The organism is Stenotrophomonas sp. PA-6-5C, assembly GCF_021605635.1.
Classification (GTDB): Bacteria; Pseudomonadota; Gammaproteobacteria; order Xanthomonadales; family Xanthomonadaceae; genus Stenotrophomonas; species Stenotrophomonas lactitubi.
Genome location: NZ_WKEE01000004.1, coordinates 57,081 through 114,751, shown reverse-complemented (window position 1 = coordinate 114,751; position 57,671 = coordinate 57,081). Strand labels below are relative to the sequence as shown.

The 57,671-nt window shown below is 64.7% G+C and carries 49 protein-coding genes, 1 other RNA gene, 1 pseudogene and 1 riboswitch (2 of these 52 cut by a window edge); of the genes and pseudogenes, 37 read left to right on the top strand and 14 right to left on the bottom strand.

Translation table 11 applies throughout. From position 1 onward, the window contains the following. The 3 genes from GIW57_RS02840 to GIW57_RS02830 all read right to left on the bottom strand — a co-directional run. Positions 1 to 116: the 5' end (the start) of a hypothetical protein gene (locus tag GIW57_RS02840; RefSeq protein WP_093818874.1), read on the bottom strand. It extends 511 nt beyond the left edge of the window; the window shows 116 of its 627 coding nt (coding positions 1-116); the start codon lies at positions 114 to 116; the stop codon falls past the left edge of the window. Positions 117 to 204: 88 nt separating this feature from the next. Next, the gene (locus tag GIW57_RS02835) at positions 205 to 1,908 is read right to left on the bottom strand and encodes a type IV secretory system conjugative DNA transfer family protein (RefSeq protein ID WP_236509120.1); all 1,704 of its coding nucleotides are present in this window, start codon (positions 1,906 to 1,908) and stop codon (positions 205 to 207) included. 103 nt (positions 1,909 to 2,011) lie between these two features. Next, positions 2,012 to 2,578, bottom strand: coding sequence for a hypothetical protein (locus tag GIW57_RS02830; protein ID WP_236509108.1), 567 nt, complete (start codon positions 2,576 to 2,578; stop codon positions 2,012 to 2,014). Between the two features lie 529 nt (positions 2,579 to 3,107). Between GIW57_RS02830 and GIW57_RS02825 the strand changes: the two genes are divergently transcribed. The 21 genes from GIW57_RS02825 to thiL all read left to right on the top strand — a co-directional run bounded on the left by GIW57_RS02825 (position 3,108) and on the right by thiL (position 27,488). Continuing rightward, positions 3,108 to 3,596 carry a toxin co-regulated pilus biosynthesis Q family protein gene (locus GIW57_RS02825; protein WP_236509107.1) on the top strand — a complete coding sequence of 163 codons (489 nt, stop codon included), beginning with the start codon at positions 3,108 to 3,110 and terminating at the stop codon, positions 3,594 to 3,596. Positions 3,597 to 3,605: 9 nt separating this feature from the next. Beyond that, positions 3,606 to 4,562 carry a type IV secretion system protein gene (locus GIW57_RS02820; protein ID WP_236509106.1) on the top strand — a complete coding sequence of 319 codons (957 nt, stop codon included), beginning with the start codon at positions 3,606 to 3,608 and terminating at the stop codon, positions 4,560 to 4,562. After that, positions 4,559 to 5,335, top strand: coding sequence for a TrbG/VirB9 family P-type conjugative transfer protein (locus tag GIW57_RS02815; protein ID WP_100462880.1), 777 nt, complete (start codon positions 4,559 to 4,561; stop codon positions 5,333 to 5,335). Before GIW57_RS02820 ends, GIW57_RS02815 begins: the two co-directional genes overlap by 4 nt. After that, positions 5,332 to 6,522 (top strand): TrbI/VirB10 family protein, encoded by a 1,191-nt coding sequence (locus GIW57_RS23760; protein WP_236509105.1) that lies wholly within the window; start codon positions 5,332 to 5,334, stop codon positions 6,520 to 6,522. Before GIW57_RS02815 ends, GIW57_RS23760 begins: the two co-directional genes overlap by 4 nt. A 19-nt stretch (positions 6,523 to 6,541) precedes the next feature. Continuing rightward, positions 6,542 to 7,576, top strand: coding sequence for a P-type DNA transfer ATPase VirB11 (gene virB11 / locus GIW57_RS02805; protein WP_100462882.1), 1,035 nt, complete (start codon positions 6,542 to 6,544; stop codon positions 7,574 to 7,576). Positions 7,577 to 7,661: 85 nt separating this feature from the next. Next, positions 7,662 to 8,543, top strand: a complete 882-nt coding sequence (locus GIW57_RS23755; protein ID WP_329605739.1) for a lytic transglycosylase domain-containing protein — start codon at positions 7,662 to 7,664, stop codon at positions 8,541 to 8,543. Positions 8,544 to 8,619: 76 nt separating this feature from the next. Then, positions 8,620 to 9,000: a TrbC/VirB2 family protein gene (locus tag GIW57_RS02795; RefSeq protein ID WP_100462884.1), complete on the top strand. Its 381-nt coding sequence runs from the start codon at positions 8,620 to 8,622 to the stop codon at positions 8,998 to 9,000. Beyond that, complete coding sequence (locus GIW57_RS02790; RefSeq protein WP_093818882.1) at positions 8,993 to 9,307, top strand: VirB3 family type IV secretion system protein; 315 nt, start codon at positions 8,993 to 8,995, stop codon at positions 9,305 to 9,307. Before GIW57_RS02795 ends, GIW57_RS02790 begins: the two co-directional genes overlap by 8 nt. Positions 9,308 to 9,311: 4 nt before the next feature. Then, entirely contained in the window at positions 9,312 to 11,777 is a 2,466-nt protein-coding gene (locus tag GIW57_RS02785) for a VirB4 family type IV secretion/conjugal transfer ATPase (protein ID WP_100462885.1), read from the top strand. Between the two features lie 133 nt (positions 11,778 to 11,910). Next, on the top strand, positions 11,911 to 12,645 hold the full coding sequence (locus tag GIW57_RS02780) for a hypothetical protein (RefSeq protein WP_236509104.1): 735 nt from the start codon (positions 11,911 to 11,913) through the stop codon (positions 12,643 to 12,645). A gap of 17 nt (positions 12,646 to 12,662) precedes the next feature. Then, positions 12,663 to 13,670 carry a type IV secretion system protein gene (locus GIW57_RS02775; RefSeq protein WP_093818885.1) on the top strand — a complete coding sequence of 336 codons (1,008 nt, stop codon included), beginning with the start codon at positions 12,663 to 12,665 and terminating at the stop codon, positions 13,668 to 13,670. Positions 13,671 to 18,076: 4,406 nt separating this feature from the next. Continuing rightward, the gene (locus GIW57_RS02770; protein WP_236509103.1) at positions 18,077 to 18,646 is read left to right on the top strand and encodes a hypothetical protein; all 570 of its coding nucleotides are present in this window, start codon (positions 18,077 to 18,079) and stop codon (positions 18,644 to 18,646) included. After that, the gene (locus tag GIW57_RS02765; protein ID WP_236509102.1) at positions 18,643 to 19,893 is read left to right on the top strand and encodes a lipase; all 1,251 of its coding nucleotides are present in this window, start codon (positions 18,643 to 18,645) and stop codon (positions 19,891 to 19,893) included. The genes GIW57_RS02770 and GIW57_RS02765 overlap by 4 nt, the downstream gene beginning before the upstream one ends. Positions 19,894 to 20,106: 213 nt before the next feature. Further along, positions 20,107 to 20,850, top strand: coding sequence for a hypothetical protein (locus GIW57_RS02760; RefSeq protein WP_140226191.1), 744 nt, complete (start codon positions 20,107 to 20,109; stop codon positions 20,848 to 20,850). Between the two features lie 100 nt (positions 20,851 to 20,950). After that, positions 20,951 to 22,783: a peptidoglycan-binding protein gene (locus GIW57_RS02755; RefSeq protein WP_236509101.1), complete on the top strand. Its 1,833-nt coding sequence runs from the start codon at positions 20,951 to 20,953 to the stop codon at positions 22,781 to 22,783. A gap of 109 nt (positions 22,784 to 22,892) precedes the next feature. After that, complete coding sequence (locus tag GIW57_RS02750) at positions 22,893 to 23,252, top strand: hypothetical protein (protein WP_236509100.1); 360 nt, start codon at positions 22,893 to 22,895, stop codon at positions 23,250 to 23,252. Positions 23,253 to 23,347: 95 nt separating this feature from the next. After that, positions 23,348 to 23,494: riboswitch (FMN riboswitch) on the top strand. A gap of 77 nt (positions 23,495 to 23,571) precedes the next feature. Next, positions 23,572 to 24,198, top strand: coding sequence for a riboflavin synthase (locus tag GIW57_RS02745; protein WP_236509099.1), 627 nt, complete (start codon positions 23,572 to 23,574; stop codon positions 24,196 to 24,198). Continuing rightward, on the top strand, positions 24,195 to 25,295 hold the full coding sequence (ribB, locus tag GIW57_RS02740) for a 3,4-dihydroxy-2-butanone-4-phosphate synthase (protein ID WP_236509098.1): 1,101 nt from the start codon (positions 24,195 to 24,197) through the stop codon (positions 25,293 to 25,295). The genes GIW57_RS02745 and ribB overlap by 4 nt, the downstream gene beginning before the upstream one ends. A 158-nt stretch (positions 25,296 to 25,453) precedes the next feature. After that, complete coding sequence (gene ribH, locus GIW57_RS02735) at positions 25,454 to 25,921, top strand: 6,7-dimethyl-8-ribityllumazine synthase (RefSeq protein WP_089238735.1); 468 nt, start codon at positions 25,454 to 25,456, stop codon at positions 25,919 to 25,921. Beyond that, positions 25,918 to 26,397 (top strand): transcription antitermination factor NusB, encoded by a 480-nt coding sequence (gene nusB, locus GIW57_RS02730; protein ID WP_236509097.1) that lies wholly within the window; start codon positions 25,918 to 25,920, stop codon positions 26,395 to 26,397. Before ribH ends, nusB begins: the two co-directional genes overlap by 4 nt. A 125-nt stretch (positions 26,398 to 26,522) precedes the next feature. Next, a complete protein-coding gene (thiL, locus tag GIW57_RS02725) occupies positions 26,523 to 27,488 on the top strand; it encodes a thiamine-phosphate kinase (RefSeq protein ID WP_100462899.1) in 966 nt (321 codons plus the stop codon). A gap of 9 nt (positions 27,489 to 27,497) precedes the next feature. On the opposite strand, the gene GIW57_RS02720 is transcribed toward thiL, so the two are convergent. The 3 genes from GIW57_RS02720 to GIW57_RS02710 form a co-directional block, all read right to left on the bottom strand. Further along, a complete protein-coding gene (locus GIW57_RS02720) occupies positions 27,498 to 30,491 on the bottom strand; it encodes an ATP-binding protein (RefSeq protein ID WP_236509096.1) in 2,994 nt (997 codons plus the stop codon). Between the two features lie 99 nt (positions 30,492 to 30,590). After that, positions 30,591 to 31,313, bottom strand: a complete 723-nt coding sequence (locus GIW57_RS02715) for a fimbria/pilus periplasmic chaperone (protein WP_100462901.1) — start codon at positions 31,311 to 31,313, stop codon at positions 30,591 to 30,593. Between the two features lie 60 nt (positions 31,314 to 31,373). Further along, positions 31,374 to 31,886 (bottom strand): fimbrial protein, encoded by a 513-nt coding sequence (locus tag GIW57_RS02710; RefSeq protein WP_236509095.1) that lies wholly within the window; start codon positions 31,884 to 31,886, stop codon positions 31,374 to 31,376. 285 nt (positions 31,887 to 32,171) lie between these two features. On the opposite strand from GIW57_RS02710, the gene GIW57_RS02705 reads away from it, so the two are divergent. From GIW57_RS02705 to GIW57_RS02685, 5 genes and pseudogenes are all read left to right on the top strand, one after another. Then, entirely contained in the window at positions 32,172 to 32,873 is a 702-nt protein-coding gene (locus GIW57_RS02705) for a hypothetical protein (RefSeq protein WP_236509094.1), read from the top strand. After that, positions 32,770 to 33,108 (top strand): annotated as a pseudogene (locus GIW57_RS02700) (fimbrial protein); the annotation flags it as partial. The gene GIW57_RS02705 and the pseudogene GIW57_RS02700, both read left to right, overlap by 104 nt. A gap of 346 nt (positions 33,109 to 33,454) precedes the next feature. After that, the gene (locus GIW57_RS02695; RefSeq protein WP_236509093.1) at positions 33,455 to 35,869 is read left to right on the top strand and encodes a fimbria/pilus outer membrane usher protein; all 2,415 of its coding nucleotides are present in this window, start codon (positions 33,455 to 33,457) and stop codon (positions 35,867 to 35,869) included. A 38-nt stretch (positions 35,870 to 35,907) separates the two neighbouring features. Continuing rightward, a complete protein-coding gene (locus tag GIW57_RS02690; protein ID WP_100462903.1) occupies positions 35,908 to 36,420 on the top strand; it encodes a fimbrial protein in 513 nt (170 codons plus the stop codon). Positions 36,421 to 36,458: 38 nt separating this feature from the next. Further along, positions 36,459 to 37,409: a hypothetical protein gene (locus tag GIW57_RS02685; protein ID WP_236509092.1), complete on the top strand. Its 951-nt coding sequence runs from the start codon at positions 36,459 to 36,461 to the stop codon at positions 37,407 to 37,409. A 112-nt stretch (positions 37,410 to 37,521) separates the two neighbouring features. Here GIW57_RS02685 and GIW57_RS02680 read toward each other — a convergent pair whose 3' ends face one another. The 6 genes from GIW57_RS02680 to GIW57_RS02655 form a co-directional block, all read right to left on the bottom strand. Beyond that, a complete protein-coding gene (locus tag GIW57_RS02680; protein WP_100462905.1) occupies positions 37,522 to 37,929 on the bottom strand; it encodes a hypothetical protein in 408 nt (135 codons plus the stop codon). A 505-nt stretch (positions 37,930 to 38,434) separates the two neighbouring features. Beyond that, positions 38,435 to 40,840 (bottom strand): autotransporter outer membrane beta-barrel domain-containing protein, encoded by a 2,406-nt coding sequence (locus tag GIW57_RS02675; protein WP_236509091.1) that lies wholly within the window; start codon positions 40,838 to 40,840, stop codon positions 38,435 to 38,437. 409 nt (positions 40,841 to 41,249) lie between these two features. Beyond that, a complete protein-coding gene (locus tag GIW57_RS02670; protein WP_236509090.1) occupies positions 41,250 to 42,635 on the bottom strand; it encodes an FAD-linked oxidase C-terminal domain-containing protein in 1,386 nt (461 codons plus the stop codon). Beyond that, on the bottom strand, positions 42,632 to 43,249 hold the full coding sequence (locus GIW57_RS02665; RefSeq protein WP_236509089.1) for a metal-dependent hydrolase: 618 nt from the start codon (positions 43,247 to 43,249) through the stop codon (positions 42,632 to 42,634). The genes GIW57_RS02670 and GIW57_RS02665 overlap by 4 nt, the downstream gene beginning before the upstream one ends. Positions 43,250 to 43,359: 110 nt before the next feature. Beyond that, the gene (locus GIW57_RS02660; protein ID WP_236509088.1) at positions 43,360 to 43,728 is read right to left on the bottom strand and encodes a YraN family protein; all 369 of its coding nucleotides are present in this window, start codon (positions 43,726 to 43,728) and stop codon (positions 43,360 to 43,362) included. Beyond that, positions 43,718 to 45,439, bottom strand: coding sequence for a penicillin-binding protein activator (locus GIW57_RS02655; RefSeq protein ID WP_100462912.1), 1,722 nt, complete (start codon positions 45,437 to 45,439; stop codon positions 43,718 to 43,720). Before GIW57_RS02655 ends, GIW57_RS02660 begins: the two co-directional genes overlap by 11 nt. Before the next feature lie 81 nt (positions 45,440 to 45,520). Here GIW57_RS02655 and rsmI point away from each other — a divergent pair, with 81 nt between their 5' ends. After that, positions 45,521 to 46,339, top strand: coding sequence for a 16S rRNA (cytidine(1402)-2'-O)-methyltransferase (rsmI, locus tag GIW57_RS02650; protein ID WP_089238759.1), 819 nt, complete (start codon positions 45,521 to 45,523; stop codon positions 46,337 to 46,339). Between the two features lie 172 nt (positions 46,340 to 46,511). After that, positions 46,512 to 46,863: RNase P RNA component class A (gene rnpB / locus GIW57_RS02645), an RNA gene on the top strand. 78 nt (positions 46,864 to 46,941) lie between these two features. Here the strand turns inward: rnpB and GIW57_RS02640 are convergent. Continuing rightward, positions 46,942 to 47,421, bottom strand: a complete 480-nt coding sequence (locus tag GIW57_RS02640; RefSeq protein ID WP_236509087.1) for a DM13 domain-containing protein — start codon at positions 47,419 to 47,421, stop codon at positions 46,942 to 46,944. A gap of 320 nt (positions 47,422 to 47,741) precedes the next feature. Next, positions 47,742 to 48,494, bottom strand: coding sequence for an NRDE family protein (locus GIW57_RS02635; protein WP_236509086.1), 753 nt, complete (start codon positions 48,492 to 48,494; stop codon positions 47,742 to 47,744). A gap of 324 nt (positions 48,495 to 48,818) precedes the next feature. On the opposite strand from GIW57_RS02635, the gene mraZ reads away from it, so the two are divergent. The 9 genes in view from mraZ to murG are tightly spaced (at most 14 nt apart) and all read left to right on the top strand, a layout consistent with a single transcriptional unit that may run on beyond the window. Further along, a complete protein-coding gene (gene mraZ / locus GIW57_RS02630; RefSeq protein ID WP_025876601.1) occupies positions 48,819 to 49,265 on the top strand; it encodes a division/cell wall cluster transcriptional repressor MraZ in 447 nt (148 codons plus the stop codon). Between the two features lie 14 nt (positions 49,266 to 49,279). Further along, positions 49,280 to 50,248 (top strand): 16S rRNA (cytosine(1402)-N(4))-methyltransferase RsmH, encoded by a 969-nt coding sequence (gene rsmH, locus GIW57_RS02625; protein ID WP_229978800.1) that lies wholly within the window; start codon positions 49,280 to 49,282, stop codon positions 50,246 to 50,248. Beyond that, the gene (gene ftsL, locus GIW57_RS02620) at positions 50,245 to 50,508 is read left to right on the top strand and encodes a cell division protein FtsL (protein WP_025876599.1); all 264 of its coding nucleotides are present in this window, start codon (positions 50,245 to 50,247) and stop codon (positions 50,506 to 50,508) included. The genes rsmH and ftsL overlap by 4 nt, the downstream gene beginning before the upstream one ends. Then, positions 50,505 to 52,349: a penicillin-binding protein 2 gene (locus GIW57_RS02615; protein ID WP_236509085.1), complete on the top strand. Its 1,845-nt coding sequence runs from the start codon at positions 50,505 to 50,507 to the stop codon at positions 52,347 to 52,349. The genes ftsL and GIW57_RS02615 overlap by 4 nt, the downstream gene beginning before the upstream one ends. Next, positions 52,346 to 53,854 (top strand): UDP-N-acetylmuramoyl-L-alanyl-D-glutamate--2,6-diaminopimelate ligase, encoded by a 1,509-nt coding sequence (locus GIW57_RS02610; RefSeq protein ID WP_100462917.1) that lies wholly within the window; start codon positions 52,346 to 52,348, stop codon positions 53,852 to 53,854. The genes GIW57_RS02615 and GIW57_RS02610 overlap by 4 nt, the downstream gene beginning before the upstream one ends. Beyond that, positions 53,851 to 55,245, top strand: a complete 1,395-nt coding sequence (gene murF / locus GIW57_RS02605) for a UDP-N-acetylmuramoyl-tripeptide--D-alanyl-D-alanine ligase (protein ID WP_100551563.1) — start codon at positions 53,851 to 53,853, stop codon at positions 55,243 to 55,245. Before GIW57_RS02610 ends, murF begins: the two co-directional genes overlap by 4 nt. After that, positions 55,235 to 56,320: a phospho-N-acetylmuramoyl-pentapeptide-transferase gene (gene mraY / locus GIW57_RS02600; protein ID WP_025876592.1), complete on the top strand. Its 1,086-nt coding sequence runs from the start codon at positions 55,235 to 55,237 to the stop codon at positions 56,318 to 56,320. Before murF ends, mraY begins: the two co-directional genes overlap by 11 nt. Next, a complete protein-coding gene (ftsW, locus tag GIW57_RS02595) occupies positions 56,320 to 57,639 on the top strand; it encodes a putative lipid II flippase FtsW (RefSeq protein WP_100462919.1) in 1,320 nt (439 codons plus the stop codon). Before mraY ends, ftsW begins: the two co-directional genes overlap by 1 nt. Then, positions 57,636 to 57,671: the beginning of an undecaprenyldiphospho-muramoylpentapeptide beta-N-acetylglucosaminyltransferase gene (murG, locus tag GIW57_RS02590; protein WP_100462920.1), read on the top strand. Its footprint extends 1,053 nt past the window's final position; the window shows 36 of its 1,089 coding nt (coding positions 1-36); it begins with the start codon at positions 57,636 to 57,638; the stop codon falls past the right edge of the window. The genes ftsW and murG overlap by 4 nt, the downstream gene beginning before the upstream one ends.

The window sequence follows — 57,671 nt, the reverse complement described above, 5'->3', positions numbered from 1 at the left end:
ACCTTGACCTGGGTCCAGCCGGCTTCAACGTAGGTATAGCTTGGGCCGTCGGGAGCCGCAACGGCCGTAAGTGGCGCCAGAGCGAGCAGGGCAGTGACAAGCAGGGTAGTGCGCATATGGGTCCTTGTTGTGTGCAATCCATGGCGGGCGGCCAGCGTAGCGGCCCGGTGTGGCGTCATTGCCACGCGTTCAGAAGACAACGGGTTACGACGAGGTAGCGCTGGATACGCCGCGGTGAGCCTGGGTTGGACCGGCGGCCTGCAGGGTCAGCGGTTTCACCTCGGCCCGTTCCAGCAAGCGCTTGGTGAAATAACGGTCCTTGTAGTACCGGATCTTGCTGCACAGCACCGGATTGGGCAGCCCTTCGTAAAGCACGATCTCCTTGTCCGGGCCCATCGCCTTCAGCTCCTGCGGCAGCATCAGTGCGCGCTTCTCCAGCACCTCGTTGTCTGAAACCGAGCGCGCGCTGCCACGTGAATGCGTCCGCGACCGGCGGCGCACCGTCGTGTAGCCCAGCATTTCGGAGTAATCGTTCGCGTCCTGCTGCTCGCGAGGCGCGTAGATGATCTGCAGCGCATGGTTGGTGATGATGGTGCGCGACAGCTCCTTGCCATACACAGCGTCAAGCTGCGCCATCGACTGGATGATGGGCAGCAGCCGCAGATTGTAGCCGGCCATGTACGCAACAGCTTTGGAAATGATGTCGACGCGGCCGATCGAGGTGAACTCGTCCATCAGCAGCAGGCACTGGTGCTTCAGCGATTTGTCATTCTGCGGAAGCGTGCGTGTGTTGACGTTGATCAACTGGCTGAAGAACAGGTTGACGATCAGCCGGCTCTCGGCCAGCTTGTTGGGCTGGATGCCGACGTAGATGGTCATGCGCTTGCGGCGTATGTCATCAAGACGGAAATCATCGGCACTGGTTGCTGCGTCCAGTACGGGGTTGAGCCACGGGTTGAGCGGCTCGCGGAACGAACCGATGATGGAAGCGAACGTTACGTCGGCCTGCGACAACAGGCCGGCAAAGGCGGCGCGCGCCTGGGAACTGAGAAACGAAGATTCCGTGAGCTTCTGCAGGTACGGCTTCAGTTCACCGCCATCACCCGAAGACAGTCGCAGGATGGCGCCAAGCGTTGGATAGGGGGTGCCAGCGAGCGCGTCCCGAAGTTCGAACTGGTAGAGGGTGAAGGCAAGGAATGCATTGCGCGCCTGGCTGGTCCAGAACTTGTCCTTGTCGTCGCCGTCCGGGTACAGCATGGCGGCGATGGCTTGCAGGTCCGACACCCGGAATGCGGGGTCGCTGGACACATACGTCAGGGGATTCCAGCGGTGCGTCCGTCGATCTTCCGCGAAAGGGTTGAACAGGTAGATCTCGTGGCCGATCGATTTTCTCCAGCCGGACGTCAGGTCGAAGTTCTCCTGCTTGATGTCCAGAACCACCGCCGACTCGCGGTAGTCGAGCAGATTGGGGATGACCACGCCGACACCCTTGCCCGAGCGGGTAGGTGCGGCGAGGATGACGAACTGTTGACCAGACAGGCGCAGCAGCTTGCCGTTCATCTGGCCCAGCACGATGCCGTCATCCGGACTCTTGAAGAAGCCCTTGCCTGCAAGGTCCATCATGCTGGCAAAGCGTGCCTGACCATGGATGTTGCTGTGGCTGCGCAGCTTGAACATCATGATGGTGATGCCTGCCCACAGCAGGAACATCAGGCCGAACGCAACGCAGCCTGCCGCCTTGATCCGCCATGCGTACGGCTGCACGCGCGGATGGTCGATGTTGCGCATGTAGTCGAAGAAGGTGCCAAAGCCGCTGACGCGGGTGTCCAGCCCCAGGAACAGCACGGACAGATAGCTCGCCAGGTAGATCGCTGCGATCGACAGCAGTGCGGCCAATATGGCGCAGATGACAAGACGGTTTGTGTTCAAGGCAGTTCCTTCGACCCGGACAATGGCTCTTGCTGGATGGGCTTTGCTATCGGCAGATTATGGATATGGGCAGCACGCGGTTCTACTTTCCGCTCGCTGCGGAGTTGGCGCGGGCTTCAATCAGAACGTACTCATCGTTCTTGCGCCAGCGCTGCAGGCCGTCTTCCAGCTTGATGCAGGGGCGGCCGTCACAGGAAGTGATCGAAACCTGCTGCACGGCTTCAAGAACCTGTGCATCCACTTTGGCCTGCTGGGCACGCTGGACGTTGGCCTGGGCAAAGTAGGCGGTGCAGCCGATGATCGCCACCGCGCCCACGCTCAGTGCGGCCAGGGCCTTCCAGGTGAGCATGCGCAGGCGTACCGCCATCGCCCCCTGTTCGCGCGACAGTTGTTCGGCCAGCGCAGCCAGTCGATCACCCGTGTCACCGATGGCTTCAACCGCCGCCGGGATCTCCTGCGACAGTGCCTCGCGGACGGCGGCACGGGCGCTCTGTGCGAGTTCGGCACGTCCGCTGGCTACGCCTTGGCCTACTTCGGTCGCGGCGCGTTGCAGCTGCTGGGCGGAGGCCTCCTGAGCTGCGGCAGCTTTCTCGCACTGCTGGGTCAGGTGGCCGGCGAGCAAGGCTGCATTTGCAACGAATTCTTCCATCCTGGAGTGATCCACTTCACACCTGCTGAGTCATCAGCCCTTGGGCGGGGCTGGGAATGGTGCCAGATTCGTCAGGAATATGCTGACTGTGAATTCCTGCTCATTTGCAGTAGGCAAGTGTCACGATTTCGCTGTATTCTGATTAGGAAAGATGATATTTGCGATGTTCATCACATTTACGTTTGTGAATTTGCGGGATCTAGTTCACAACATGAGCACGTCTACATAGATATTCTTCGACACCATAAGATGGCGCCCATTCGCATCGGTACTGGGGAGGTATCGATGCAGGTAAGGGTCATCCCGATTGACAAAGGATTGAATCAGAGAAATGGAGATTTCATGATCGCATGCATAGATTTGGGGAACGCGTCTCAGGCCTGACCTGTGGACGCGATCGTATTGCGCGCGTTCCTGCTGCCGGCATTGCTGCAGGCGAAGGGATGTGCTGCGCAGTCATAGCTCTTTCAGCAGAACTTCGACGCCTTGCCTGGCGTTGTCGTGGTCTGTTGGCATGGATTCGTAACCCGTGAATGGTGATTTCGTGAGCCGCAGGATGCCTAGCCGGAATTTGATTGCTGTTGCTGTTGTCTCGATGACGGTTCTCCTGGCCGGTTGTGTCACGCCGCCTGCGCCCGAACCGCGTGGCAAGTGGAGGCCGGTGAACCGGCTGTCCGACGTCACCCATGCCATCCCTCTGCAGCAGACCCATGTCTATCAGTCCTCACCCACGGACAGCACCCTCAAGGGGCTGCTGACGCGCTGGGCGAAAGACGGGGGCATGACGTTGTCCTACCTGCACCCGAACGACTACACGCTGTACGTGCCGGTGGGTGACATCCGCACGACCAGCATCGTCGAAGCGGCAGCCGAGCTGTCCCGCGCCTATGCGGGGCAGGGCGTCGTGGTTTCGGTGGAGAAGTCGCGAATCATCGTGAGCGTGGCGGGTGGTTCGACCGACGTGGAGCCTCTGCCTGCAGCGGGCATCGCACCGATGTCGCCGACTCCGGCACGCTGAGGAACTGGCATGTTTGGAAAGAAGAAGACCGATACCGCGGCCGTCGAGAATGCTGTCTCCCAAGGCGTCAGCTATGAGATCTCCCTGGCCGAGCGTTCGCGCCGCAGCGAGCGTCGCGCGTGGACGGTAGCGTGGTGTGCCGTGCTGATGTCGGTCCTGCTGGCCGCCGGATACCTGCTGTTCCTGCCGCTGAAGGAGCGCGTTCCTTATCTGGTCATGGCTGACCCTTACACCGGCTCGGCCACCGTTGCGCGCCTGCGCGGCAACTTCGGCGACCGCGATGTCACCGCCGAAGAAGCCATCAACAAGAGCAACGTCGCCCAGTTCGTGCTGGCGCGCGAGTCGTATGACTCCGGCCTTATCGGCCAGCGCAACTGGCGGACCACGCTGTCGATGGCTGGCCCGGCCGTGGCGCCGGACTACACGAACCTGCATTCCGAGGCGAACCCGGCGCGCCCTTACCGGATCTATGGTGCATCGCGCGCGCTGCATGTGCGCATCACCAGCATCGTGCTGATCGGGGGCGGCCAGGGGCGGCGTCCGACCGGTGCCACCGTACGCTTCCAGCGCAGCGTGTTCGACAAGAGCACCGGTCGTTCCGAACCATTGGACAACAAGATTGCCACGCTGGAGTTCATCTACGATCCAGAACTGCGTCTGGCCGATGAAGACCGGTTGCTCAATCCGCTTGGCTTCCGGGTGGCGAACTACCGCGTCGACAATGATTTCGCGCCGGCACCCAGCGCTCCGGCCGCAGTGCCGTATACCGCCGCACCGCAGGCGCAGGTGCCTGCGCAGGGGGTTGCGCCAATGCCCGGCCAGCCGGTGGATCCGTCCTATCCCGGCGGCGCCACCAATCAGCCAGCGCAGGCCACGCAGCCTGGTGCAGTGAATTCTGGCGCATCGCCGCCGCAACCGGCCGAGCAGACCGGCTACGTGCCCGCACAAGGGGGAGTTGAACGATGAGTAGTACGTTGCAGTCGTTGCTGCGCGCGGGGCTGGCACTGCTGTTGTGTGTAGGCGCTGTCGCGCCGGCAGCGGCGAAGGTCATCGAGGACTACGAGTACGCGCCGGATCGCATCTACCAGGTGCGAACCGGCCTGGGCATCACCACCCAGATCGAACTGAGTCCGCATGAGCAGATACTGGATTACAGCAGTGGCTTCGGCGGCGGCTGGGAGATCAGTCGCCGTGAGAACGTGTTCTACCTGAAGCCGAAGAATGTCGACGTCGACACCAATCTGCTGGTGCGTACGGCGGCACATTCCTACATCTTCGAACTGAAGGTTGTGGCCACGAGCTGGCGCGCACTGGATGATGCCAAGGCCTCTGGCGTCCAGTACAAGGTCCGCCTTGTCTATCCGGCCGATACCGAGTTCAGCGCCAAGAAGGAAAAGGAAGCCGACGCACCGGTGGCGGCCCTTGATACCCGGCTTGTTCCCGGTCGTGACTACTACTACGGTTACGACTACACGTACAAGAAGCGCCAGCCGACGTGGTTGGTCCCGTCTTCGGTGTATGACGATCGCAGCTTCACCTACATCCGCATGGGTGACCGCAGCCGGTTCCCGAGCGGCAACTTCCCGGCCGTCTTCGCGCGTGACAGCGAGTCCGGCGACGAGTTCATCGTCAACTCGACCGTGGAAGGAGACACGATTGTCGTCCATGGCACCTATGCCTACCTCGTCGTGCGCCACGGCGACAACGCGATTGCCCTGCGCAGGAGACCGGAGCAGTGAACCAGATTCCACCGAATGAACACGTCGATCCGGCGCCGGAGCCGCGCCCGCTCGACAATCCGTATACCCGGCGTGCCTCTGCCGAACCGGAGCTCGACGCCGAGAGCCCCTACCTGCGTGCCGATGACGTCCAGCGACTGAACCGCAAGGCTCTGCTGTTCCTCGGCATCATCGTCATCGTGCTGGCGGGCCTGGCGGCATGGATCTTCTCCGGTGGCTTGTCTTCGCCTGACAAGCCGGCCGCGAAAGCGCCGCGCCAGGAAGTCGTGATTCCTGCGGCGCCGCGCGACCTGCCTGCGTTGCCATCGGAGCGCGCAATGGCACAGTCCGCTGCGCCGATGGAGGAATTGCCGCCGTTGCCGCTCGTCGACGAGTCGCAATCCGGCCGCGGCATGAGCTCCATGGGTTCGATGCCGGGTATGGGACAGCAGCAGGCCGAACGCGGCCCCAGCCTGCTTGAACGCCGCATGGGCGATGCCGCTGCGGCCGACCGCAATGCCGGGAGCGAGCCTGCCGCAGGTGGACTGGGTGCGGTACTGGGCGGGCAGGGACCGGCATCGCGCGGCGTCGTCGACGGGCCGACCAGTGCGCAGCCACTCTACAAGCCCAATACGCTGCTGCTGCGGGGCACCTACATCCGCTGCGTGCTGCAGGCGCGCGTGATTTCCGATTTCCCTGGTTATACCTCCTGTGTAGTCACCGAACCGGTTTACTCGGTCGACGGTCAGCGCCTGCTGCTGCCTCGCGGTTCCAAGGTGCAGGGTTCCTACGGTGCCGACGGCATGATCGGCAACCGCGTGGCCATCGTGTGGGATCGCATCACCACGCCGACCGGGCTGGACATCAACATGAGCAGTCCCGGTGTGGACATGCTTGGTTCGGCTGGCACCCCGGGTTACTACAACGCCCACTGGGGCCAGCGCATCGCGTCGTCGCTGCTGATCAGCATCCTCGCGGATGGTTTCAAGTATGCCGCTGCAGAGAACGGCCCGCAGACCTCGACCATTGTCAACGGCGCGGTGGTGCAGAACCCGTATGAGAGCGCCACCGCACGCACCATGGAGCGGATGGCCAATCTCGCCATGGAGCGCAACATGACACGTCCGCCGACCGTCACCATCAACCAGGGCACGATCGTGAATGTCTACGTTGCACGCGACGTCGACTTCTCTTCCGTGATCCGCTGATCAGCATCCTGCAGAAGAAATGAACGCCGAATCCGCCACCGCCCGGGTGTCCAGCGCTTTTCTGGATTACCAGTACCAGATCCTCGGGATCGGCGAACACATGCATTCGTCCGACGTCACCGAGATCTGTATCAACCAGCCGGGAGAGTTGTACCTGGAAACCCGGGCGGGTTGGCAGCGGTTGGAAGTTCCGTCGTTGACGTTCGAGCGCGCGCGTCAGTTCTGCACTGCCGTGGTCAACGAAAGCAATACGGGGCAGCGCATCACCGACGCCGATCCAATGGTGTCGCTGACATTCCCTACCGGGCAGCGCGCGCAGTTCGTCATTCCGCCGGCATGTGATGCCGGCCGCGTATCGATCACCATCCGTCTGCCGGCGCGCTTCGGCAAGACGCTGGAGCAGTATGAGGATGACGGTTTCTTCAGTGAGATCCTCGAACAGGCTCCGACGCTCGGCGACCATGACAGGGAGCTGGTCGAGCTGCGCGCGCAGCGCGACTACGCGAACTTCTTCAAGAAGGCCGTGCAGTACCACAAGAACATCGTGGTTTCCGGTGCCACCGGCAGCGGCAAGACAACCTTCATGAAGTCGCTGGTCAACCATATTTCACACAACGAGCGCCTGGTCACCATCGAAGACGCCCGCGAGTTGTTCCTGCAGCAGCCCAACGTGGTGCATCTTCTGTATTCGAAGGGTGGCCAGAGCACCAGCAATACGAGCGCCAAGTCGTGCATGGAAGCATGCCTGCGCATGAAGCCGGACCGGATCATCCTTGCCGAGCTGCGTGGTGATGAGTCCTTCTACTTCATCCGCAACTGCGCGTCCGGTCACCCGGGCTCGATTACCAGTTGCCACGCAGGCAGCACCTCGCAGACCTGGGATCAGCTGGCGCTGATGGTGAAGGCATCGGCAGAAGGCTCGGGCCTGGAATTCGAGGTCATCAAGCGCCTGCTCAAGCTCACCATCGACGTGGTGGTTCACATCAAGGCGCACGCCGGGCGCCGCTTCATCACCGGTATCGATTTCGATCCGACACGAGGGTTGGCTGCATGAACCCGTACATCGCTTCCCGGCTGTCGGCGCGCGCGCCTGCCGGCAAGGGCGTGGCCCATCGTGCGAATGATAGAAGGAGGATGGCATGCTGCCTGGACTGGAAATGATGGCCTGCGCCGATCTGGCTGTGCCTGCGGAAGTCATGCGCCATGTGGTCAACGTCGAGTCGTCGTTCAACCCCTTCGCCATCGGCGTAGTGGGTGGTCGGCTCGCTCGCCAGCCGAAGAACCTCGCCGAAGCGGTGTCCACCAGTCGCATGTTGGAGCGCGAGGGCTACAATTTTTCCCTCGGCATCGCGCAGGTAAACCGGTACAACCTCAATCGGCACGGTCTGGACAGCTACGAGAAGGCATTCAACGTGTGTCCGAACCTGCAGGCGGGTTCGCGCATCCTGGCCGAGTGCTATGCGCGCTCCGGTCAGGACTGGGGCAAGGCCTTCAGTTGCTATTACTCGGGAAATTTCACTACCGGCTTCCGTCACGGCTACGTGGACAAGGTAATGACGTCCTGGCGGGGTGTGGGCGGCCAGAACATGCAGGCCGTGGCAAGCACCGCCATTCCGGTCATCCGCAACGGCGTGCCCACCGGCACGACGACGACGTATCGTCGCGCTGTGCGCGATGAGGCGGCGGAACGCCTGGCGCGGCGGGTCGAGGAAGCCGCGCTTGCACGCGTGCTGCCGATGCCGGGTGCGGTCCAGAACGCGCCGCAGCCCCTTCCCGCGCCTGCAACGGCGCCTGCGCCAGCTGCTTTCGGCGGCGCGCGGGTTGCGGACGTGATGCCGGTCAATGACGCGCCGGTGCGCGTGCAGCCAATGGGCGCTGGCCCCAATGTCTGGCCCGGCGCAGGGCAGGCTGCACAGCCGGCCCCTGCAGCCACTCCAGGTTCCACCGGCGCAGCGGGGGGACCTGTCTCCGCCATGCCGGCAATCGCAGCGCCGCCGCGCGACGCTGCGCTGGTGTTCTAGCACCACGCCTCACAGGTTGCCCCCGCAGCCTGGCAATTCCGCAGTATCCCTTTCCATTCAACAGAAGAGACCCACCATGAAGCACGATGCCAACATCACCAACGCCCGCCGCACCGTTGCCGCCATTGCCATGGCCAGCCTGTGCATGCTGCCGCTCGTTGCCAGTGCCCAGGATCCGTCGGGCGCACAGTCCAGCGTGACCGGCTTCTTCACCAACCTCAATTCGCTGCTGAACATCGCGTCGATTGCCGTGGTGACCATCGCGGTGATCTTCGCCGGCTACCAGATCGCCTTCAACCACAAGCGCATCAGTGATGTGGCGCCGGTCCTGATCGGTGGCTTCCTGATCGGCGCCGCCGCACAGATCGCCAACATGCTGCTGCCGGACAACGTGGGCAACATCGGCAGCAATTCCAGCACGATCAGCGTCATGGGTCAGCTGCTGCAGTATGCGTAAGGACGCGCTCTTCCGCGGTTGCACGCGGCCGGCGATGTTCCTGGGGGTGCCTTACCTGCCCTTCGCGATCGCCGCTGGCTCGTGCCTGCTCATGGGCTTCTACTTCAACATGTACTACCTGCTGCTTCTGCCGGTGGTCATCATGGTGATGCGGCAGATGGCACGGCAGGACGAGATGATCTTCCGCATGCTGGGCCTGCGCTGGACGTTCCGGGCCAGGGTACGCAACATCAAGCATCACAATGGCATGTGGGTGTTCACCCCGAACAGCTACAGACCCACTCTCCAAGACACGAAGACGGATTAGCCCCATGCAGGCGCCAGACACCTCCATCGCCGATTTCATCCCGCTGTCTTCCCACGTGTCTCCGCACGTGGTGAAGACAACCGGTGGCGACTTCCTGATCGTCTGGCGCCTGGATGGGCTGCCGTTCGTTGGCCGCGAAGAGTGGGAGTTGGAGCACAAGCACAACACCTTCAACCGCATGCTGCAGACCCTGCGTGCGCCGGATTTCGTCAATGTCGCCTTCTGGGTGCACGACATCCGTCGCCGTGGCCGCGTGGATATCCGCAGCAAGTACGACCAGGTCTTCAACCAGCAGATGTCCGACGAGTACTACGATCGTCTCTCATCGCAGAAGATCATGCAGAACGAGCTGTACCTGACCATGATCTATCGCCCGATCATGGTGGGCAAGAAGTTCGTCGAACGCTCCAGTGACATCGGTCGCCTGCAATCCGAACAGGACCAGGCCATCAACAAGCTGATGGAGCTTGCCGGCAACGTGGAAGCGGTACTGAAGGACTACGCCCCGCACCGGCTGTCCATGTATGAAGCGGACAACGGCGTGGTGTTTTCCGAGGTGCTGACGTTCTTCGGCTATCTGCTCAACCGCATCGACGAGCCGGTACCGGTATTGCGCGCCTCGGTGAACGAGTACCTGCCGGTCTCGCGGCATATGTTCTCGGCCAAATCCGGTGACTACGTCATCAATACGCCCAATGGTCGCAATCACTACGGTGCCATCCTCAACATCAAGGAATACACCGACGGTACCTATCCAGGCATCCTCAACGGCTTGAAGTACCTGGATTTCGAGTACGTCATCACCCATTCCTTCAGCCCGATGGGGCGCCAGGATGCGTTGAAGGTGCTCGAGCGTACCAAGGGCATGATGATCTCCTCGGGTGACAAGGCCGTCAGCCAGATCTCCGAGATGGACCATGCCATGGACCAGGTCGCCTCGGGCAATTTCGTGCTGGGTGAATACCACTTCATCATGGCGCTGTACGCAGAAGACCAGAAAACGCTGTCGCAGAATCTGGCGACAACGCGGGCGGAGCTGTCCAATGCCGGTTTTATTTCGACCAAGGAAGACCTGGCAGTGTGCTCGTCGTTCTATTCGCAGCTGCCGGCCAACTGGAAGTACCGTACACGCCTGGCCAACGTCAGCTCGCTGAATTTCCTCGGGCTGTCGCCGCTGCACAATTTTGCTACCGGCAAGCGCGACAACAACCCCTGGGGTGAGTGCCTGACGGTGCTGCAGACCACCAATGGCCAGCCCTACTACTTCAATTTCCATGCCACCCACCCGGCTGAGAATTCGCTGGGTGAGAAGGCCATCGGCAACACCATGGTCATCGGCAAGTCCGGTACCGGCAAGACCGCGCTGATCAATTTCCTTCTCAGCCAGGTGCAGAAGTACGAACCGGCGCCGACCATCTTCTTCTTCGACAAGGATCGCGGTGCGGAGATCTTCGTGCGCGCCTGCGGTGGCAATTACCTGGCCCTGGACAACGGCAAGCCGACCGGCTTCAATCCGTTCCAGTGCGAGCGCAATGATGCCAATGTCCAGTTCCTGGGCGACTTGATCAAGGTGCTGGCCGGCAAGACCAGTTACACCGCGCGTGAGGAAGAGGATATCTTCCGCGCCGTGGAAAGCATGCTCGACATGCCGATGCACCTGCGTTCGATGTCCAACTTCCAGAAGAGTCTGCCCAATATGGGCGATGACGGCCTGTATGCGCGCCTGCGCAAGTGGACCGCCGGCAATACGCTGGGGTGGGTGTTCGACAATCCGACCGACATCATCGACCTGCAGCGCGCCAACATCATCGGCTTCGACTACACCGATGTGATCGACAACGTGGAAGTGCGTGTGCCGGTCATCAACTACCTGCTGCACCGGCTGGAAGAGCTGATCGACGGTCGTCCGCTGATCTACGTGATGGACGAGTTCTGGAAGATCCTCGACGGTGGCGGGGCGCTGAAGGAATTTGCCAAGAACAAGCAGAAGACCATCCGTAAACAGAACGGCCTGGGCATCTTCGCTACGCAGAGCCCGGAAGACGCGCTGGCCAGCGATATTTCCGCCGCGCTGATCGAGCAGACCGCCACGCTGATCCTGTTGCCCAATCCCAGTGCCTCCCGCGAGGATTACATGGAGGGCCTGAAACTGACCGAGGCGGAGTTCGAGGTCGTGGTCAGCCTCGATGAACGTTCGCGCAGCTTCCTGGTCAAGCAGGGCCATGGTTCTACCGTGTGCCAGTTGAACCTCCGCGGCATGGACGATGCACTGGCCGTGATCAGTGCCAGCACCGACAACATCGAAATTCTCGACAAGGTCCTGAACGATCAATCCCAGCGCCTGGAAGTGGATCGTGACGAGTTGACACCCGAGGAGTGGTTGCAGGCGTTCTACGAGAATCGCAAGGGATCTGGACGATCCGGCAACCGCAGCAGTGATACCCCTGGCCGCCGCGCTGTCCTGCGCTGAGCGGCGATCCCCCCGAACCAGACGAAGTGAAGAACAGCAGAGGTGAACCATGAACCAGCAAGGACATCGCCGTAACGATCGCCAGCCGAGCTTCGGCCATGCATGGAAGCAGACATTCGGTGCTTCCCTGGCCATGCCGCGCGCCAACAAATGGGTCATCCTTTCGCTGGCCATCGTCTCGTTGCTGGGAACCGGTGCCGCCATGGCGGCATGGCAGGTCAGCGACTCAAAGACCCAGGACCGGCTCAGGGACATCAACGGCAACATCGGCAGCAACGGCACCGTCACCGGGCGCCTGACCGAGGTGCGCGACCGCATTGGCAACAACGGCACGGTCACCGGCCAGCTCAACGACGTCAACCGAAAACTGCGTGTGGCTCCGCGTTCGAACACGACGACGCCGGAGATGATCGCGACGCCGTCCGGGGAGGAGGCGCTGAATGCGACCCAGCCGACATCGTTGAACATCGTCATGGACCAGCTTTGCACGGCAGGCGCAAGCACCACCCTCGGCCAGCAGCAGCAGCAGCTGTGCACGGCCGCTGCGCAGACCGAGCTGGCGCAGTATCGCTTCTCGATGCGCATGTTCGAGCGTGCACAGCAAAACTATGACCGACTCAAGCAGCTCGAGGATCGCAGGCGTGCGCTTACCGCCGACGACTACGCCAACGTCCAGTACAACACCAATGAACTACTGGCGCTGACGGCACTGATGGACAACGACCGTGATCGCTACCGGACATACATGTCTGCCTATGACGCCCGCGTCGCCCACATCCAGAATGCCCGTGCCGCACTGACGCGCAATGCGCTGAAGGGTAGCGGCAGCGTCAATGTGCCGACTGGTCTCAGCATCCCAGGCCTCTAAGGATCAGGAGTAGTTTGATGAACGGCATCGATCTGGGCCAATTCACACAGTGGGCATTCTTTGAAATCCTGCTCAACTTCATCAATGGGCGCATCGACAGTTTCCAGGCAGGACTCCTGACACGGACGATGGGTTGGGTCAGTGGTATTGCCTTGACTCTGCTTACCCTATGGGTACTGATGCAGGGTTTCCTGATCGTCACTGGCCGGAGCCGTGAGTCGCTCATGGGGTTGGTGGTGGGGTCGCTGCGCGCGTTTCTCATCGTGATCGCAGCCTCCTCGATGTCGTTTGCTGGCGTCAACTTGACCAACTTCCTCACCAGGACCCTGCCGAACGAGATTCATCGGGTCGTTGCTGACGATGATGGTGATGTTGAAGACTCGATTGACGACAACCTGCGGACGATGGGCCTGATCTTTGCGATGGTCGATGCCCTCCCTGTTGATGGCAGCGCTGAAAACGCTGAGGAGCAGAGGATGGTGACCAACCTGACCGGCATCGGCATCGCCGGCCCTTCGGTGATTGGCGGTGCCATGCTGCTGCTCTACAAGATCGCCCTGGTGTTGTTCGTGGGTTTCGGCCCCATCTTCATCCTGTGCCTGCTCTTCGACCAGACCAAGGAGCTGTTCAAGCGCTGGCTTCTGTATGGAATCGGGACCATGTTCTCGATGGCGGTGCTTTCCTTCATGGTATCGGTCGCTACGGCACTGGTCGCCCGTACCGCGATCGCCATGGTGACGGCCTATCTGCTGTCGGGCACGGACCTTTTTGGAGGCGCTGTTGGCTTCGGTGGTGGTTTGAAGTCTGCTGCCGTTCAGCAGGGTGGTGTTGGACTGCTCATGTCAGTCCTGATGGTCATGGCACCGCCGATCGCGGCAATGTTCTTCAACGGTACGCTGGGTCAGTTCGTGGCCAACTCGAGCTTCGGCAACGTGGGTCGTAACAGCAGTGGTCAGAAGTCGGACTTCCAGCAGGATTGGGTGCAGAAAGACCCTTCAACCGGCACAAGTAGGACTCGTACATGACTATGATGATTAGGATTCTCCTCGCCTCCTGCATGCTGCTCCCGATGGTTGCATCCGGGCAGCAGCCCGGCACGCCCCAATACAACAGCGTCTTTCTGCCCGGGCATGGAGCGGGTGATACAGCACGATCTTCCGTCAACCGGTGGGGGGGCTGGGCGAGAGGGAGCGATCAGAAGACATTGGGCTGGACTGTCTCAGGGCGAAGCGAGCAGGAGGCCCGCGCCTTGGCGGTATCTGATTGCGAGGCACGCGGGGGCAACAATTGTGCAGTCGTTAAGACGTTCGTGAACGCCTGCGCCGCCATTGCGGCCGGACCGACGGATCGTTGGGCTGAAATCTCACCCAAGAGTCTTCGCCAAGCTCGCCGGGGAGCACTTGAGGCGTGCGGTCCTGACTGCAAGATCATTTTCGAAGGATGCGCGCGTACTTGATAGACCAACGCGAACTGGCAGGGCTGGGCAGGTCCTTGGCTTTGGCCAGACAGATTCACGATGGAAGTGTCGTTGAATACGGCATCGCGTCGTGAAGCCGCAAGGAAGAGAGCCTTGAAGAGGTGTGGTGAACAGTGCCGCGTCGTCAAGGAAGTCTGCTCAGTACGCGATTGATATGAGATGGGCCGAGTCGTCACTGGGGCCAGTGGCGACCATCGGTCGAGTGCAAGGACCGGGTTGATGAGTGGTCGGCAGCGATTCCTGACCGCAATCGCCGGAATGCTGGATCATCTTTTGCCCTGCTCATCTGGGGTATTGCATCAGAGCGACAGCTTGGCCCCCCGTTGCGCCAGTCCCGTAAGACAACAGGTGGGGTGGGGGCAGGAATGGGTTCAGAAGCCGCGTCAGAATGCCGGCATAAACTCCACGAGTGACGTATGACTTCGTCGTATCGAATTTTGATCGCCACAACCCTGTTGCTGCCAATGCTGGCGCTTGCGCAAGAAGCTGGTACCCCCCAGTACAACAGCGTTTTTCTGCCGGCGCATGGGGCTGGTGATACCAGGAGGGTCCTCCCGGACAGGTGGGGCGCGTGGGCCAGGGGAGACGATCGGACACTGGGCTGGACTTTCTCGGGCAGGACAAGGGAGGAGGCTGGCCAGCTTGCGATCGCCGACTGCACCGCACGTGGTTCGCGGAATTGCAGGGTGTTGGAGGCCTTTGCTAATGCCTGCGCTGCAATTGCAGCCGGTCCAGACGATCGCAGGTTCTACATTTCGCCGAAGAGCCAGCGGGCCGCTCGGCGGGAGGCGCTTAAGGCTTGCGGCCCCGACTGCAAGATCGTTTTCGAAGGATGTGCGATGCCATGAAGGCCGGGTGCTGGGCTTTATGGGCCAGAAGTCCGACTTCCAGCAGGATTGGGTAGATAAGGGTCAGAGGAATAAATTATGAAATGCTTCGGACCGGCGCTGGCTCTGATGGCTTACTTCATGACGTCAACGTCCTTTGCACAACAACCTGGCACCCCTCAGTACAATTCGGTTCTCCTGCCTGCCCACGGGGCGGGAGATACCCGGCAGCCCCCGAGGAAGTGGGGAGCCGTTGCAAGGGGAGATGATCTTCAGCTCGGTTGGTCAGTCAATGGAGACTCTGAGGATCAGGCGGGCAATCTTGCCGTCCAGGATTGCTTGGCCCGCGGATCGCGCAACTGTCAGGTTGTGAATACGTTCTCCAATTCCTGTGCAGTGGTAGTGGTCGGGCAGTCGGACCGCAACTTCCTGTCGCTGCCACGCCGCTCCCTTGACAAAGTGCGGAAGACTGCGCTCAAGGAGTGCGGCCCTGAATGCCGCGTGATGTTCGAAGGATGTGCTCTGCCTTGAGCCTGGACTTCTGGCAGAACCGATGAGGACGAGTGCGCATAAGTGATCAGCTGGTTTCCATAGGGTGATGCGAATCAGCAGCCGAGTAGCTCACCTTTTCACGCAGGCTCCTTGTGGGGGACTCGCCTCACAAGGAGCAGTACCCATCCTGGCCGAAACCGATTGAGGGTATTTGACAGTCGCATGCGGCAGCGATTGTTGCGGTTCCTTCGTGATGACTCTCCATGCCAGTTCGCTATCGGTATGGGCTCGCTTATCTCGGGAGTATCGAAATGAGACAGGCAATTGGGGGCGTTGTATTCCTTGGCCTCTTGGCAGTAGGAAATGCCGGAGCTCAGGAAACGATGAGTCGAGCCGCACAAGGCGTGGGCTTGAGTCCTAACGGTCCCCATCCCCAGAGTGGACTTCGGCTTCGCTATCCCTGGGGCAGCATCGCGACAGGCAAGAATGATGTGTCTGGATGGTCCTTTGATGCCAGGAGCGAAGATGAGGCGGATCGCTTGGCGATTGAGTCCTGTGAGCAAGCCGGCGGCATTGATTGCAAGGCCAGGGTCTCGGTGCAGGGGCGCTGCGCGGTGGTTGTGCATGGGCCAAGTAGAGTTACGACAGATGTGGCATTCAATACGGCATCGCGTCGTGAAGCTGCAAAAGACAGAGCCTTGAAGAGGTGTGGTGAACAGTGCTGGGTCGTCAAGGAAATCTGCTCAGTACGCGATTGATATGAGATGGCAGAATTGCCACTGGGCCAGTGGCGACCATGGGTCGAATGTCAGGACCGGGTTGATGAGTGGCCGGCAGCGATTCCTGACCGCAATCGCCGGAATGCTGCATCATCTTTTGCCCTGCTGATCTGGGGCGTTGCATCAGAGCGACAGCTTGGCCCCTTGTTGCGCCAGTCCGGTAAGACAACAGGTGGGGCAGGAATGCGTTCAGAAGCCGCGTCAGAATGCCGGCATAACATCCACGAGTGACGTATGACTTCGTCGTATCGAATTTTGATTGCCACAACCCTGTTGCTGCCAATGCTGGCGCTTGCGCAAGAAGCTGGTACCCCCCAGTACAACAGCGTTTTTCTGCCGGCGCATGGGGCTGGTGATACCAGGCGGGCTCCACCGGATGGATGGGGGGCGTGGGCGAGAGGAGACGATAAGACACTGGGCTGGACCTTCTCGGGCAGAACAGAGGAGGAAGCGCGCCAACTCGCGCTCGCCGACTGCATTGCACGCGGGTCGCAGAATTGCCAAGTGGTGAAGACGTTCGGCAATGCCTGCGCTGCAGTTGCGGCCGGCCCAAATGCTCGCAAGTATTACATTACGCCGAAGAGCCAGCGGGCCGCTCGGCGGGAGGCGCTTAGGACCTGTGGCCCCGACTGCAAGATCGTGTTTGAAGGATGCGCGGGTCTTTGATAGACCTACGCGAACTGGCAGGGCTGGGCAGGCCCTTGGCTTTGGCCAGACAGATTCACGATGGAAGTGCCGTTGAATACGGCATCGCGTCGTGAAGCCGTACGGAAGAGAGCAGTTCGCGATCGGTATGGGCTCGGTTATCTCGGGAGTATCGAAATGAGACAGGTAATTGGGGTCGTTGTATTCCTTGGCCTCTTGGCAGTAGGAAATGCCGGTGCTCAGGAAGCGATGAGTCGAGCTGCACAAGGCGTGGGCTTGAGTCCCAATGATCCAAATCCTCGGAACGGGCCGCGCCCTCACCATCCATGGGGCAGCATCGCGACAGGCAAGAATGATGTGTCTGGATGGTCCTTTGATGCCAGGAGCGAAGACGAGGCGGATCGCTTGGCGATTCAATCCTGTGAGCAGGCCGGCGGCATTGATTGCAAGGCCAGGGCCTCGGTGGCTGGGCGGTGTGCGGTGGTTGTGCATGGGCCAGACATATTCACGATGGAAGTGTCGTTGAATACGGCATCGCGTCGTGAAGCTGCAAAAGACAGAGCGTTGAAGAGGTGTGGTGAACAGTGCTGGGTCGTCAAGGAAATCTGCTCAGTACGCGATTGATATGAGATGGCAGAATTGCCACTGGGCCAGTGGCGACCATGGGTCGAATGTTAGGACCGGGTTGATGAGTGGCCGGCAGCGATTCCTGACCGCAATCGCCGGAATACTGCATCATCTTTTGCCCTGCTGATCTGGGGCGGCCTGCATGCGAGCAGGTGTCGTTCCACGCGATAGGCTGCAAGCGTGCCGAGTAAGGTTTGTTAGGTATGCGTGAAAATGCGATGTAGCGCACTTTCGCAACTTTTTCTTGACGCATGCGGCCCTTGGGGGCTGCTAAAATCCAGACGGAAGTGCGCCGGATTGGCGCTTGGAGAGGCACATGGCTGTGTATTCCCGGGACGGATGTGAAGCATGAGTACATTCGCTGAAACAGGCGAAGAAGGCTTGATGGCGGGCGTGGCTGCATGCGCCCCGTGTTCAAGGGGGCTTCCTTGAGCGCTATGCCACGGCCTAACACCGCGCCGGTCAAGGCGCGTATCGCCTCCGCATCCCGTTCGCGCAGCACCCGCTGGGTCATATCCCTGCTTGCCTGCGCCGCCTACCTGCCTCTGACCGCCTGTGGCGGCCCGTACCGAGCTGATACCCCTATGAATGCCACTGCCGCGGACACCCGCGCCACCCCGCCGCTGCGCACGCTGAATCCGAACCCGCGGCGCGCCTACGAAATCCGCGTGACACTGGCCAATGCACCGGGCCCGTTCGCGGTGGTCGAAGGAACCGCCCAGTTCGACGTCATCAACGCGGCACAGTGCGGCAAGCTCCAGCCGCTCTCGGGGGCGGTACCGAGCATCGCCAGCCACGAACCTTTCGTGCTGTCGCGGGTGTCGGACACCGAGTACGTGGGCACCATCCATGCCGATGCCATCCTGGACCAGGACTACTACGGCCGCGGTGTCTGCCGCTGGGCCCTGACCGAAGCGCGGGTCAGTCTGCGCGCGCATGCCGGCCAGGCCGGCACCCGTTTCGTGGCGGGCCTGGAGGCACAGCGCGTGATCGCGGCCGGCAGCAATACCCGCTATTTCTGGAAGGGCTACTACCCGAGCTACGAGCAGAGGGAATTCGGCGATTTCGGTAGCGAGGACATAGAGACGGTGTCTGCGGACAAGCGCGATGAGTTCTTCACCATCACGTTGTCGGCCCGCGAGGCGACGCCGTGACCGTCACCACGCGGGATTACGCCAACCTCGCCGACCATGTCTATGAAGACAGGGACGCTGGCCGGCCGGCCGACAAGGATGCGAAGGTGTCCCTCAACGGCACCGACTACCGTGTCGTCGAACATGTCGACAACCCGCGAACCGGCTACCAGGGCACCATCTACCAGAAGCTTGATGGCGGCGACCTGATCGTCTCCCATCGCGGCACCGAGGAGATCTGGAAAGATGCGGTCATCGCCGACGGTGCCATGGTGGTGGGGCGGACCAATCCACAGGCCGAAGATGCCATTGCGCTGACCCGCAAGGCGCTTGAAGAGGCGCAAACGATGGGCGTCCGGCCGGGCAGGTCCACGCCGGAGGTCAGTGTCACCGGCCACTCGCTGGGCGGCACGCTGGCCCAGGTGACGGCGCATCATTTCGACCTGCGCGGTGAGACGTTCAATGCCTACGGTGCGGCCAGCCTGGATAGAGGCATCGGTCCTGGCCCGAATGATCGTGTGCTCAATCATGTTCTGGCCACCGACGTGGTCAGTGCAGCCAGTCCGCACTATGGCGAGGTGATCACCTACGCCAAGGAAAAGGAAATCGACGTCCTGCATCAGTCCGGCTATTTCGAAAACCGGTTTTCGGACCTGCTGGTTCCCGACGTTCCGATCGCAGCGGCAGCGCGATCATTCAGCGCGCACAAAATGAGCAACTTCATGCCCACCGACTCCGACGGTACGCCGCACGTGTCGGTACTCGACGATCCGCAGGCGCGCGGGCGCGCGGACGAGCATTCACGCATGATTGCCGACTATCGCGGCGATGTGATGAACATCCGTCGCGGTGTGACCTTCGTTGCCGGAGGACCGGTCGGCTGGGTACGGGATGGCGTCGACCATTTCCGCGACCCAGTACCGGCGGGCGAGCCGGCCGCACGCGAGGCGCGCGAGGCGGCAGCCAAGGCGGATAAATCGCCTGTCGCGTCGGTTTCGGCCGATTCGTCGATCACGTTCAATGCGCCCGGCAATGTCGCCCGCCAGGATCCGTATGTCACCCAGCTGCTCGACGCGGCACGTGCTGGTGATCCGGACGGTGTGCGGGTGGCAACGCAGGACCTGTATGCGTCTCCGATGGGACGCATGTGGCAGCAACAGGTTGACCAGCAGGTGCAGCACCTCAACCAGCGCGACGCGTTGCAGCAGCAGACCCCGGCCGTTCGGCAGCCAGCACCGGAGCAGATGGGGATGGCACATGGTGGCTGATCGCTCTCTGCCCGCGCCTGCCGATGCGTACGAAGCGCCCCCGAATGCGGAACACCTGGAGGACGAATGAACATCAATCACACGGCACTTGCATCGCTGCTGGCACTTACGCTTGCCGCTTGCGGTGGCAACGCCTCCGATGCGGGCGCAAAAGGAACAGCGGCGGCCCCCGATGCCGCATCGACCGCCGCCGAACATGACAAGGACTCTGCAATGACTGCACTCAAACCCCCTTCAGCAGACAGCGTGCTGTACGTGATCTATCAGCGTGACGGCGATGGTGCGGTCAGCTACAAGGTCGATGGTGGCGCCATCGTCAGTTACTGGTATGGCCAGGCGTTCGATCTGAAGGGCAAGCATTACTTCACTGGCTTCACCAGCAGGACCGAGGGCGAGGAAGGCCCCGATGCCGAAGCCGGAATGATGGAACCGGGCAATGTGGCGATCGGTCAGGCCACCTTCGTCCAGGGCGGTACCGCCGATGCGCCAACCTGGGTGCAGCTGGACACCGACGGCTATGTCGGCGAGTTCGGCCGCAACGACCAGTCGGAGCCGCTGGATACCGGGCGCAAGGCGCAGACCCACGCGCTGGACGATGGCCGCATGCTGCTGGCCGTGCCCACCCGTGATTTCACTGAGGGCGTGGCGATGTTCGGCTATGCCATCTTCCTGTTCGACCCGGACAACGTGGACAAGCTGTCGTTCCGCCGCTGGGGTTACCTCGGCAGCATCCATGCCGGCGACGACAACTCGGCCTCCTGTGAGGACGGCGCCGTGACGCCGTGTGCCGTCAGTACCGGTACGCTCGCCTTCGGCGCTGTCTCCGGTGGCCTGCCGACGCTCACTGTGAGCCTGTCGGGCAAAACCATCGACGGCCCGGGCAAGCTGCGTGAGCTCGGCCCGGCCGACACCCTGACCTACACTTTCAATGCGGACAAAGAGCGCTATATGCCCTGAGTCCGCTTCATCGGTTGACCGCCCTGTACATGACTCAAGGATCGAGTCCGGTTGACGTCCAGCGGCCCGCATGGGCCGCACTTCACCTGAGGAGCCAAAGATGGCCAGTACCCACGATCGTAAAGAAGTTCTCGACATCATCGAAAAGCAGGCAGAGCGCAGCGGCATCCCCCGCGAAGATTTCCTGCGGTTTGCCTATATCGAGACCGGCGGCAACTTCAACCCGGATGCCAACAACACCAAGAGCGGTGCCAAGGGCCTGTTCCAGTTCGTGCCGACCACGGCCAAGGAATTCGGGCTGACCGGCCACGAATTCGACCCCGCCGCGAATACCCGCGCCGCGGCCGACCTGTACGAGCGCAACCGCGACCAGATCGTCGACCGTTCGGAAAAGACCGGTCGCCCGTTCCTGTCTGGTTCCGCTGAACCCAACGGCATGGACATGTACCTGGCGCACCAGCAGGGTGGCGGCGGTTATGCGTCCATCCAGAGCGCCATCGCCACCGGTGAGTTCTCGCGCGATGACACCCGCAAGAACCTGGTGAACAACATCAGTTCGCGCGATTTCGAGCGTGTGACCGGCCAGCCCTACGAGTCGATCAGCGGCATGAACGACCGCGATCTGGCGAGCTCGTTCACCCAGTATTGGCAGGGCAAGTATTCGGCCATCGAGATCGCCGACCGTGGCATTACCGCCAGTGCGTCGCTGCCTGGCGCGCAGTCGCGTCTGTCGGCGCTGGCCGATGGCGTGCTGCAGCGCGGTGAGCGTGGCGATGACGTGCGCTCCATGCAGGAATCGTTGAACCAGCTGGGCGCCCGCGATGGGCAGGGCAATACCCTGGAAACCAACAGCGGCATCTACGGCAAGAATACCCAGGAGGCAGTGCGTGGTTTCCAGCAGGCCAACTCGCTGGAGGTGACCGGGCGTGCCGACGAGGCAACCCGTGACGCCATCAAGGCCCAGTTGGCACTGCCGGAGAATCAGCGCAATTCCATCGAGCGCCCGGCACCACAGGCGCGAGGCGAGGGGGCAACCTGGCCGGCGCCGGGCAACGACCAGATCAACGCCGCAGACAAGGCGGGCGAAGGTCGCGGCGAGTTCGGTACCCGCCGCAGTGGCGGGCGCACGCATGGCGGTGTGGATATCCAGGGCGAGGTCGGCGATCCGATCGTGGCCTTCGGCGGCGGTCGCGTCACCGTTACGCCGAACAATGGTGCGGCCGGCAACACCGTGCGCATCACCCACGACGACGGTTCGATGACCAAGTATTTCCACATGGACGAGATCTCGGTCCGCAACAACCAGCGCATCGAAGCCGGGGAGCCGATCGGCACCATGGGGCGTACCGGCAACACGCCCAAGCATGGCGATACCCACCTGCACTTCGAACTGTGGCGTGATGGCCGCAAGGTCGATCCGCTGCCGGAACTGCGCGGTGCCGAACATGGTGCCGGACATTCGGGGAAGGCAACGGGGGAGCAGACACTGCGTGCCGGCGCCAAGGGACCGGCGGTGGCCGAGCTGCAGGAACAGCTGGGTCGGCTTGGCTACAAGGATGCGCAGGGCAACCCGCTGGCACGCGACGGCGTGTTCGGCGATGCCACCCGCCATGCGGTCGAGGACATGCAGCGGGCTGAGGGGTTGAAGGTGGACGGCGTGGTCGGTCCGCAGTCGCGCGCTGCGCTGCAGTCCCATGCCCACGAGCGCGGTGACGGGGCGCCCAGCAAGCCGGCTGATGCCGCGCAGGAATCGGGCAGCTTCGTCGAGCGCATGTTCAATGCCGCGCGTAGTGGTGATGGGGCGTCGGTGCAGAAGGCAATTACCGATTTCACTTCGACGCTGAGCCAGCCCTGGGCCCAGCAGGCGCAGGAACCCGCTGCACAGACCCAGGCGCAGGATGCGGCCCGCAATTCGGGTGACCCGCAACGCTGAGCTGAAGGCTGAAAGGAAGGCGTGCGGGACCGCAGATGCGGCCCCGCACGCCGACAACGAACGATTCACGATCCCCGCCGGCGGACGCGGCGGGCCTTAAGGACAACCGATGAGAACCTCGCTGAAGCTCTGCCTGGGCGTGCTGGTGCTGCTGACCTTCAAATTGAATGCCCAGTCGGACGAGTATTACGCGCCAATCTTCTATCGCGACAATGATCCATTTGTGTTCTGCACAAAGGGGCAGGATCCACAGAAGAATCCTGACGCTTGCTGGAAGCCGATGCCACCCTATACGGGACAGTTCATGATGATGCCCCACTGCGACCCGCCCAATCCGTATGGGCAGCCATGGGATAACGACGATACGGTGTCGTTTGCCCAGTATCAGGCAACCTGCGGAAGGGCAGGGCCGGATGGGGGCCGTTGGGAAGGCAGTGGCCGCCCCGAGATGTCGCCCTACCGCCATTGAACCCGCTGCTGCGCAGGCCAACCGCCACCTGAAGCGCCCTTCCAGCCGCCGCGGCTGATGCTGCTACACTAGCCCGCGCCGGTTCGCCGGTACACAAACGTCTTCAGGGCGGGGTGCAATTCCCCACCGGCGGTAGGTGCGCAAGCACGAGCCCGCGAGCGCCCCGGCCTTACCGTCGGGGGTCAGCAGATCCGGTCCAATGCCGGAGCCGACGGTCATAGTCCGGATGAAAGAAGACGGTGCCACAGGGCCTTTGCGGCCCTGCGCCCGCCTGTTTGCCTTGCGGCGTTTTTCGCTCACTTTTCGCGGAGAACGTTACTTGTTTACTGGAATCATCGAAGGCGTCGGCCGTCTGGCCGCTCGCGAATCCATCGGCGGCGATGTCCGCTTCACTTTCAATGTCGGGAACCTGCCGTTCGACAACGTGCAGATGGGCGAGAGCATCGCCATCAACGGCGTCTGCCTCACCGTCATCGCGTTCGACGCCGGCAGCTTCCAGGCCGATGCATCCACCGAGACCCTGGGCCTGACCACGCTGGGCCAGCTGGCCGAAGGCGCCGTCATCAACCTCGAACGTGCCATGCGCCCGACCGACCGCCTTGGCGGCCATCTGGTCAGCGGCCACGTCGACGGCCTCGGCCAGGTGCTGTCCATCCACGAAGATGCCCGTGCCCAGCGTTGGCGTTTCGCCGCGCCGGCCGCACTGCGCCGCTACATCGCCAAGAAGGGCTCGATCTGCGTGGACGGCGTCAGCCTCACCGTCAACGAAGTGGACGACGAAGGCTTTGAAGTCGCGCTGATCCCGCACACCGTGGCCAATACCGCGTTCTCCGCCACCGGTGTGGGCAGCGCGATCAATCTTGAAATCGACCTGGTCGCTCGTTATGTCGAGCGGCTGATCAGTGTGCCGACCAACGGTCAGCACGCACAGGGAGATGCACCATGAACTTCGCCCCCATCCCCGACATCCTGGAAGACATCCGCCTCGGCCGCATGGTGGTCATCGTCGATGACGAAGACCGCGAGAACGAAGGCGACCTGATCATGGCGGCCGAGCTGGTCAAGGCCAGCGACATCAACTTCATGGTTACCCATGGCCGCGGCCTGGTGTGCCTGCCGTTGACCCGTACCCGTGCTGCCGACCTCGGCCTGGCGCCGATGGTGCAGGCCAATACCGCGCAGTTCCAGACCAACTTCACCGTCAGCATCGAAGCGGCGGAAGGCGTCACCACCGGCATTTCCGCCCACGACCGCGCACACACCATCCGCACTGCGGTGAAGCCCAACGCCAAGCCGGCCGACCTGCACCAGCCGGGCCACATCTTCCCGCTGATCGCCCAGCCCGGTGGCGTGTTGACCCGCGCCGGCCACACCGAAGCCGGCGTCGACCTGGCCATGCTGGCCGGGCTGGAACCGGCCGGCGTGCTGGTGGAGATCCTCAACCCGGACGGCAGCATGGCGCGTCGCCCGGAGCTGGAAGTGTTCGCCCGCGAGCACGGCCTGAAGATGGGTTCCATCGCCGATCTGATCGCCTACCGCCTGGCCACCGAAAAGACCGTCGAGCGCGTCGATGAGCGCGAGATCGAGACCGAATTCGGTCCGTTCAAGCTGGTCACCTACCGCGACCGCATCGCCCACGACCTGCATTTCGCCCTGGTCCGTGGCACCCCGGATGCCAACACCCCGACCCTGGTGCGCGTGCAGGTGGAAAACCCGCTGGCCGACCTGCTGCACTGGCGTCGCGACGACTTCGGCGTGGCCGCCACCGATGCTCTGCGTGCCATCGATGCCGAGGGCAGTGGCGTGATGGTGGTGTTGCAGGCCCCGCGCGACGGCGAAGGCCTGCTGGCCCGCCTGCGCCAGCAGCCGGCACCGGTGGTGCCGGGCAAGGACAAGGACGTGAGCCAGTGGCGCCGCAACGGTGCCGGTGCGCAGATCCTGTCCGACCTGGGCCTGGGCAAGCTGCGCGTACTGGGCACCCCGCGCCGCCAGATCGGCCTGGCCGGGTACGGCCTGGAAGTGGTGGAGACGGTGACCCCGTAACGCGCCCGCTGCGCTCGCCGGGCATGGCCCGGCGCTACCCCGGCGCCCCGTAATCCGGTAGCGCCGGGCCATGCCCGGCGGGTCCCCCGGGCCCCCGCCAGCCACGGCCGGGGCCCATCCACGGTAGAATTACCCCTTAATCGAATCCCAAGCCGCATATGAGCCACTACGAAGGCGATCTTCGCACTCCCGAATCGGCGCGCTTCGCCATCCTGGCCAGCCGCTGGAATGCCCGCATCACCGACGTGCTGGTCGCTGGCGCCCGCCAGAGCCTGGCCGGCAACGGCATTGCCGAAGCCAGCATCGACGTGATCCGCGTGCCGGGTGCCTGGGAACTGCCGCTGGTTGCCGCGCGCCTGGCCGCCGCCCACGAACACGCCGCCATCCTCACCCTGGGCTGCGTGATCCGTGGCGACACCCGCCACTACGAACACGTGGCCGACCGTTGTGCTGAAGGCCTGATGCGCGTGCAGCTGGACTTCGGCGTGCCGGTGCTGAACGGCGTGCTGGCAGTGGAACGTGTGGAAGACGCCGAGGCCCGCGCAGGCGGCAGCCACGGCAACAAGGGCGAGGAAGTCGCACTCGCCGCATTGGAAATGGTCAACCTTCTGGAGCAGCTGCCATGAACAAGAACACCCAGGGCAAGCCCTCCGGTAAACCCGTCCGCCGCGACGGCATCGATCCGGTGCTGCGCTCGCGCGCGCGCCGTCGTGCCGTGCAGGCCATCTACGCCTGGCAGATCTCCGGTGGCAACGGCCAGTCGCTGATTGCCCAGTTCGCCCACGAGCAGGCCCGTGAAATCGCCGACCTGGCGTACTTCGAAGCGCTGTTGCATGGCGTGCTCGACAACCGTCGCGACATCGACGAAGCCTTCGGCCCGTACCTTGACCGCAGCATCGACGAAGTGGACGCGATCGAACGCGCCGTGCTGCGCCTGGCCGGTTACGAGCTGCGTTACCGCCTGGACGTGCCGTACCGCGTGGTCATCAACGAAGCCATCGAATCGGCCAAGCGCTTCGGTTCCGAACATGGCCACACCTACGTCAACGGCGTGCTGGATCGTGCCGCCGTGGAATGGCGCAAGGTCGAATCGGGTCACTGACCCGGTTTCTGTAGAGCCGAGCCATGCTCGGCTCACCGTGCAGCGCACGGTTGCGTCCGGCAGTGCGGCGCGTGATCGAACTGCAGCCGAGCATGGCTCGGCTCTACAAGAAAGCAGAACGCCCCATGTCCCTGGCCGAATTCACCCTCATCGACCGCATCCGCGCCCGCACCGTCGAGCGCGACGACATCGTGCTCGGCATCGGCGATGACGCTGCACTGCTGCAGCCGCGCCCGAACGAACAGCTGGTGGTCACCGCCGACACGCTCAACAGCGGCGTGCATTTCCCGGCCGAAACCCCGGCGTTCGACATCGGCTGGAAGACGCTGGCCGTCAACCTGTCCGACCTCGCCGCGATGGGCGCGCGCCCGGCGTGGTGCACGCTGGCACTGTCATTGCCCGAGGCCAGCGAAGACTGGATCGATGCGTTCGCCGACGGTTTCTTCGCACTGGCCGACCAGCACGACATCGCGCTGATTGGTGGCGACACCACGCGCGGCCCGCTGTCGCTGTCGGTCACCGCGATGGGGCAGGTCTCACGCGGCCAGGCGCTGCGTCGTGATCGCGCACAGATTGGCGATGACATCTGGGTCAGCGGCACCCTCGGCGACGCTGCCGGCGCGCTGCGGCTGTGGCAGCAGGGTGCATTGAACGTGACCGCCGCCACGCTGCTGGCCGACTACGAAACCCTGCGCCTGCGCCTGCTGCGTCCCACCCCGCGCGTCACCCTCGGCCTGCGCCTGCGTGCATTCGCGCATGCCGCCGTGGATATCTCCGATGGGTTGCTGGCCGACCTTGGCCACATCGCTGCACGCAGCGGTGTGCGCGCCGAAGTCGATGCCGACGCGTTGCCGATGTCAGCGGCGCTGCGCGAACTGCTGGGCCGCGATGCTGCACGTGAGTGCGCGTTGCACGGCGGCGACGATTACGAACTGTGCTTCACCGCCGCCGCCGACCAGCGCGACGCGCTGCACTTCGTCGCCGAATCGCTGGATCTGCCGATCACCCGCATCGGCCGCATCATGGAAGGGCAGGGCGTGCATACCGAAGGCCACGACGGCCCGAGCGGGTACGAGCACTTCGCCGGCTGAGCACGCGGGTCATGCCTGCTGTTGCGCGGCAACCTGGCGTTCGATGCTCGCCTCGATCAACGCGACAGCCTCAATGACTGTCGCCTTTGACGCCGTATCTGTCACAGCGGTGCTACGCAGGGCCTGTTCGGCCTGTTGGCAGCTGCGCGCCGCCTGGGTCTCTCCCAGAAATGCCAACGCGCCGGCAAAGCTGTGCAGTAGATCGATCATGGCTGGTGCATCGGCGCTGTCCAGCGCTTGGCTCAACAGCGTGTAATCATGATGCGCGGTCTGCAGGAATGCCTCGCGCATCTGCCGCTGAACCGCCTCGCTCACCACCGGGGGTAACGGTGGCCGGGCCGAGCGATCAAGGTCGAATCCATGCAGCGCGGCCTCCAGCGAGGCCAGGTCGAGCGGCTTCAGCAGCAGCGTGGTCATGCCTGCCTCGCGTACGCGTTGCGCGTCCTCGGGCATTGCATTGGCGGTGAGCGCCACGATGGGAATGTAGGGATCGTCCGCACGCAGCTTCCGGGCCAGCCCGTATCCGTCCAGGCGTGGCATGTTCAGATCGGTCAGCACGATATCGAACCGACCCTCGCGCCAGCGCTGCCACGCCTCGTCGCCATCGGCCGCGAGGGTGACCTGCCAGCCGAGTGCGTGCAGCTGCCCCAGCGTCACGTCACGGCTGATCACGCTGTCATCCACCAGCAATGCGTGGCCGCGCGAGGGATGCGCGCGCTCGACAGGCGCCGGCCGTGGCGGCGCTTCTGCCACGGCCGTGGTCCGGCGTGCCGGAATGTCCACGTGGAAAACGCTGCCGGTGCCCGGGGTGCTGCGCACGCCGAGGGTGCCGCCCAGCAATTCGGTGAAGCGCTGGCACAAGGCCAGCCCCAGGCCGCTGCCGCCGTGCTGCCGTGCCGAGCCGGCACCGACCTGCACGAACGGCTTGAACAGGTCGGTCTGCGCCTCGGCATCGATGCCCGGGCCCGTATCGCGAACCTCCACGTGCAGCCATTCCGTGCCATCAGGCCGCACCGAGGCATCAACGCTGACTGCCACCATTCCCGATGCCGTGAACTTCACCGCATTGCCAACCAGGTTGTTGATCACCTGCGCAAAGCGGCCTGCGTCGGCCACGTAGGCCGGTCCCAGCGCATCGCCCGTGTGCAGCTCCAGGCGCAGGCCCTTCGCGCTGGCCTGTGGTTCGAACAGTGTCGCAGTCTGCTGCAGCAGCGCACGCGGATCGAAAGGTGCGGGCTCCAGCGTCATCAGCCCGGCTTCGATGCGGGAAAGGTCCAGGGTGTCGTTCACCAGCCCTTGCAGCACATCAGCGGCGCTGCGCGCGCGCGTGACATGCGCGTGCGACGCCGGTGGCATGGTCTGGTGCGCAAGCAGTTCAAGATGACCGAGCACGCCGCTCAAGGGGGTGCGGATTTCATGGCTGATCATCGCCACGAAGGCGGTCTTGGCCTGGTCCGCGGCCTCGGCATCGTGCTGGGCTTGTTCGGCATGCCGCCGTGCATCCAGCAGGCGCTGCTGGGTTTCCTTCTGTGCGGTCACATCGGTCACCGCGCAGACCCAGATCGCCCGCCGCTGGTAGCGCGAGGCGGCCACGATGGACTGCAGGTAGCGCGGGGGGCCTTGCTCATCCGAGGAGGGCGCGTCGAACAGCTGCCCGTGTACCTGGCCGTCAACGCGTTGCACCAGGCGGCCGACCAGCACGTCCATCAGGTTGCCGGCGGTGTCGCCGATCAGCTGCTCCAGTGCCTGGTTATGCAGGATCAACTGCCCGTTCTGCTGGTCGAGCAGGCACAGGCCGACCGGCGAGGTTTCGATCAAGGTGCGGCTCAGCGCTTCGCTTTCATGCACCCGTGCGGCTTCCTCCAGCGCCGGCCGCAGCACGCGCCGGTCGACCAGCAGCAACAGCGTCCACAGCGCGGCCAGCAACGCTGCCAGGGCCAGCCCACCGCCGAGCAGATAGATCCGCTGCGCCGCCCAGATGTCGCTCCAGCGGTAGAGTCGCAGCAGCGTCCAGTCGATGCCATGCAATGGTGCGGACACCACGAAGGCACGGCCGTCAGGCCGTGCCAACATCGTGGGCCGGGGCGACGGCACGGCCTGCGGCGCAGGACCAGAAATCGTGCCGTCCGAAAAGCTGCGCAGAACGTCGTTTCCGCGCCCGTCGACCACCTTCCACATGCCCGGGCTGGCCTCCTCCAACCGCTCACGCAGGCCTTGCAGAGGTTCAAACGTCAGCCGGTTGATGAAGGGGATGCCGTTGCTGCGCAGGCGCATCTGGGTGACCAGTGCATCCTCACCGGTGAAAGGATTGCGGCCGAAGTAGGCGCGCAGCCGGCCGCTATCCAGTTGAAGCTCGGAGTCCGCACCCGCCGACTGCCAGCCCGCATCGGCGGTCTGGGCCAGCGCGGCCAGCGCCTGCTCCCGGGTCTGCACCTTCAGGGTCTGCAGCAGCTGCGCTTCATCGTGCAGCCCGGCAACCGCAAACAGGCGCCCTTCCGGTTCGAAGGCGAAGGAGATCAGCGAGGTGGGCGAATCCTGCGCCGCCACGGTGGCGGCCATGTACGCCGAATAGGTCTGCACCATGCCCAGGTACGACGCTTCCGCCTGGGGCGGGAGTCGCCCTTCGCGCGGAGACAGTGCCAGCCAGGGGACCGACAGCGCGCCGGGCGCCATGACGCCTGCGGTGCCCTCCTGGGCCGCGAAGTGCTCGCGGATCGGCATGCCGCCGGCCACCAGTGCGGGCTGCTGGGTAGCCCACAATGTGGCGTTGGTGTTCAAGCTGGCCACGTAGGCCCGCCTGCGCTCGCCGATGTAGCGATCCACTGTCTGCTGGCCGCGCCGTAGTGCTTCGCGCTCGTTGAGGTGCACGGCTTCCAGCCGCAGCCACAGCGCCGCGCAACCTGCGGCCAGAAGCAGCACGGTCAAGATGGTGCCGCCGCCGAACAGCAGTTGGCGCTGCAACCGTTGCAGGGTGGCAAGCACGGAGCCGGAGGGTGACGCCATGGTGCGAACCTGCGAAGTGCGGCAGTGGCCTGCAGCGTGCCGCGCAGGCCACCCTCAATGCAAGCAGTTGCCGTTGCGGTGCGGAAGCGCGGTTTGCGCCTATCGCCCAACGTGCGCTTCGGCTTCGCGCGGCGTGCCGTAATCATCCAGCCACTTGAATGCCACCGTAGTTGGCATTGCGGCTCCCTCCGGCAGCGCATAACGCACCTGTGTACCCGGCGCGATCATGTCCACGTCCACGCCGCGGCCATCGGCCAGGGTCAGCGCACTCAAGGTCACGTGGTACGCGCTCGGGTTGCGTACCTGCAGCGCATCGCCATCGGCAGTCCACTGCAGCGTGGCTGCTGCGTCGCGTGCATTGCCCGGCAGCCCGGCGGGTCGATGAAACAGCTTCACCCGCGTACGCACCGCGAACTGCAGCAGGTTCTTGCCACTGGCATCGCTGGGCTTGGGCGGGATATCCAGAAGATTGAAATAGAACACCGATTCGCGATCGGTCGGCAGTGGTGCCTCCGATGGGCGCGGTGCGTAGGTGACGCGATATGCCTGGCCCTGCTTCGGCTGCAGCAGGCGTGGCTCAACCGGTGTCAGCCGGAACGGCGTGCGCACGTTCTCGGGGCGGGACTGGCTGTCGCCGTCATCGATCCAGACCTGGGTCATTGCCGGCAGCTCGCCCACGTTATTGGCCTTGACCGTCACGTCGCGGCTCTTGCTGGCATCGTGCACGATGCGCGTGCCCTGCAGTGTCACCGCGGCCGATGCCGGCAGTGCCACCGACACGGCCAGCAGCGCGCATATCCACGTCTTGGCGCGGAGTTTCATGGTCAACCTCATTGAAAGGTGCAGGCCAGCACAGCGTGGCGCTGGCCTGCCGGAAGCGGATTACTTGTAAAGCACCACGAAGTCGCCGGTTGCATTGGCGATGCCCGCCGTGGCGTTCTTGCCGGGCGAGGCGTACCACGCGCTGTAATCGAGTTGGCCGCTGCCACCGGCGGCAATGTTCACCCACACGGTCGGGTCGTCACCGATCTTCTGCTGATCGCCGGCGGCGTCGTACAGGCCGACACCCACGTTGAGCGCGGTCGACGCAGCCGTCAGTGCGAGGTTGCCCGTGCTGCCGTCCGGGATTCCACCGAAGCGCACACCCACGTCTACGGCCGAACCCGAACCGGTGCAATCCAGGGCGATGGTGAAATTCTTCTGGCCAGCGCGGGTGTTGGCATTGACCGAGGCCAGATCGACCTTGCCCATCGGCACGGTGATGGTGCCGCCGGTGGAACCGACCGAGCAGGTGTTGGGGGTCAATTCGCCGGTGATTTCCAGCGTTTCGGCAGACACCGACGGCGCGGCGACGGCAAGGACGGAAAGGGACAGCAGGCGGAGCGTCAGGGACATGACAGTTCTCGGTTGTGGAATGAGGACACGCAGTGACCGCTCAATGCAGCCAACGCGACCATTTTCGATGCGCGCGTCCAGCCGCGGAATGAAATTAGTTGCAAAAGCGCGTTGATGTTCGGCAATTGCAATTAATCCCATGGGATTAATTGCAGCGCTGCCTAGACTGCGCTGCCTTGTTTGGCTGCCGGAGGAATCGCCGTGTGCGTTCCCGCCCTTCCTTCTACCGCTGCGCGGCGCAGATCGCGTGTTCCAGCGTTGGCGACGCTATTGATGGTCGCTGCGATGGCACTGCAAGCACAGCAGGCCAGTGCCAGCTGTGTGAGGTTGAATCCGGGTGATCAGGACCTGACGGTATCGCTGACCATGCCGAATCTTGATCGGCCGGATACCAGATTCCGTCTTGGAACTGGCGGTGCAGTGCTGGACAGTTTTTCGTGCACTGCCGGGCAGACGGCCTTCAACATCGATGCGCCGCTTACAGGGCTGACCTACGTTCGCGACATCCAGCACAACAGCTATCTCTACAAGGTCTACAGCACCGGGCCTCGCTCGCCCCTGATCGGTTTCAGTTTTAGTGTTCAGAGAAGTGGCAATACGGTGGGCGGCCCACCCATTGCAATCGGTACCAGAAATCGTCATCCGGGAATTCCACTCACGGCACCCGGCCCCATCAGGGTGGATGTCTACATGGAGATCTTCTTCCGCGGCGGCGCGATGGAGAGCATTCCCATGACCGACCTGGGCACCATCACCTCATCGGTGGAGGGCGACCCAAGTCAATCGATGCAGCACCACGTACGGCTGGAGATCACCGTCCCCCCCCGTCACCTGCACCCTTGCCAACGCCTCCCACACTCTCGACGACGTTGTCGCCAACGAACTTGCCGCCAGCGGCAGCAACGCGAAGGAATCCAGCTTCAACGTCACGATGAACTGCCCGATGGACAACATCGACGTGCAGCTGTCGCTGGCCGATGCCAATGACCCTGGCAGCAGCAACGTCCAGCTGGCACCCGCACCCGGCGCCACCGCGGGCGGCGTGCAGGTGCAGCTGTTGCGCGGTGGCCAGCCGGTGCAGTTCGGCCAGGCGTGGTCGCACGGCTGGTCCAGCAAGGGGCAGCAGTCCATTCCTTTCAGTGCACGCTATCTGCGCACGGCCGACCCGCTGGTGCCAGGGCTGGTGAAAGGGGAGGCGGTGCTCACCGCCGACTACCGATGACGCACCACGCCGTGGTGCAGGGTGCATGCCCGCTGTCAGTGCTGTGGGGACATCCACAGTGTCGTCGGCAACCTCGAGTCCGCATATCGAATGAGTTGCAATACGACAGTAATCGACGCGATTTGCAACTTTTTGTATGGGGAGTGCGTTCCTCGACCTCTAGCCTACGCTTCCCTTCTCCATGCCGCTGCTTCCGCACCGGCTACTGTCCTTGATGAAGTCGTCTCCTACCCGCCCCGTAGCGCCACGCTCTGCCAGTGTCCCCGTCCAGCGTCTTGCCCAGGCAATCGCCTTCGGCCTGCTGGCCAGTGCACCTGCCTTGGCAACGGCAACCTCCGCAGGTTCCATGGAATTCAGCGAGGGCTTCCTGATCGGTGGTGAATCCATCGACATGGGGCGCTACGCCAACGGCAATCCATTGCCGGCTGGCGACTACGCAGTGGACGTGCATGTGAACGGCGAGTTCCTGCGCAGCCAGGACATCCGTTTCGTCATCAAGGACGACCCGCAGATTGCGGTGGCGTGCCTGACACCGGCGCTGGTGCGTGGGCTGCCGTTGAAGCCTGCGTTCCTGGAGGCACTGCCGGCCGAAGAAAGCACCTGTGTGGATCTGCCAGCGCTGGTGGACGGCGCCAGTACCACCTTCGATAGTGGCGAGCTGCAGTTGTCCCTCAGTATTCCGCAGGCGGCGCAGGCCATTGCCGCGCGCGGCTTCGTAGCGCCGGAACTGCGTGACGACGGCATCACCGCTGCCTTCATTGACTACAGCGCCAACCACTACCGCAGCCAGGGCAGCGACAGCAGCTACCTCGGCCTGCAGGCGGGCCTGAACCTGGGCGCGTGGCGCCTGCGCCACCGCGCGTCGTTCACCCATGGCAGCCAGGGCACCCGCCACCAGGTCATCAGCAGCCACCTGCAGCGCGACATTCCGCGCTGGAACAGCCAGCTGCTGCTGGGCCAGGGCAGTACCGGCGGCGAGCTGTTCGAAAGCGTGCCGTTCACCGGCGTGCGCGTGGCCAGCGACGAACGCATGCTGCCAGATTCACTGCGCGGCTACGCGCCGGTGGTGCAGGGCATCGCCGAAGGCAATGCGGTGGTCACCATCCGTCAGAACGGCAACATCATCCACGAAAGCAATGTGGCGCCGGGTCCGTTTGCCATCGAGGATCTGTACCCCACCAATTTCGGCGGCGATCTGGACGTCAGCGTCGCCGAAGCCGACGGGCGCGTGCAGCGCTTCACCGTCAATTTTTCTGCCGTTCCCCAGGCGCTGCGCGCGGGCGCTTCGCGCTTCGCGGTCACTGCCGGCGAACTGCGCGACACCGGCAACACGCTGCAGGCGCTGCGCTTCACCGAAGGCACCTATGCGCGCGGCCTGAACAACCGGCTGACCGTGCTGGGTGGCGCGCAGCTGGGTGAGGACTATCGCGCGCTGCTCGCTGGTGCAGCGGTCAACACGGCCATCGGTGCGTTCGGCGCCGATGTTACCCACTCGCGTGCCCGCCTGCGCGGCAGCGAGACGGTCACCGGCAACAGCTTCCGCCTGAACTACCAGCGCTATGTGGCGCGTACCGGCACCAACTTCGGCCTGGCCGCATACCGCTACAGCACGCGCGGCTTCCTCAGCCTCAGCGATGTGGCGCGGGCGCAGAACGACGACTGGGGCTACGGCCAACGTGCCCGACAGCGCTACCAGGTGAACTTCTCGCAGAAGGTGGGGCAGCGCAGCAACCTGTATCTCAGCGGCGGCCACGTGGCCTATTGGGACAGCACCCGGCGCCGCAACGATTTCCAGCTGGGCTTCCAGAGCACGCTGGGGCGGATCAACTATGGTGTATCCGCACTGCGCTACCGGCTGGGCGATGGACGCCAGGACACGCGCTACGCGTTCACTCTCAGCGTACCGCTGGGCCGCAGTGCCAATGCACCGCGTGCCAGCACCCAGCTCAGCCAGGCCGATAGCGGCCGGCAGTCGCAGCTGGGTATCAGCGGCAGCCTGGGTGAGTCGCGCGCGCTGAGCTACAGCCTGTCCAGCGCGCAGGGCAACGGCCAGAGCAGCCATAGCGCGTATGCCGCATGGCAGGGCAGTCGTGGCAATCTCAACGCCGGCTACAGCCGCAGCGGCGACTACCGCAGCCTGTCGCTGGGTGCGTCCGGCAGCGTGGTGTTGCACGGCGGCGGCCTGAACCTGGGCGCCCCCGTGGGTGAGGGCTTCGCGCTGGTGCAGGCACCGGGTGCGCAGGGCGCGCGTATCGGCAGCGGTGGCGATACACGCGTGGCGCGTAACGGTTATGCGCTGCTGCCGCACATCAGCCCCTATCGCTGGAACACCATCGACCTGGACCCGTCCGGCCTGCCGATCGAGGTGGAGCTGCTGCAGACCTCGCAGCGTGTGGCGCCCACCGCCGGTGGCATCGTGCGCGTGCCGTTCCAGGTACGCCGCGAGCGCACGCTGTTCATCGACGCCACCGACGCGCTGGGCCAGCCGCTGCCGTTCGCGGCGGTGGTGCAGACCGAAGACGGTACGCCGGCCGGTGCGGTGGGGCAGGGCGGGGTCATCCAGCTGCGGGGTGCACCCGAGCAGGGCCAGCTGATTGTCGACCCGGAAGGCCCGCATCGCTGTCGTCTGGACTACACCACACCCAACACACCCGACGCCTACGGGCTGCGCTGGAGCCAGGCGGTGTGCGTAGCGCAGCCTCCACTCAACGCCGGTCTGCACGTGGTGCGCGAAGTCTCCAGCACATCGACGACGCAGTGACCCGCTTTCAATCCCCTTTCTCCAACAGGATTTCCCGCATGAACCACGTTTCCCGCCTCTCTGTGTGTGCTGTGCTGCTGGCCGTCACGCCGATCGCCCTGGGTGCCCCGGACACCGTCACGCTCACCATCAGCGGCAAGGTGCTGCCGGGAACCTGCACCCTGGCGGCCCCGGCCATCATGCTGGATCCGGTAGCCGCCGACGAGATCGTGGATGGCGACAACAAGCTCAAGGCCGGCGCGCTGAACTTCACCGGCTGCGTGGGCGTGAGCAAGGCCACGTTGTCGTTCGACGGCACGGCGGCTTCCGGTGACCCGGAGCGCTGGGAGAACACCGCACCGAGCGATGCTGCCACCGGCGTTTCGGTAGCGCTGCTGGCAGGTGCCAGCGGCAGCAGTTACCTGAAGAAGGGGGACACCGGCATCGACGTGCCGGTGACCGGCACCACAGCCAGCTACCCGCTGCGCGCGGGCTACTACGTGACCTCCGCTGGGGCGGCGGGGCCGGGTGAAGTGCGGGCGGAGATCGTCGTAACGGCTGACTATCAGTGAAGCGTGCACGTTCGGTGCTGCGGGGTGCAGCATTCGCGATGATCGCATCGGTCGGCATGGTGCCGGCAGCCGCCTACGCCTGCAGCGTTGACGTGGCGACAGCAGGCACGTCCATTACCGCCTCGTTTGACAACGTGACCAGCCCGGATGTGATCCTGGTTCCCTTTGGAAGAGGCAGGTATTCCGCAACGTACCTGAGGGGATGCAGCAATTACCCATCTTTTCCGGTCACCCTGACCCCCGCAAGTGGGGGCCTGACCTATGTGCGGGACGTGCAGATCGACGGCGAGTCCCACCCAGCGTACGGATGGCACGCTTCGTCGCCGTTGATTGCATTCAGGTATCGGCTCCAGACCAATTATGGAATCGTCGGTGAGGGGCCCTTGAGCATGGACAGGCCTACCCAGGTTGCAGCGGGGGTTTCAGGGCCCAACGGCTTCCTTTCCTTCGTGGTGGACATGGCGCTCATCTCCCGTGGCGGCGGAATGACGGGTTCTGGCAGTACGTCGTTGGGCACGGTAGAGGCCACCTTCACAAGGTTTCCTGGCCTTCAGTTGACCAACCGCCAGAGCGGGGACATAGACAGGCTGCCGGACACCTGCTACCTGGAAGTACCCACCACCACGCTGCGCGATGTCTCCCAGTCGGAGATACCCAACCCCGGCGACACTGCGGCCGAAACCGATTTTGAAGTGCTGATGTACTGCGAGGCTTCGGGCCTGATTGATCTGAGCGTAAGCGACGCGAATGCACCCGGGAATCGCACCGATCAGCTGGTGCCTACGGCGGACTCGGGGGCAACCGGCGTGCGCACGCAGATCCTGCGCAGCGGTGTGCCGATGACCATGGGGACAAAATGGGAGTACGGCAATGCCCAGAGTGGATCGGACTACTACATTCCCTTCAGCGCCCGATACATCCGCACCGCCGACGCGATAGGTCCAGGCATCATCAAGGGCGAAGTCGTCCTTTCCGCAACGTATCGATAAAGCGATCGCGTTGCCGTTTCATTGCCCGAAGCCGTCGCTGGGCGCGATGGCAACCTCGGCTTCATGCCGGGCGCAGCGTGCAGTGGCTGTGTTCACTCCAGGCGGGTGCGCATCACAGCGTCCGCACCTGTACCTCCATGTATTCGGCCAGCCCACGACAGGCCAATAGAAGGCCTTCGCGCACGTCTTCGCCAATCTGCTGGTCAGCGTCGCCATCGACGCGCACGCGTTCCGTGGCGTGCAGTATTTCCAGCAACAGCGTCAGGCCTGAGTTTGCGCGGTCGATGCGGGCCATCGCCATGCGTTGTCCCGGCGTATGCCCTTTCGTGGGCCAGGGTTGGCCGTCCGCGGCGTCCACTTTGCGGATGCGTTGCAGGCAGCCCAGCAAGGTGGTGCTGCTGGGCGCGTTGACCTGGGTAGCGGTGAGCGTGGTTTCCAGCGCACGGGCGACCGCCTCCGGCAGCTGGTTGGCAGCCTCACCGAGGGTGGCGAACAGATAGGGGTACTGCGAGGCAGTCATGGCGGCATCCTTGAATACGAAGCAAGGGGCTGCCCTCGCGCTGGGCGAGGGCGGCAGACGGTGCGTGGTTGCAATACCGGTGATTAGCGTCGCCAAATGCCGGCGGGCACGAGGCCCCCACGCACCGCCCGCCAAAGACTCGCGGACAGAATGCCTGCCGACGTCACCCAACAAGGAAAGGACGACGCCGGCAGGCAAGCGTAAACGACACTAATCAAACGGGATTGCAAGCCCGTGCCACCCGTTGTCGGTGGCGCGCCATGATGTGCACGGAAGTGCTGCTGTACCAATCAGAAAAGTTTCAATTTCGAAAACGTTGCAGATTCACGGCGCACGCAATGCGCGAGGCCAGGTGCATCTCGGCATGGCAGATGCGACATTTTCCGTAGAGCCGAGCCCATGCTCGGCTCACCGCGTTCTGATCGAAAAGCAGCCGAGCATGGCTCGGCGCTACAGAACGCAGAATACGGCGCCGGAATCATCCGGCGCCGTGCGAGTTTCTACATCACCACTTGTACGCAACACTCACATTCGCAGTTGCCTCGCGGTAACCATGGTCACCGCGCATCACACCGAAGCCACCCCATGCGCTCAGGCCCGAACGGAATTCCAATCGAGCACCCGCACTCAGTTCATAACGGTTGCGCGGAACACCGGCCTTCAGCACTTCATCATCGAAGGCGATGCCGTTGCCGGCACCATCGCGGTACCAGTTTGCCGCCAGATAAGGGCTGACCGAGGCGCCCGCTGCCGAGTGGCCTTCGCCCTGCAGGCGCAGGCCCATGCGCCCGGACAGGCCGCTGTCGCCCTGCGAGCGCACTACCGTGCCGTTGGTCTCGGTGTGCACATCGATGTTGGCATCGGTATAGACCAGCTGCAGTTCCGGCTGCAGGCTCAGCGCGGTGCTGCCGATCGCACCGATGCCGATGCGATAACCGGCCTCCAGCGACGACTGCCACAGATCCGAGTCGTAACGCTCTTCGGCCAGGCCTTCGCCCTGCACGCGGTTGCGGAACTGGCCACGCTGCACGCTGGCATCCACATACAGCGCATCGCTGTTCCAGTTGCCATACACGCCCAGCGCACCGCCTTCCACCTTGCCGCGCGCGCTGTAACCGGTCAGCTGCGAACGCGAGGTGGCGCTGGACTGCGCAACGGTACCCATCACGCCCACACGGCCGCGGCCGCTGTCGAACACACCAACGTCCGCACCCAGCTGCAGGCGCGAGCGGTCCACGTGCAGGTCCAGCTGGTCTTCCACGGCCGACAGCTTGCTCTGCGTGCCGTCCACGCGCGCCCAGCCACGCACGCCATCGTTGGCGGCCGTGCTGCCGCCGTGGCGGTCACGCCAGCCATGACGCAGCAGCTGGTTCACCGCGAACTGGTTGGCCAGGTAGGCGCCCGCTTCCGGGCGCAGCACCGGGGTAGGTGGTTCGATCGGGTCAATCGGGTCCACCGGATCGACGATCGGCTTGCACTGCGGCAGGGTCGGGTCGGCCAGGCACGGGTCCGGCGTGGTCGCCAGTTCCGAGCGCAGGTACCAGCCGCCGTTGGTCGCATCCTTGAACAGGAAGTACTCGTACTGCCCACCCACGGCGCGGCCGCTCAGGTCGAACTGCGCATTGGACGCACCGCCCACGCGGATCAGCTCGATGCCCTTGTCGGTCTTCGCGCCCGCGCCGCCGGCATTGAGCACGCGCACGTTGGCCTGGCCATTGGCATCACCGGCGATGATCAGCTTGTCGGTGGCCGAGCTGTCGTCGCCCAGATGTGTGTTGAACGCCAGCGTGCCGCCGTTGCCGGTGAAGGTATCCACGCTGAGCGTGTTGAAGCTGCTGCCATCACCCAGTGCCACGGTACCGGTGCTGCCCAGGGTGAGGTGGCCGACATTGCTGTCGCCGGTCATCAGCCAGGTGCTGTCGCTGTCGATGCTGGCGCTGGTGACGTTGAAGAAACGGCCATCGATCTGGGCGTTGTTGCGCAGGAAGACCGCGAGCGTGCCATCGATGGTGGCTGGATCGAATGTGATGTTGCCTGCCAGACGCGAGTCATCCACGCTGAAGGCGACGTCGGCCTTGCCAACGAACGTGTTGGTCAGGGACTGCACCAGAAGGATGTTTCCATCGCCGCCGCGAATCCTGGTGTCGTTGCCCAGCGTGATGTCGTAGCGTCCGTCGAAGCCGGCCGGCATGACCCGGATGGCCGCGCCCCTGCCGGACTGCACCAGGGAGTCTTCAATACGCACTGCAATCGGATCCAGCACGCCTGCGGAAGCGGACAGGAGTACGCCGACATTGACGGCAAAGATCTGTGAACCGTTGCGGATGTCTGCCTGGCCCTGCATCAGGCGTACGCCATGGCCACTGTTGAGGGCATTTCCGGCAGGGGCATCGTCAGCCACGATCGTGGTGTTGTCGAGGGTGGCCCGTGCGTTGTCCGAGGCCTCGCCGAAGATGTTGGTCAGATCCACGCCGATGCTGTAGGTGTCGGTCGGCAGCAGTCCCGTGCCGGGTTGTGAATAGATGGTGCTGTTGCTGATGCTGGCGGTCGAGTCCTTCAGGATCTGCACCGCGCCCAGCAGGACGCTGTTGCGGGCGGTCAGGGTGGAGGCCCCACCCAGCAACACGGCCACGGGTGAGCCGCCGCTCGCCGGGCGGCTGATGCCGCCGCCGGAGATGGCCACGTCCGAATCGGTGGCCTTGATGCCATGGGTTTCCCCGCCCGCACTGACGGTCAGCGTCGACCCATTGGTCAGCGTCCAGGCCTCCACCGCGTTGCCGCTGGTGACTTCGGCCTGCTGGTTGTCCAGATTGCCGGCAACGACGCCGGTGATGGGTGAGGCGGCCAACGCCAGCAGCAGGCCACGGGCCAGTGGTCGCAGCGACAGCGCACGGGTAGCAGAATGGCGCATGGTAAGTCCTCTCGATGGGAAGCGGATGGACTGCGCACTGCGGTGACCTCGACACCCCTGTTCAGGCCGATGGCATATACGCGCACGTCGGCGTGAATGCGAGGTGGAAATGGTCGTTTGCGACAGCGCGTGTCTGGAATGAGGTCAAGTTTCCTCGCGACCCTCGCCTGTGCCCATGCAACTAGTTGCAAAGCTCGCTTGGCTGCTGTGCTGCAGCCGGGGGCGATTCAGGCAACGCCTGCGCAGTTGAGGGCAAGCTTCCTGCCCATTGCGGGTGGACGAAGAACAGTCGGCATCGGCTTTACCGGGCGACAGCTGAGTTGTTTCAGGCGAAGGGAAGTGCGGACCAAGGTCCGCATCCACGGGAGAATTCGCCACCCGCTACTGGGCTCTCACTCCCTGCGGTGGATCACGCCGGCGGCAGCACCTTGCCCGGGTTGAGGATCCCATCAGGGTCCAGCGCGTGCTTGATCGCGCGCATCGCCGCCAGCGTCGCCGGGGTGAACGCCTGCGCCATGAAATCGCGCTTGGCCAGGCCAATCCCGTGCTCGCCCGACAGCGTGCCGCCCAACGCCAGCGTCAGTTCGAAGATCTTCGGCAGCGCCGCATGTGCGCGTGCGTTCTCGTCGGCGTCGTCCGGGTGGTAGAGGATGTTGACGTGCAGGTTGCCGTTGCCGGCATGGCCGAAGGTGACGATGGTCAGCGTGTACTCGCGCGCCAATGCCTGCACGCCAGATACCAGTTCCGGAATGCGCGACACCGGCACCACCACGTCTTCGTTGATCTTGCCGGGCGCGACGCTGCGCAGCGCGGGCGACAAGGCCTTGCGTGCGGCCCACAACTGATCGCGCGCGCGGCCTTCCATCGCCACGTCCAGCTCGATCATGCCGTCGCCTTCGGCGGCGTTGGCCAGCGCCTGCAGCAGGTAGGGCAGAGTGTCGTGGTCGCCATCGGCCTCGACCAGCAGCATCGCACCGGCCTCCGGCACGTCGGCACCGTTGAGGCGCAGCAGCTGCAGGCTGCGTGCGTCCATGAATTCCAATCGCGTGGGAACGACCGGCTGCGACATCAGCCGCGATACTGCTGCTGCGGCGGCATCGGCATCGCGGTACAGCACGCGCAGGCCCGCCTGGCTGACCGGCAACGGGGTCAGCTTCAGCGTCGCTTCCACGATCAGTGCCAGCGTGCCTTCACTGCCTACCAGCAGGTGGGTGAGGTCGTAACCGGTGGCGTCCTTGGTGTAGGCGCCGCCGCAGCGGATCACCTCGCCGGTACCGGTGACCGCTACCAGGCCCAGCACGTTGTCGCGGCTGGTGCCGTACTTCACCGCGCGCGGGCCGCCGGCATTGCAGGCGAGGTTGCCGCCAATGCTGCAGATCTCCGCGCTGGAAGGATCGGGCGCCCAGAACAGGCCGTGCGGTGCCAGCGCCTGCTGCAGCGTTCCATTGAGTACGCCCGGCTGCACCACGGCACAGCGGTCACCGGCGCGGATCTCGACGATGCGGTCCATGCGGGTGAACGACAGCACGATGCTGCCGGGCAATGGCACCGCAGCACCGGTGGTGCCGGTACCCGCGCCACGCGCAACCAGTGCCACGCCATGCGTGCGGCAGGCGCGTACCAGCGCCTGCACCTGTTCGATATCTGCCGGCAGTGCCACGGCAGCCGGGCGCTGGTGGCGCCACGAGTTGTCCTGCGCGTTCGCCTCCAGCGCGCTGTCATCCATGCGCCAGCCATCGGCACCCAGCAGGGCGGACAGTTCGGCAATCAACGCGACGGGCAGGGCAGTACTCATGACGGATCTCGTGGGGCAGCAGGGGCGGGTTGAATCAGTTTCCAGGCAAGAACGGCGCCGGCCAGCGGCAGCCACACCCAACGCAGTTCCGACAGCAACGTGGCCAGGCCCCGCGCGCTGAAGAACTGTGGGGCAAACGGGGAAACGCGGATCGGGCGCCAGGGCGCGAAGAAGCGGTGTTCGCTCCAGGGCCAGGCCAGCGCAACGCCGAGACCGCCGGAGGTCAGTGCATCCAGCAGCGGATGGCTGGCGGCGCAGACGAAGACGAACACAGCGGCTTGTACGGTAGATGCCAACCTTGGTTGGCACGAAACCGCCGACCAAGGTCGGCGACTACCGGAGCTGTGCGGTGCCGACCAAGGTCGGCCTCTACCAACGCCAAGTGCCAACGCCGCCACCATGGCCAACACACCGGCAAACAACAACGAATGGCTGGCACCGCGATGGCCGAAAGCATCGGCATAGGGAATGTGCAGAGCGAATGCCAGCACGTCGGCGTCGGGCAGCATCGCCGCGATCACCCCAGCTGCAAGCAGACGTAGCGGGATGCGACCACGATCAGCCGCGCACCACAGCGCCAGTGGCACGGCCGCGTGGGTGATGATCGAAGGCATCAGTCACGCCCCATGGTAGTGCCGGCCAGGCCGCGCGCTGGTAGGTGCCAACCTTGGTTGGCACAGAAGCGCCGACCAAGGTCGGCCTCTACCAAAGCGGACGGTACCCATCAGCAATCATCCAACCGGAACGCATCGCGCAGCCAGTGCAGCTGCGGCGGATCACCAGTAGCTTCAACCACATCAAAGCGGCAGGGCGCATTGGCCACCGCAGGATGTTCCTGCAGATACAGCTGTGCGGCATGCACCAGCCGCCGGCATTTGCGTGGATCGACCGAGGCCGCGCCGCCACCGAAGTCCTGCCGTGCGCGGTAGCGCACTTCCACGAAGACCACAGTACCAGCGTCATCCATCACCAGGTCCAGTTCACCGCCGCGATAACGCACGTTGCGTGCGCGCGGCCGCAAGCCGGCCTGCTGCAGATGCTGCTCGGCGGCGGCTTCCACCGCCGAGCCACGTTGCAGGTGCTCAGCGACCACCGGCGATCGGCATCGGCCGGCCACCGCTGAAGGTCGACCATGCCGGCTGGCGCAGGATGTTGCCGTTGCTGTCCAGGTACAGCGTGCCGGTGGCGCCGTCGAGGCCGCCTTCGGTGGCCAGCTTGTCCAGGTAGGCACTGATCTTCCACGCATCGGCGCCGAAGGCGAACAGGCGGCTGGCCGCGCCGCGCGCGCTGGGCAGGGTCTGCACGACCTGGGCAGCGGACGGCACACCGGACACGCTGCGCACGTTCCAGGCTTCGTTCGGGTAGATGATGCCGTCCAGCGCCACGTCTTCTTCGACCTTGCCGCTGCCGGTGGTCAGCTGCGAGGTACCCACGCGGGTGGCGCCACCGGCACCGGCCAGTGCCAGCTGCGGCGCCAGCAGGCGGGCCTGCGGTGCACGTACGGCCAGGAACACCGCATCGACCGCGCCGGCATTGCGTACCTGTGCGCTGACATCACCCACCGTTTCGCTGACAGCGATGGTGGCGGCGACGCTGCCGCCGCGCTGGGCAAAGCGCTGTGCGAACGCGGCAGCGGCGCGGCGGCCGGTGTCGTCGCTGCTGTTGATCACCAGCGCCTTGCTGCGTTCGCGGCCACGCATGTATTCGGCGGCGACGATGCCGTCGTCTTCCGGCGCCAGCGAGAAACCGGCGCTGCCGGCCGGCGGCGCATCCTTGCCGCGGTTCAGGCCCAGCACCGGCACCGGCAGTTGCTGGCGGCCATACACGGCATCCACCTCGTCGCGGCCGAGCGGGCCGACCACGAAGTCGGCGCCGGAGGCCACGGCTTTGTCATACGCAGCCAGCGCACCGGCCGGGGTACCGGCGGTGTCGAAGAAGTTGACCTCCGGACGACGGCGGGTTTCGCCGTAGTACGCGCTGAGCAGACCATCACGTACCGGCTGCGCGGCGGTGGCCAGGCGGCCGCTGAGCGGCAGCAGCACGGCCAGCTTGGCCGGCGGGCGGTAGCCATCGCTCATCGCCGGCGGGCGCTTGCTGGTGTCGAACTGGGCGGCGCCATCGCGATCGAACGGGCGCGGCAGCGGCAGGCCGCGGGCGATCAGCGCGCGGCCTGCGAAGTTGTACAGCGGGTCATTGGCCGGCAATGCGGCGGCGCGGCCGCGCAGGGTGGCATCGTCGAGGGTGCCGAGCAGCCCGGAGATGGCCGCCTGGTTCTCGCTGCGCGCAGCGCCGGCCAGACCGGCATGCGCACGGGCGCGTTCGGTGGCGGCGCCGAACGCATCGCCGGTGGCCTGCAGGGCATTGGCGCGGGCCACGTACCAGCGCGTGCGCAGGCTCGGGTGCACGTTGTCGCCATGATCCTTCAGCAGGGCCAGCGCCTGCGCCGGCTGCTTGTCGGCCAGCGCCAGCTCGGCACTGGCCAGCTGGTAACGCTGCAGGCTGGCACCGTTCACCTGGCGGGCGGTTACCTGGCCCAGCAGGCTGCGCGCGCGGGCGCTGTCGCCGGCCAGATGCCAGGCCCAGGCCGCATCGGCCAGGGCGTTGCTGCGGGCACCACCGCGCAGGGTGGCGGCCAGCGCTTCCAGTTGCAGGGCGGCGTCGCGCGGCTTGCCTTGTTCGATCAGCGCCAGCGCCTGGCTCTGGGCCGGCGATTCGGGCGCGCTGACGAGGCTGGTGGTGGCACAACCGGCCAGCAGCATCAACGACAGCGACAGGGCAGAGATGCGTGCGGCGGGCTTGTTCATGATCGGGTCCATGCGATGAGGGCAGCGGCCTTGGCCAGGTACACGCTAGGATTCTACCCTTGCCCCGTGAGTACCGCTGAAATGAGTGTCCCAACCCTGTATGTCGTCGCCACGCCGATCGGCAACCTGGCCGATCTGAGCCCGCGCGCGCAGGAAGTGCTGCGTTCGGTGGCGGCCATCTGCGCCGAGGACACCCGCCGCAGCGGCCAGCTGCTGTCCCATTTCGGCATCCAGCAGCCGCTGGTGGCCCTGCACGAGCACAACGAAGAGGCCTTGGCCCAGCGCCTGGTGGCGCGCCTGCAGGCGGGTGAGTCGCTGGCGCTGGTCAGCGATGCCGGCACCCCGCTGGTCAGCGATCCGGGCTTCCGCCTGGTGCGTGCCGCGCGCGCGGCCGGCATCAAGGTCAGCCCGATTCCCGGCGCCTGCGCCGCCATTGCCGCGTTGAGCGTGGCCGGCCTGCCCAGTGATCGCTTCACCTTCGAGGGCTTCCTGCCGGCCAAGGCCAGTGGCCGCCGCGATCGCCTGCAGGGGTTGGCCGGCGAAGTGCGCACGATGGTGTTCTACGAATCCTCGCACCGCATTACCGAATCCCTGGCCGACATGGCGGCGATCTTTGGCGGCGAACGCCCGGCCGTGCTGGCGCGTGAGCTGACCAAGCTGTTCGAGACCGTGCTGGATGGCGACCTGGCCGGGCTGCTGGCGCAGGTGGAAGCGGACGACAACCAGCGCAAGGGCGAGTTCGTGGTGATGGTGCAGGGCGCTGGCGATGATGCCGAGGCGCAGCTGGCCCATGGCCGTCAGGTCTACGCCAAGCTGAGCGAGCACCTGCCGCCGTCGACCGCGGCCAAGCTGGCGGCCGAAATGACCGGTGCGCCGCGCAAGGCGTTGTACGGTAGTTGAGCGGCGTTGGGTGAATCACAGCCACGCATGGCGTGGCTCTACTGCACATCCACGCCATGCGTGGATGAGGAAAGCCCGAGGCGTAGTAGATCCACGCCATGCGTGGATGGATGAACCGCGCGCCGTAATCAACCCGGCAGGGCCGGTCCACGTGCGGTAGAATGCGCGCGGCGGAGTCGGCCAGACAGTCGCGTCATCCCTTCGGGGATGCCGAGGAAAGTCCGGGCTCCATAGGGCAAGGTGCCAGGTAACGCCTGGGCGGCGCAAGCCGACGGAAAGTGCAACAGAAAGATACCGCCTACGTCTTCTTCGGAAGGCCGGTAAGGGTGAAATGGTGCGGTAAGAGCGCACCGCGAGTCTGGCAACAGACCGGTACGGCAAACCCCACCTGGAGCAAGACCAAATAGGGATCCATTGGCGCGGCCCGCGTTGGATCCGGGTAGGTTGCTTGAGCGTTGCGGCGACGTAACGCCTAGAGGAATGACTGTCCACGACAGAACCCGGCTTATCGGCCGGCTCCGCCCCTTCATTCCATCCACGCATGGCGTGGATCTACTTGGTAGTGCCGGCCGCTGGCCGGCACCCGGAATCCGGTGCCGGCCTCAGCCCGGCTTCCGGTACTGCCCGGCGGAAATGAACTGCGAGAAGCGCTCGCACCACACCACTACGGTGGTGAACTCGTCCACGTCCACGTTGGCCGGCACATCCACCAGGAAGCGGTTGAAGGTCTTGACCTCGCCGATACGCTGGGCCTTGTCCTTGATCTTCAGGAAGTCGGCCTTGTTGTCGACGAAGTCGTGGACCAGGTACACCTTGTAGTCCGGGCCCGGGCCCATCTTGCCGTCGAAGGCGACCTGGCGGGCGCTGACGCTGACCTTGCCTTCGGCCCAATGCACCGCATCACTGCCTTTGAGGTCGCGACGGAAGGTGGTGTGGTAAGTGGCGTCGGCCATCGCGGTCTGTACCTGCTCGACCGGCGGATCGTCGGGGGCGATCAGGATGGGCAGGAAATACACGCCAAGGCCGAAGCCAAGGCCGAGGGTGAGTACGTGGGTGGCGAGCAGGATGAGGATGCGGCGCATGGGGCCTCCTTGTGGGTGTGGATCGCGCGGCATGGCGCCGGGCAGGACCACCTTGGGAGGCTGAGGGCGACATTTATAGACACAGTGCCGAAAGCGAAAAGGGCACAGCGGGGTGCCTGTGGTGCTGCAACCCTTGTGGCAGAGGCGTGTATTGGTCGCGCCCGGAAGCTGAATGACGCGTTTGGTCTGTCCCGTCGACGCCCCATTTGATGGAGAACACGACACGCCGGCCGCTGGTAGTGCCGGCCGCTGGCTGTCAGGCGCGTGACCTGCCCGTAGAGGTAGAGGTTGCCGGCCAGCGGCCGGCACTACCCTTGCAGTCAGAAAATGACGTGACTCTGTCCGCTGGGTACACCTTGCGGTCCAAAGCGACGTTCATGGATTTCGCCGTGGCCGTTCGCGTCAATCAGCAGCACGGTGCTGGCGCGGGTGCCGTAATCGTCGCCACGGATGAAGGCGGGGCTGAGCCAGCGTTCGCGCTCCAGGCCGATGCCGGTATCGGGAAGGGCGCTGTCGGCCGGGCGATGTTCGTCGGCCAGAGCATTCCAGAGTGGGGCAAGCGAGCCGGCGTCGGCCGCCAGCCAGGCCGATAGTGCGTCCATCAACCGTCGGGTCTTCGGCCAGGGCGCGTCGATGGCGCCATTGGACATGCCATGTACGCCGGGGCCAAGCGTCTGCCGCTCGGCCGGGTGGTTGCCCAGGTACTCCAGGCTGTTGCCATCGGCCAGCAGCAGGTTGAACGGGGCGTAGGCCGCGGAGATTCCGGCCAGACGTTCTATATGCGTACCCGCCGGATCGCGGCCACGCAGGTAGTCGGCCACCAGGGCACCACGGGATGGCCCGGTCTGGGACGCCTGCGGATCGCGCACGTTTGTCACCACCGCCATCCGGCCGCCGGCACCGACGCCGGCCCAGCCGCCGCCGGAGCGCAGGTCGCGCCCGCCGATGACGGACGTCTCATCCTGCCAAGGGGCCAGGGCCGCGGTCGGGCGGGCGTGGAACTCATCACGGTTGCCGGCCATGACCAACCGCCAGCGCGGGTGGTGCAGCCAGCCAAGAGCAAGCAGGCACATGGGGCCATTGTGCCCGGTTTGCGCAGAGCGGCGTCGCTTCCGGGCCGTTCTGGATGAATGCGCAGGCCATGTTTCACGCGGCCTCCACACCCCTGAACTTCCGTTCAATCTCAAAAATTGAGACGGATCAGCAACTTGTGGATAAACCTTGAACAACTCTCTAAACATTGTTGCAAGCCATTGATGCGGCTGGCGATTTCCCTGCTGAAAAGTTGTTGACAACCCTTGGGCCGCTGCTAAGGTGGGCATCAGAGGGAAATCCGGGTGTTTTGTGGATTTTCGTGGTTCAATGTTTCACCGGGCGAAGGATAAGGTGCAGGCGTCGTGTTCCAGGGCGAGACGGCCATCACAGTTGACGACAAAGGACGCATGGCGGTTCCCACCGCTCACCGCGACCTGGTTGCGCGCGTCAGCAACAACCGTCTCGTGCTGACCTACAACCCCTTCGAATCGGGCTGCCTGTGGCTGTATGCCGAGTCGGAATGGGAGCGGGTACGCGACGACGTCATGTCCAAACCCAACACACAGCGCGTCGTACGTCTGCTGCAGCAGAAGCTGGTCGGTTCAGCCGCCCACCTGGAGCTGGACGGCAACGGTCGCATCAGCATTCCCGCCAGCCACCGCGGTGCGGTGGGCATTGAGAAGAAGGCGGTATTGCTCGGTATGGGCGACAAATTCGAATTGTGGAGCGAGCAGGCGCATCGGGCCCTGATCCAGCAGACGTTGTCTGATGAGGATCTGGGTGATGGGTTGCTCGACCTGAAGTTGTGAGCCGGGGTGCCCGGATGCGCCCAGAAGCGCAGACCGGTCACCTTCCGGTGTCGCAGTCGCCGGCGGTGCATCTGCCGGTCCTGTACACCCAGGTCCTGGAAGGCCTGAGGGTGATCGAAAACGGACGTTATCTGGATGGCACGTTCGGTCGTGGCGGTCATGCACGTGGCGTGCTCACCCAGCTCGGTCCCGAGGGACGCCTGCTGGTCATGGACAAGGATCCGGAAGCCATTGCCGTTGCCGAGCGCGATTTCGCGCCGGACCCGCGCGTGTCGATCTTCCGCGGCAGCTTCGCCCAGCTGCTGCAGTGGAACGAGACCGCCGAAGGCCTGGATGGCGTGCTGTTCGATCTTGGCGTGTCCTCGCCGCAGCTGGATGTCGCCGAGCGTGGTTTCAGCTTCGGCAAGGACGGCCCGCTGGACATGCGCATGGACCCGGACAGTGGCGAAAGCGCTGCGCAGTGGATCAACCGCGTGGAAGATCGTGAGATCGCCGATGTGCTGTGGACCTACGGCGAAGAGCGGCAGAGCCGGCGCATCGCCCGCGCCATCGTGGCCCGCCGTGAGAAGCAGCCGTTTACCCGCACCGCCGAACTGGCCGAGCTGATCGCCTCGGTGATGCCGCGTGGCAAGGACAAGATCCACCCGGCCACGCGCAGCTTCCAGGCCATCCGCATCCACATCAACCGCGAACTGGCCGACCTTGAAGCTGGCCTGGACGCGGCGGTGGAGCGCCTGAAGCCCGGTGGCCGCTTGGCGGTGATCAGCTTCCACTCGCTGGAAGACCGCATCGTCAAGCAGTACATGAACCGCCTGGCCAAGGCACCGCCGGCCAACCGCCGGCTGCCCGAAGCGCAGGTGTTCGTGCCGACGCTGGACCTGATCGGCGGCGCCATCAAGGCCACCGACGAAGAGCTGGCGATGAACCCGCGCGCCCGCAGCGCCGTGCTGCGTGTGGCCCAGAAGCGGGAGGCCGATGCATGAGCCGGCTGCTGCTGATCATCCTGCTGGCCTGCACCGTGGCCTCGGCGATCGGCGTCGTGTTCGTGCGTCACCGTCACCGGCAGACGTTCATCGAGCTGTCGCGCGCCGAGCGTGCGCGTGATGACCTGAACATCGAATTCGGCCGCCTGCAGCTGGAGCAGGCGACCCTGGCCGAGGCCAACCGGGTCGACAGCATCGCCCGCGAAAAGCTCGGCATGAAGTTCCCCGAGGCCGCCGACGTCGTGGTGGTGCGCCCATGAGCAAGACCGGCCGCAACCGTCCCCGCAACGCCTTCAACCTGCGCCAGCGCCTGCGCTGGGTGGCCCTGGCACTCGGCCTGTGCTCGGTGTCACTGGTCGGTCGTGCCGCCTACGTGCAGATCATCAACAGCGACTTCTACCAGCGCCAGGGCGAAGCGCGGTACCTGCGCGAACTGCCGATCAAGACCTCGCGCGGCATGATCACCGACCGCAACGGCGAGCCGCTGGCGGTGTCCACGCCGGTCGCCTCGATCTGGGTCAACCCGCAGGACCTGCTGCGTTCGCCCGAGCGCATCCCCGAGCTGGCACAGGCGGTGGGCATGTCGGTGGACGAGCTGAGCAGCCGCCTGTCGCAGAAGTCGGACAAGGAATTCATGTACCTGCGTCGCCGGATCAATCCGGACGAGGCAGAGCGCGTAGTCGCACTGAAGATTCCGGGCGTGGCGGCACAGCGCGAGTTCCGCCGCTTCTACCCGCAGGGTGAAGCGATGGCGCACGTGCTGGGCTTCACCAACATCGACGACCGCGGCCAGGAGGGCCTGGAGCTGGCCTTCGACGAATGGCTGCGCGGCAAGCCCGGCGGCAAGCGGGTGATCCGCAACCGCAAAGGCGAGACGGTCGAGAGCGACCTGCTGCATGCCGCCGAGCCGGGCAAGGACCTGACCCTCAGCATCGACCGCCGCATCCAGTACCTGGCCTTCAAGGAACTGCGCAACGCGCTGGTGGCCAACAAGGCGGCCGGCGGTTCGATGGTGATCATGGACGTGACCACCGGCGAGATCCTGGCCATGGTCAACCTGCCGACCTACAACCCCAATTCTGTGGGCGGCGCGGCCCCGGACACCCGCCGCAACCGCGCGGTCACCGATCTGGTCGAGCCGGGTTCGACGATGAAGCCGTTGACCATCGCCACCGCGCTGCAGGCCGGTGCGGTGACCAAGGACACCGTCATCGACACCAACCCGGGCTATATGACCCTGGGGCGTTTCACCATCCGCGACGTGCCGCGCAACAACGGCGTGCTGAACGTCACCGGCGTGATCACCCGCAGCTCGAACGTGGGTGCGGCCAAGGTCGCAGCGAAAATGCCCGACCAGGTGTTCTACGACGGTGTGCGCCGCTTCGGCTACGGCTCGGTACCGCACAGCGGCTTCCCGGGCGAGTCGGGTGGCGTGGTACTGCGTCCGGCCCGCTGGTCGGGCACCACCAAGACCACCATGTCCTACGGCTATGGCCTGAATGTCACGCCGTTGCAGATCGCCACCGCGTATTCGGCGCTGGCCAACGGCGGACGCCTGATCGCACCGACCTTCGTCAAAGGCCAGCGCAACGAAGGCCAGCAGATCATCGACGAGAACGTCGCCAAGCAGGTGGTGGCGATGATGGAAACGGTGGTCACCCAAGGCGGCGCCAAGCAGGCGGCGGTGCTGGGTTATCGCGTGGCCGGCAAGACCGGTACCGCGCGCAAGACCGGCCCTGGCGGTTACGAGCGTGGCCACTACAACGCGCTGTTCGCCGGCGTGGTGCCGGCCACCAATCCGCGGTTTGCCACCGTCATCGTCATCAACGACCCGCAGGGCGGCAAGTTCTTCGGCGGCCTGGTGTCGGCGCCGGTCTATCACAACGTGATGGAAGGCACCCTGCGCCTGATGGACGTGCCGCTGGACGACCTGCAGTCGTGGCTGGCTGCGCAGCAGTCCGGAAAGATCGGCCATTCGGCGTCGGTACTGCCGGTGCCGCCGGCCGAAGCCGCACTGCCGGTGGATGCCGCCGCTGAATTCGATGCCGCGCTGCCCAGCGCGCAACCCCATGTGCCACCCGCTACGGGAGGCACGCAATGAGTCCTTCGATGTTGCTTTCGCAGTTGCTTCCGGACGTGGCCCTGGCGGGCCATGATCCCGTTCTGACCGGCCTGGTGCTGGACAGCCGTGCCGTGCGCCCCGGCAATGCCTTCGTCGCCATCGCCGGTTTCGGCGCGCATGGCCTGGGCTTTGTCGAGCAGGCGCGCGCAGCCGGCGCCGGCGCCATCCTGTTCGAAGCACCGGCGCCCGCCGAACTGCCTGCACCGGCCGATGCCATCGCCGTGCCGGACCTGCGTGCGCGGCTGGGTGCGATGGCCGACCAGTTCCATGGCGCGCCTTCGCGTGCGATGACCATGGTTGGCGTGACCGGTACCAACGGCAAGACCTCCACCGTGCAGCTGCTGGCCCAGGCCTGGCATCTGCTCGGTACGCCCAGTGGCAGTATCGGCACGTTGGGCGCCGGACTTTATGGTGCCGTCGAGCCGACCGGTTTCACCACGCCGCTGGTGCTGCAGATGCATGCACTGCTGGCACAGCTGCGCGACGACGGCGCGCGTGCGGTGGCGATGGAAGTCAGCTCGCATGCGCTGGACCAGGGTCGCGTGGATGCCGTGCACTACGACGTGGCGGTGTTCACCAATCTCACCCGCGATCACCTCGATTACCACGGCGACATGGCCAGCTACGGCGCGGCCAAGGCGCGGTTGTTCCATCGTCCGGGCCTGAAGGCGGCGGTGATCAATCTTGACGATGCATTTGGTCGCCAGCTGTTCGTCGGCCTGCCGGCGGGCGTGCAGGCGATCGGCCTGAGCTCGCGCGGTGCCGACGGCGCCAACGTGCGCGCCGACGCACTGCAGCTGGATGGCCGCGGCATCGGTTTCGAGCTGATCATCGACGGCCAGCGCGCTGCGGTGCAGTCGCCGCTGCTGGGCCGCTTCAACGTGGACAACCTGCTGGCCGTGGCGGGCAGCCTGCACGCGCTGGGGCATCCGCTGCCGCGCATCGCCGAGGTGCTGTCGGCGCTGCAGCCGATCCGTGGCCGCATGAACCGCCTCGGCGGCGAAGACGGCCTGCCGACCGTGGTGGTTGATTACGCACACACCCCCGACGCGCTGGAGCAGGCGCTGGACAGCCTGCACGGCCACCTGCAGGGCACGCTGTTCTGCGTGTTCGGCTGCGGTGGCGAGCGCGATACCGGCAAGCGCCCGCAAATGGCTGCGATTGCCGAACGACTGGCCAACCAGGTCATCGTCACCGACGACAACCCGCGTGGTGAAGATGGCGACGTGATCGTGGCCGATATCCTGGCCGGCTTCGCTGATGCCTCCACCGTGACCGTGCAGCGCAACCGCGCGCGCGCGATCGGCCTGGCGGTGAAGCGTGCCGGTGACGGCGACATCATCCTGATTGCCGGCAAGGGCCATGAGCCGTACCAGGAAGTGAATGGCGTGCGCCATGATTTCGACGACACCGAAGTGGCCGCTGCTGCACTGGCCGCCAAGGTCGGTGTGCTTGCAGCGCAGGCCGGGGAGGGCGCGGCATGAAGCGCACCCTGCTTTCGCTGATCGCCCATTGGGCCGGTGGCGAGATCCACGGCGACGACGTGGCCATCGATGCCATCAGCAACGATACCCGCAGCCTTGGCCCGGGCAGCCTGTACGTGGCGCTGCGGGGCGAACGCTTCGACGGCCATGACTTCGCCGCCGACGCGCAGGCACGTGGCGCCAGCGCGCTGCTGGTCGAGCGCCTGCTGCCGCTGGACCTGCCGCAGGTGCTGGTGGCCGACAGCGAGCGCGCGCTGGCGAAGATCGCCGCCGGCATGCAGCGCGACCGTGCCACCGAACTGTTCGCCATCACCGGCAGCAACGGCAAGACCAGTGTGAAGAGCCTGCTGCTGGCGATCCTGCAGCAGGTGGCCCAGCACGCACACAAGGTGGTCTACGCCAACCCGGGCAACCGCAACAACGAGATCGGCCTGCCGCTGGCAGTGATCGACGCCCCGGAAGATGCCGACTACGCCGTCTACGAGATGGGCGCCGGCAAGCCGGGCGACATCGCTTACCTGACCGACATCGCGCGCCCGCGCTATGCCCTGGTCAACAACATCGCCCCGGCCCACCTGGAGCGGATGGGCAGCTTGCTCGGCGTTGCCGTGACCAAGGGCGCGATCTACGCCGCACTGCCGGCCGATGGCGTGGCGGTGATCAATGTCGACGATGCCTACGGGCGCTGGTTCGAACAGCATTTCATCGGTACCCCGGCACGTTGCCGGGTGCTGCGCTATGGTCTGGAACACACCGCCGACGTCACCGCGCGCGACATCCGCGCCGGTGCGCAGGGCAGCCGCTTCACCCTGGTCACGCCGATGGGCGAGGCGGGCGTGGTGCTGGGTCTGCCGGGCCGCCACAACATCAGCAATGCACTGGCCGCCGCCAGCCTGGCGCTTGCCGCTGGCATCGAGCTGTCACTGGTGGCTACCGGCCTGGCCGAAGCACAGCCGGTGCCGGGCCGCCAGATCGCCCATCAGCTGCACAACGGCGCGGTGCTGGTGGACGACAGCTACAACGCCAACCCCGGTTCGCTGGCCGCCGCCATCGACGCGCTGGCCGCCGCACCGGAAGAGGGCTGGCTGGTGCTGGGCGACATGCGCGAGCTGGGCCCCGATGCCGAGGCGCTGCATGCACAGGCGGGTATCCGCGCGCGTGCCGCCGGCCTCAAGCGCCTGTATGCACTGGGCCCGCTCAGTGCCGCCGCTGCCGCCGCGTTTGGCGAGGGCGGACGCCATTTCACCACCCATGACGCGCTGTCGCAGGCGCTGAAGGACGAGCTGCACGCCGGCGTGCGCTGCCTGGTCAAGGGTTCCCGTGGCAGCGCCATGGACACGATTGTCAAAGCGCTGCTGGCGCAAGGAGAGGAATCCCCGCATGTTGTATGAACTGGCTCGATGGTTGCAGCAGTTGGAGAGCCTGTTCGGGCTGTTCAACTACCAGACGTTCCGCGCCATCCTTGCCGCGTTGACGGCGCTGTTCCTGTCGCTGTGGCTCGGCCCGGCGATGATCCGCAAGCTTGCCCAGTTCAAGGGCGGCCAGCCGATCCGGACCGATGGTCCGCAGACCCATTTCTCCAAGGCCGGTACGCCGACCATGGGCGGTTCACTGATCCTGCTCACCGTCACCCTGTCGGTGCTGATGTGGGCTGACCTGCGCAACCGCTACGTGTGGCTGGTGCTGGCGGTGATGCTGTGCTTCGGTGCCATCGGCTGGTACGACGACTGGATCAAGATCGTCCGTCGCGACCCGAACGGCCTGAAGTCGCGCTGGAAGTACCTGCTGCAGTCGATCTTCGGCCTGGCTGCAGGCATCTTCCTGTTCCAGACCGCTGACGTGCCGGCGGCGCTGACCTTCTATATCCCCATGTTCAAGTCGGTGGCGCTGCCGCTGGCCGGCATCGGCTTCGTGGCCATCGCCTACTTCTGGATCGTCGGCTTCTCCAACGCGGTCAACCTGACCGACGGCCTGGATGGGCTGGCGATCATGCCGACCGTGCTGGTGGCCTGTGCGCTGGGCGTGTTCGCCTATGCCTCGGGCAACGCCGTGTTCGCCAACTACCTGCAGATCCCGCAGATTCCGGGCGCCGGTGAGCTGGTCATCATCTGCGCCGCGATTGCGGGTGCAGGGCTGGGCTTCCTCTGGTTCAACACCTATCCGGCCATGGTGTTCATGGGTGATATCGGCGCGCTGTCGCTGGGCGCGGTGCTGGGCACCATCGCAGTGATCACCCGCCAGGAACTGGTGCTGGTGATCATGGGCGGCGTATTCGTCATCGAAACGCTGTCGGTGATGATCCAGGTCGCCTCGTTCAAGCTGACCGGCAAGCGCGTGTTCCGCATGGCGCCGATCCATCACCACTTCGAGCTGAAGGGCTGGCCGGAGCCGCGCGTGATCGTGCGCTTCTGGATCATCTCCGTCGTGCTGGTGCTGATCGGCCTGGCCACGTTGAAGGTACGCTGATGAATGACCTGTCGCACCAGGCAACACGCCTTGAGGCCATCGGTGGCAGCTACGACAAGTGGCTGCTCGGCGCGATGATCGCGCTCACCGGGCTGGGCGTGGTGATGGTCGCGTCCAGCTCGATCGCGTTGATGAGCAGCCCGTTCTACTACCTCAACCGCCACCTGATCTTCCTGGCGGTCGGCATCGTGCTGGCGATCATGGCCGCGCGCACCGAGCTGAAGACCATCGAGCAGTACAACCAGATGCTGCTGCTGGGCTGCTTCGCGCTGCTGGTGGTGGTGTTCGTTCCCGGCCTGGGCAGCAGCGTCAACGGTGCCCGCCGCTGGATCAACCTGGGCATCTCCAAGTTCCAGACGGTCGAAGCGGTGAAGGTGCTCTACATCGTCTGGCTGTCCAGCTACCTGGTGCGCTTCCGCGACGAGGTCAACGCCACCTGGCCGGCGATGCTCAAGCCGCTGGGCGTGGCCGGTGCGCTGGTGGTACTGCTGCTGCTGCAGCCGGACTTCGGCTCATCCACCCTGTTGCTGGCGATCACCGCCGGCATGCTGGTGCTGGGCGGGGTGAACATGCCGCGCATGTCGATGCCGGTGGTGATCGGCCTGGTCGGCATGAGCGCGCTGGCGATCATCGAGCCGTACCGCATGCGCCGCATCACCTCCTTCCTCGACCCGTGGGCCGACCAGCAGGGCGACGGCTACCAGCTGTCCAACGCGCTGATGGCGGTGGGCCGCGGTGAGTGGACCGGCGTCGGCCTGGGCAACTCGGTGCAGAAGCTGTACTACCTGCCCGAGGCGCACACCGACTTCATCTTCTCGGTCACTGCCGAGGAATTCGGCTTCCTCGGCACCTGCACGATCGTGGCCCTGTACGCACTACTGGTCGGCCGCACGTTCTGGCTGGGCATGCGCTGCGTGGAAATGAAGCGCCACTTCTCCGGCTACATCGCCTTCGGCATCGGCCTGTGGATCAGCATGCAGACCTTCGTTTCGATCGGCGTGAACCTGGGCATCCTACCGACCAAGGGCCTGACCCTGCCGCTGATTTCGTCGGGTGGCTCGTCGGTGCTGATGACCTGTGTGGCAATGGGCCTGCTGCTGCGTGTGTCCTATGAATTGAAGCGTGCCGAACGCCGCCAGGCCGTGCGCATGGGCGCTGCTGACGAAGTTGCTGGCCCGGCTGCCGCCGAGGCTTCGGCCGCACCGGTGGCAAAGAACGTGCCGATGGCCGCCGAACCGGCTGCGGCCGAGCCGGCCGCCGTGCGCGGCACCAGCCGCCTGCAGTCGCGCGTCGAACCCACCTTCGGGAGGCTCGGATGAGCGCCGTCCAGAACAACGCCCGGCCGGTGATG

Bases quoted from the DNA above. Each gene is read 5' to 3' on its own strand.
- GIW57_RS02635 (WP_236509086.1), bottom strand. From the start codon at position 48,494: ATGTGCCTGCTTGCTCTTGGCTGGCTGCACCACCCGCGCTGGCGGTTG.
- GIW57_RS02675 (WP_236509091.1), bottom strand. From the start codon at position 40,840: ATGCGCCATTCTGCTACCCGTGCGCTGTCGCTGCGACCACTGGCCCGT.
- GIW57_RS02755 (WP_236509101.1), top strand. From the start codon at position 20,951: ATGGCCAGTACCCACGATCGTAAAGAAGTTCTCGACATCATCGAAAAG.
- mraY (WP_025876592.1), top strand. From the start codon at position 55,235: ATGTTGTATGAACTGGCTCGATGGTTGCAGCAGTTGGAGAGCCTGTTC.
- GIW57_RS02820 (WP_236509106.1), top strand. From the start codon at position 3,606: ATGTTTGGAAAGAAGAAGACCGATACCGCGGCCGTCGAGAATGCTGTC.
- GIW57_RS02815 (WP_100462880.1), top strand. From the start codon at position 4,559: ATGAGTAGTACGTTGCAGTCGTTGCTGCGCGCGGGGCTGGCACTGCTG.
- ribB (WP_236509098.1), top strand. From the start codon at position 24,195: ATGAACTTCGCCCCCATCCCCGACATCCTGGAAGACATCCGCCTCGGC.
- ftsW (WP_100462919.1), top strand. From the start codon at position 56,320: ATGAATGACCTGTCGCACCAGGCAACACGCCTTGAGGCCATCGGTGGC.
- GIW57_RS02780 (WP_236509104.1), top strand. From the start codon at position 11,911: ATGCCGCGCGCCAACAAATGGGTCATCCTTTCGCTGGCCATCGTCTCG.
- GIW57_RS02670 (WP_236509090.1), bottom strand. From the start codon at position 42,635: ATGAGTACTGCCCTGCCCGTCGCGTTGATTGCCGAACTGTCCGCCCTG.
- rsmH (WP_229978800.1), top strand. From the start codon at position 49,280: ATGCGCCCAGAAGCGCAGACCGGTCACCTTCCGGTGTCGCAGTCGCCG.
- ribH (WP_089238735.1), top strand. From the start codon at position 25,454: ATGAGCCACTACGAAGGCGATCTTCGCACTCCCGAATCGGCGCGCTTC.
- GIW57_RS02685 (WP_236509092.1), top strand. From the start codon at position 36,459: ATGATCGCATCGGTCGGCATGGTGCCGGCAGCCGCCTACGCCTGCAGC.
- GIW57_RS02720 (WP_236509096.1), bottom strand. From the start codon at position 30,491: ATGGCGTCACCCTCCGGCTCCGTGCTTGCCACCCTGCAACGGTTGCAG.
- GIW57_RS02715 (WP_100462901.1), bottom strand. From the start codon at position 31,313: ATGAAACTCCGCGCCAAGACGTGGATATGCGCGCTGCTGGCCGTGTCG.
- GIW57_RS02640 (WP_236509087.1), bottom strand. From the start codon at position 47,421: ATGCGCCGCATCCTCATCCTGCTCGCCACCCACGTACTCACCCTCGGC.
- GIW57_RS02830 (WP_236509108.1), bottom strand. From the start codon at position 2,578: ATGGAAGAATTCGTTGCAAATGCAGCCTTGCTCGCCGGCCACCTGACC.
- GIW57_RS02690 (WP_100462903.1), top strand. From the start codon at position 35,908: ATGAACCACGTTTCCCGCCTCTCTGTGTGTGCTGTGCTGCTGGCCGTC.
- GIW57_RS02615 (WP_236509085.1), top strand. From the start codon at position 50,505: ATGAGCAAGACCGGCCGCAACCGTCCCCGCAACGCCTTCAACCTGCGC.
- GIW57_RS02760 (WP_140226191.1), top strand. From the start codon at position 20,107: ATGACTGCACTCAAACCCCCTTCAGCAGACAGCGTGCTGTACGTGATC.
- rsmI (WP_089238759.1), top strand. From the start codon at position 45,521: ATGAGTGTCCCAACCCTGTATGTCGTCGCCACGCCGATCGGCAACCTG.
- GIW57_RS02795 (WP_100462884.1), top strand. From the start codon at position 8,620: ATGAAGCACGATGCCAACATCACCAACGCCCGCCGCACCGTTGCCGCC.
- GIW57_RS02695 (WP_236509093.1), top strand. From the start codon at position 33,455: ATGGAATTCAGCGAGGGCTTCCTGATCGGTGGTGAATCCATCGACATG.
- GIW57_RS02770 (WP_236509103.1), top strand. From the start codon at position 18,077: ATGAATGCCACTGCCGCGGACACCCGCGCCACCCCGCCGCTGCGCACG.
- GIW57_RS02705 (WP_236509094.1), top strand. From the start codon at position 32,172: ATGGCACTGCAAGCACAGCAGGCCAGTGCCAGCTGTGTGAGGTTGAAT.
- GIW57_RS02710 (WP_236509095.1), bottom strand. From the start codon at position 31,886: ATGTCCCTGACGCTCCGCCTGCTGTCCCTTTCCGTCCTTGCCGTCGCC.
- GIW57_RS02750 (WP_236509100.1), top strand. From the start codon at position 22,893: ATGAGAACCTCGCTGAAGCTCTGCCTGGGCGTGCTGGTGCTGCTGACC.
- murF (WP_100551563.1), top strand. From the start codon at position 53,851: ATGAAGCGCACCCTGCTTTCGCTGATCGCCCATTGGGCCGGTGGCGAG.
- ftsL (WP_025876599.1), top strand. From the start codon at position 50,245: ATGAGCCGGCTGCTGCTGATCATCCTGCTGGCCTGCACCGTGGCCTCG.
- GIW57_RS23755 (WP_329605739.1), top strand. From the start codon at position 7,662: ATGCTGCCTGGACTGGAAATGATGGCCTGCGCCGATCTGGCTGTGCCT.
- virB11 (WP_100462882.1), top strand. From the start codon at position 6,542: ATGAACGCCGAATCCGCCACCGCCCGGGTGTCCAGCGCTTTTCTGGAT.
- GIW57_RS02785 (WP_100462885.1), top strand. From the start codon at position 9,312: ATGCAGGCGCCAGACACCTCCATCGCCGATTTCATCCCGCTGTCTTCC.
- GIW57_RS02665 (WP_236509089.1), bottom strand. From the start codon at position 43,249: ATGCCTTCGATCATCACCCACGCGGCCGTGCCACTGGCGCTGTGGTGC.
- GIW57_RS02680 (WP_100462905.1), bottom strand. From the start codon at position 37,929: ATGACTGCCTCGCAGTACCCCTATCTGTTCGCCACCCTCGGTGAGGCT.
- GIW57_RS02610 (WP_100462917.1), top strand. From the start codon at position 52,346: ATGAGTCCTTCGATGTTGCTTTCGCAGTTGCTTCCGGACGTGGCCCTG.
- GIW57_RS02790 (WP_093818882.1), top strand. From the start codon at position 8,993: ATGCGTAAGGACGCGCTCTTCCGCGGTTGCACGCGGCCGGCGATGTTC.
- nusB (WP_236509097.1), top strand. From the start codon at position 25,918: ATGAACAAGAACACCCAGGGCAAGCCCTCCGGTAAACCCGTCCGCCGC.
- GIW57_RS02655 (WP_100462912.1), bottom strand. From the start codon at position 45,439: ATGAACAAGCCCGCCGCACGCATCTCTGCCCTGTCGCTGTCGTTGATG.
- GIW57_RS02775 (WP_093818885.1), top strand. From the start codon at position 12,663: ATGAACGGCATCGATCTGGGCCAATTCACACAGTGGGCATTCTTTGAA.
- thiL (WP_100462899.1), top strand. From the start codon at position 26,523: ATGTCCCTGGCCGAATTCACCCTCATCGACCGCATCCGCGCCCGCACC.